Origin of the sequence: Nannocystis punicea (assembly GCF_026965555.1) — a bacterium.
GTDB classification, from domain to species: Bacteria; Myxococcota_A; Polyangia; order Nannocystales; family Nannocystaceae; genus Nannocystis; species Nannocystis punicea.
On the sequence record NZ_CP114040.1, the window covers coordinates 7,479,282 to 7,536,952 of the forward strand.

The following is a 57,671-nucleotide window of genomic DNA, read 5'->3' on the forward strand; positions in this document are numbered from 1 at the left end:
CGGGCGGCGGCACAGGGCGCGGGCCGCCGCGACGTCGACGAGCCACAGCTCGCCGACGGCCTGCCCGCCCGAGAACTCCTTGGTGTCCGGGTGGCGACGCGGCGGCTCGATCTGCTGCACTTGCGTCACGATCACGTGCGTCCACGGTCGCCGCTGCTTGCACGCGAAGTCTGCCTGCGGATCCGCGGAGTCGGGATCGACGCACAGCTCGAAGGCCGCGTCGTGGGGGATCACGCTCGTCCACGGTGGAATCGACGCTCCGGGCTCCAGGCGCCGGCCGTCGAGGTGGGCCGTGCCGTCCGCCGGGGCCGCGGATGCGCAGGTCTCGGGCGGCGGGGGCTGAGCCAGGGCGGTCTTCACGGCCGCCCGCGCGCGCGCGACGTCCTCGGCCACCAGCCCACGCACGTGGCGCGCCGCGTCGGCCGCCGGGTCTGCGCTGCCGACCGGGAGCGAGCGGCAGTCGTCGAGCTGGTACGCCTCCCCGAGCACGGCCCACGTCTGCCCGCGGCCGATGCACAGGTCGTGGCCCATCTGCCCCGACATGAATTCCGACGCCGTCAGCACGCGCGTGAGCTTGTAGCCGCCCGGGACGGCGACGAGCTCCCCGCTGCACTCGACGAGCGGAGCGCGACCGGCGAGGCCGCGGCCGGAGTGGTAGAAGTCGATGGCCAGCCAGCACGCGTCCTCGGCCGTCAAGGTCGCCTGGGTGCCGCGCGACGCCGCCTCCCTGGCCGATGCGGCGCGCTGCTCGTTCACCGCCTCGTGGCGGACCCACAGGGCGACGCCGACGCCGAGCGCTGCCAGCAATACGAGCGTTCCGAAGATCTTCAGCTTCCTCGTCATGGGGGCTCCGGACAGCGCCGGGCCGCGGAGTATAGGGGGCGACGCGCCTGCGGGGAAGATTCCGCGCGGCCGCTGGATCCTCGCCGAAGGGCTGTCCCTTGGGGCATGTCACCTCATGCCGTCGAGGACACCCCCGGCGTTCGCTCCGAAGAACCCCGGGCACGTCCGGGGCCTGGTCTGGAAGACGACCGATCGCGTATCCGCGCCGTCACCAGCCGAATTGCTGCAGCGTCTCGCGGATCGGCGCCGGGCGGACCAGCCCGTCGCTGCGCGCCCGCGTGCCCGCCCACGCCTCCACGGCCGCGACCGCCTGCGCCCGGTCGGCGTCGTCCAGATCGGCGATCAGCGCCCCGTGGTTCGTGCCCGGCGCGGTGAACAGGTAGGAATCGACCGCGTCGCCCAGCTCGAACGCCCCGGCCGTCCACGGGTCGCTCTCGCCGTACACGAACAGCAGCCGCTCGCCCGCGCTGGCCAGCCAATCGGCGACGTCCTGCGCCGCCGCCGGATCGTACGGGCCGGGCGTCTTCCCCGGCCCGGGCACGATGAAGTTGCGGGCCTCGTTGAAGCCGGGGAACAGCAGCAGGTCGGCGACCCCCGATTCGTCGCACTGGACCCCGCCGAGCTGCGTCGCCGCCTGCCAGTAATACGGTTCGACCCGCAGCAGGTCGGCGTCCGAGCTGGGCTCGCTCACCTTCTTGAGGAACGCCCACACCTCGTCGTCGCTGGCGACCGCTGTCGGCACCGAGGCGCACAGGCTCGCCGACTGGTACTGCCAGAACGCGAACGGCAGGTCGAGCGCCGCCGTCTCGAGCACCTCGTCGACGCCGAACAGCGTGTAGGTCGCGTCCACCGCGGCCATGCGCTCCAGCATCGCCGACCGCCGCAGCAGCACCTCGCGCTGCACGTCGCGCAGCGCCTGACGGCAGGCCTCGTCGCCGACCGTGGCGAGGAAATCCCCATAGCGAGGGTCGGACTCCTCGCGGCTGTAGGGCGCGACGTAGGCGATCGTGCCGTCGACGTCGTCCGGAAAGAACCGGCGGAAGTACAGCGCCGCCAGCCCGCCCTTGCTCGCGCCGGTGGCCAGCCAGCGGCCCGGGTACAGCGGGTGCAGGGCCGCGGCGATCCGGTGGTGATCGCTGGCCGCCTGGCGGATGTCGAGCTTCGTCCAGTCGGCCATGCTCGGCCGCGACTCTTCGAAGAAGCGGTGCTCCACGGTCAGCTGATTGGCCCCGACCATCGTCGCCGGCTCGCCGAGCGCCGCCTGCTTGGTGTTGATATTGTACCCCGCGGTCACGATCACCAGCGGCGCGTCGACGTCGCGGTGCAGGAGCGTCATGCGCTGATTGAAGCTCGGCCCGCCCTGCGCGTCGTGGTCGGCCGGCTGCTCGTAGAGCATCGTGAACAGGCGGTAGCCCGCGATCGGCGTCGGCAATTCGTCGACCCACAGGCCGTCGATCGCAGTCAGCTGCTCGAGGATGTCGACGTCGCCGCCGGTCGTCGTCGTCGGCTCTCCGGTCGTCGTCGTCGGCTCCCCGCCGGTCGTCGTCGGTTCGCCGGTCGAGGTCTCGCCGGTCGTCGTCGTCGTCCCGACCTCGCCGGACGGATCCGGCCCGGCGGCGGTCGACGTCGTGCCCGCGTCGGTCTCGCCGCCCTGGCCGCCCGGCGCGTCGCAACCCGCGGCCTGGAGGAAGATGACGATTGCGAGCGAATGATAAGAGAAGCGCATCGCCGCAACATATCACGCCATTCGCCGCAGACCGCCGGCGCGGACCCCGTTCCCTCGCTTTCCCGCGCTCTTCGGGCGCGCCCGCGAGGCTCTCCGCAATCCGTGCGCCAAGCCCCGGCCACCGCCGATTCCGCCCTCCTGTCGCCAAACCGTATCGTTCACGCCCGGCGAGCCGCGCGCACGCGCACGGGAGCTCCCCGGTACGCCCCCGCAGACCCCACGGGACGGCCCGCGGACGCGCTAGCCTCCCGCACACACCGCCGCATGGCCACCGACTCCGTCTACGTCCCCGAGGATCTGGCCATGTTCGACGTCCTGAGCACGCCGGTGTGGATCGTCGATCTCGAGCGCGGCCACCAGTGGTGGGCCAACCTCGCGTGCGTGCCGATGTGGGGCGCCGTCGACCGCGAGCGGCTGCTGGCCGACAGCGCGGCGAGCCCGTCGCCCTCGCCGACCTCGCGGCTCCGCCTCGACGCCCTGCGGGCCCGCTTCGAGCGCGGCGAGCGGGCCGTCGATCGCTGGACCCTCTACCCCGAGCACACCAGGCCGTTCGTCGCCGAGTGCCGGCAGCAGGGCATCCGGATCGCCGAGCACCGCGGCGAACCGGGTCGGCTCGGCATGCTCGTCGAGGCCCGCGTGCTCGGCGAGGGCGAGGCCGAGCTGCAGGATCGCCGCGGCATCGAGGCCCTGCGCTACCTCGGCGAGCTCGTCTCGCTCTACAGCGAGGCCGGCGAGGTCCTGATGCGCAACCCCGCCGCGGTCGCGGCGCTCGGCGATCTGCCGGCGGGCGACGCCTTCGCGACCGGCTTCGTCGATCCGGCCCAGGCCCACGCGCTGCGCCGCCGCCTCGACGCCGGCCCGCAGCGGCTCGACGTCGAGCTCCGCACGCGGACCGGCGAGCGCTGGTACGACACCACGGTTCGCAGCACCCTCGACCCGATCACCGGCGCACCGGCGCTGCTCGTCACCCAGGCCGACATCACCGAGCGCCGCGCCCACCTCGCCGAGCTCGAGCGCAACCGCCAGCAGATCGCCGAGCAGGCCGACGCCCTCCTGCGCCTGGCCGCGCCCGTGATCCGCGTCGGCGCCGGCGTCCTCGCCCTGCCCCTGATCGGCGCCCTCGACCGCCGCCGCGTCGACCTCGCCCTCGCCGCCCTGCTCGACCACACCGGGCGCGGCCGCGTCGACCGCGTCGTCCTCGACCTCACGGGCGCCGCCGTCGACGACCCGGACGTCGCCGCCGCCGTGCTGCGGATCGTCCGCGTCCTGCGCCTCCAGGGCGTCGCCCCGGCGCTCAGCGGCGTCCCGCCCGCCCTCGCCAGGGCGATCGTCGGCGCCGGCATCGACCTGTCCGAAGTGCCATGTCATCAGACCCTCGAGCACGCGCTCGCCGGAGCCTGACGAGGGCCGGCATCGACCTGTCCGAAGTGCCATGTCATCAGACCCTCGAGCACGCGCTCGCCGGAGCCTGACGAGGGCCGACGTCGACCTGTCCGAAGTGACATGCCATCAGGAGCACGCGCTCGCCGAGGTCTGACGGCGCCGACGTCCACCTGTCCGAAGTGCCATGTCATCAGGAGCGCGCGCTCGCCGGGGTCTGACGGCGCCCACGTCTACCTGTCCGAAGCGCCATGCCATCAGGAACACGCGCTCACCGAGGTCTGGAGGCGCCGGTATCGACCTGTCCGAAGTGCCATGTCTCCAGGACCCGGGAGCGAGCGCTCGTCGGGCCTGACTGTGCCGACGTCGACCTGTCCGAGGCGCCATGTCATTGCATGACCTCATCGACATGTCTCCCAGGACATCCTCGGAGGCATTCAGGGCTCGGCCGCCCCGCCCTCGTCGGCCGTGAGCACCCGTCCTGCGCGACCCCGTCGACGCGCCCGTCGCCGTCGAGGTCGCCGACTCCGCTCACCCGCGGGCAGCGGGAGCGGCGGGCCCAACTCGGGCCCGCCGCGGGGCGGCGGCCCCCTCGCCGGCCCTCGCGCCGTCGGCCCGTGGCGATCGCCGTGACCTGTCCCCAGGGGACGCGCCGTCCTCCCACGTCCCGCCGGCGGCCGGCTCGCCCGACGCGCGCGACCCTCTCCAGTGAAGCAATGTTCTGCGCGCCGGCCCCGGCGCCGCGAGCCGGCCGAGCTCGCCATGGCCGGCAGTGCTCGCCGCTTCGTGCACCGCGGCGTGCTGTCGCGCATGAAAGGTCAGCAGGGCGGCAGGACCTGCTAGACCTGCTGTCATGTCGAAGACCTTCTCTGGCGAGCGCTGCGTCCCTTGGCTCTATTCCCAGGCGGGCGTCCGGGTCGAGGGTGAGCCGAAGCCCGTCGCACCGGCCGTCGACGAGGTCCGCGCCCGTGTCCCGCGAAAGGCCGCGCTCGGCCTCAAGTTCGGCGGCCTGGTCGGCCTGTTCGCCGCCTCGATGGCGCTCATGGCCGGCGCACGCCCGGCCAAGGCCGAGGGTCAGCCGGCGCCGGCCGCCTCGGTGCGAGCCATCGCCGGCTACACCCTCGGCGGCCTGAGCATCGCCTCCTTCGTGGTCGGCCGCCGCCTCGACCGCAGCGCCCCCGCGCTGGCCGTCCTGTGCGCCGCCCGGGGCGCCGAGCTCGACGACCACCAGCTCAGCGCCCTCGCCGGCGACGCCCGCAAGCGCCTCGCGGACGCCTCCTTCCCCGAGGGCCAGGTCTGGCTGATCTCCGAGGCCCCGCTCGCCGCCGAGCCGCGGGCCGACGCCGACGCCCTCAAGATCCGCTGCTTCGCCCCGGTCCAGGGCCGCATCGTCGAGGTCTGAAGCGCCTGACTTCAAGGACACGTCAGCCGCGGGCGAGGCCCTCAAGATCCGCTGCCTCGCCCCGGTCCAGGCTCGCATCGTCGAGGCGCCTGACTTCAAGGACACGTCAGCCGCGGGCCCAGGCCCTCAAGACCCGCTGCCTCGCCCCGGTCCAGGCTCGCATCGTCGAGGCGCCTGACCTCAGGGACACGTCAGCCGCGGGTCGACGCCCTCAAGACCGCTGCTTCGCCCCGCACCGTCGAGGTCCGAGGCGCCTGCCTTCTGGGACATATCCCAAGAAGCATGCCCGTTCGGGCAGGTCCTTAAGGACATGTCCCTGCGACCCTCTCTCCCTCAGCAGCCATCGGCGACGTCCGTGAGCATCAGGCTGGCGGCCGGCTCGACCGTCTGGTAGCTCGCGTCGGGGTGGTGCTCGACGCAGCCGCCGACCACCGTCCCGGCGGCGTCGTCGTCGAGGTCGAACACGATCGTGTCGGGGTCGTCGTCGACGAAGCGCGAGTCGGTGACCGTGAACTCCCCCTGCGGGTTGCCGTGGACCTGCGCCTGCGTGCCCGAGCCGCCGCGCTTGTGCGGATCGAGGCCGACGCACTGCTCGAGCGCGATCTGGCCCCACAGCCGGAAGTTGCGCTTGTTGTCGGCCGCGACCGCGCGCACCAGCGTCGTGTCGGTCGACTTGAGGTCGTAGCCGCCGTCGGTGTTGCCGGCCGCATACGTGTCCTCGAAGCGGATCGCGTGGTTGTCGCGCTCGGTCGAGAAGCCGTCGGCGTTCCAGTAGCCCTCGACGTCGACCTGCCGGTGGTTCAGCATCACCGCCCGCCGCAGCGTCACGTGGTGCGCCTCCTCGTACAGGGTCACCCCGGTCGAGAACGACTCGAACGGCTGCGCCTCCGAGTCGCCGAACACGTCCTCGAGCAGGACCTCGTTCGTCTGGTACTGCAGGCGGGCGACCGCGCGGGCGTAGCCGCGGACCGACACGTCCTTCATCACCAGGCCGGTGATCGACGCGTCGGTCTGGCCGCCGCCGACGTAGTCCTCGAGCAGGCGATGCACGTTGGTGGCGACGATGTTGTCGAGCAAGAGTCCGCTGATCGGCTCGGCCACGCGCCAGCAGCCGTTGCCCTGGTCGGCGAAGCCGAGGTTGACGAAGTGCAGGTGGTCGGCCCCGCCGCTCAGGCGGAACACCGTCCCGCCGATCGCCCCCTCGGCCGTCCACGGGTTGGCGCGCGTGCCGACGATCCGCGGCCGCCCCGGCGAGTGCCAGTCCGCCCCGACGCCGCGGACCACGATCGGCGCCTCGGCAGTGCCGCCGCTGGTGATGAACAGCTCGCCGCCGACCTCGTAATCGCCGGCGTGGATCCACACCTCGTCGCCCGGCGCCGACGCGGCGATCAGCGCCGGCAGCTGGCCGAGCCCGGCCGCGTCGTCGACGCTGTCGCCGCTGCCGCCGCCTGCGGGCGCGATGTGCCGGACCACCCCCGCCGGCCCGTCGCGCAGCCCGCCCTCGCCGAACAGCTCGAGCGCCGACAGCAGCGGCATCTCGCTGCCCGGCGCGCGCACCAGCTCGACGTCGAGCCACTCGTCGGCGGTGATCGCGAACGTCACCGACCCGCTCGAATCGCCGGCCGTCAGCGCCGACACGTCGATCGGCTCGCCGACCGTCGCCCCGTCGATCCACAGCTGCACCAGCCGCGTCCCCGACCCCTGCGACGGCCCCGAGAAGTGGAGCCGCAATTGATACGACCCCGGCAGGATCGGCACGCTGTAGCGCAGCTGCCCCGTCCCGCCCATCAGCTCGGGCGGCTCGACGCGCCCGCTGGCGAGCACCTCGCAGCTCGGCCGGCACGCTCGGGCCGGCGACCACCGCGTCGGCGGCGAACACCTGCGTGTCCGGGCTGGCGCGGTACGGCGACTCCGGCCCGTCGTCGGCCAGGAACTCGCCGACCGCCGGCCCCCCGACGTTGATCCGCAGCACCGGCGGCCCGAGCTCCGGACCCGGCTCGCCCGTCGTCGCCGCGGTGGTCGGCTCGCCCGTCGTCAGCGTCGGGTCCGTCGTCGTCGTCCCATTCGTCTCTCCGCCGCTCGCCGTCGCCTCGCCCGTCGTCGGCACCACCCCGCTCGTCGTCGCCTCGCCGCTCGTGCCGGTGGACATCGTCGACGCATCGCCCGTGGCCGCCTCCGTCGTCGTCGCCCCCTCGGTCCCTGCCGCCGGATCGCCGCCGCACGCCGCCAGCCCGAACCCCAGCGCCCAGCTCGCCCTCGTCCGCTTCCGCCTCGCCGCCATGGGGAACATGGTTCCCGCCGGCTCCCGGGCCTGTCAACGAGTCGCCGAGAACCCTCACCCGCGGGCCGCAGGCCGCGCGCGTGGACGACATGGGACATGTCCCCAGGGACATCCACGATTCACCTGTCCTCTCGGACATCTCGACGGGCGCCGGCAGCCTTGAGCTGTCCCGAAGGCCATGGCCGATCCGCGCCGCCTGCCCTGAAGGCCAGATCACGGCGCGACCGCGAGCGCGCGGCGCGGCCTGCCGCGCCGCCCTCCCCCGGCGCGATCGCCCGCCGCGGGCGCCTCTGCCGACGCGAACGGCTCCGACCATGCAGGCGGTCGTCGGCTGCCGGGGCCCGTCGCCGCCCCTGCGCCGCGAAGCAGTCGCCGGTGCAGGCATCGTCGCGACGTGCATCGCCGCGCCCGGTCCTGCGCGGATGCTCGTGTCGACCGCCACTCCGAATCCGTCGACCTCGGCGCTTCGTGTGCCGGGGCGTATTCGTCGCTGCTCGACCGCCTCGAGCCGCTCGAGTGCGACGACAGCCGGCAATGGTGGGTCCTCAAAGGCGAGCCCGAGGGGTACGCCTGCGCCGGCGAGACGTGCGCTTCGACGCCGAGTGCCCGGCCGCTGGTTCGACCCGAAGTGACGCATGTCCCGAGGGACAGCCGCACCTCGGCGCGGCGCATATCCGAAAGGCCATGTTCCATGTCGCCCTCGAGCCCGCTGGCATCACCCCGTCGAGCTCGCCGCGCGTGCGGCGACCCTGTCCGACGCGAGCCGACCGCGCCGCAGCACCTGCGAGGCCCCGCCGCCGCGCCGCGAAATTCCCCGCGCCGCGGCCGAGTGGGCCCATCTTTCGCGTGTGGGCCTGTTCGACCGCCTCGCCTCGATCCCGCCGCTGCGCTCGCCGTCGTGGCTGCGCACCGCGATCAACCTGTTCGGTCATCGCCATCGGCGGACCTGGACCGACGGCGCGCGGGCCCACATCGAGCTGCGGTCGCTCGACGAGGCCGACTTCGTGCGGTTCGCCGACGCCGTCGAGGCCACCTTCGAGGGGCTCGGCGGCGTCGGGGCCGTGCGGATCAACGGCCTCGTCGGCCGCGCCATCCTCGACTACGACGCGAACGTCTGGACGCCCGAGACCCTGGCGCGGATCGTCGACGCCATCGAGCTGCGCCTCGGCCTGCACGACCTCCCGTTCGCCGAGATCATCCCCGACTACCCCGGCGATCGCGAGCCGCTGCTGCGCAAGGCCGTCGACCTCGGGGCCGACGCCTTCGGCGTGGTCCTCGGCAGCGCCCTGCGGATCGTCGACTTCGCCCCGACGCGGGCCGGCTTCGACCTCGCCGCGCTGATGACCGTCGTCGACAACACCCCGCGGCTGCGCAAGTTGCTGGTCGATCGACTCGGCGCCGCCGCCACCGAGGTCGGCGTCGGCATCACCAACGCGGTGGTCCAGGCCGTCGGCGTCGGGCCGATCGGCCTGCTCGTCGACATGGTCGTGCAGACCGTCAAGCTGCGGGCCGAGCGGGCCCGCGCCGCCGCCTGGACCGAGCGCGAGCCGGAGCTGTGCGGCGACCCGCGGGCGCCCACGCGGCTGGCCCCGGTGCCCGCGCGCGAGCGGCCGGTGCCGCTGCCAGACAGCATCATCGAGCGCTACGCCGACGACGCCCTGTTCGCCTCGCTGGGCGGCTTCGTCGTCGGCATCGCCGACACCCACAACCTCGAGTCCGCCCTCACCCCGCTGTTCGGCGGCCTGCCGAAGGCCGCCTTCTACGGCCGCACGATCTTCGCCGCCGAGCTCGGCGTCGCCCTCGGCCGCCGCCGCTGCCTGGTCCTGCGCAACGCCGCCGTGCGCCTGCTCGACCGCGTCGACACCCTCGTCGTCGACGCCCGCGCCATCCTCACCGACGCCCGCACCATGGCCGGCATCGTCCCCGGCCCCGGCGTCGTCCGCGAGCCGGTCGTCCACCACGCCGGCATGTTGTTCAGCGAGGACGACTGGTCTTCGGTACATGTCCACGAGGACTGGTCGATCGGCCCGCCCGCCGCCCTCGCCCCGCCCGACTGGGGCGGCCCGCTGCGCGCCGCAGTCGACGCCTGGACGGGTGACTCGCTGCTGCTCGCCCGCCGCGGCGAGCCGGTCGCGGTCGTCCACCTGCGGCCGGCCCTGCGCCGCGGCGCCGACGCCCTGCTGGCGGCGATCCGTCACTCGCGCCTGCACTTCGTGCTCGCCTGCGACGACCCGGCGCTGGCGCGCGTCCTGACCGCGCACGAGCGCGTCGGCCCGGCGCACCTGGTCGACGCAGTCGACGGCCTGCAACGCCACGGACGCGTCGTCGCCGTGCTCTCGCCGTGCGATCGCGTCGCCCTCGCCGCCGCCGACGTCGGCCTCGGCCTCGCCCTCGATCCGACCGACCCGCCGTGGACCGCCGACATCCTCCTGCGCGACGACCTCGCCGACGCCACCTTCCTCGTCGACGCCTGCATGGCCGCCCGCCAGGTCGCCGAGCAGAGCGTCGTCCTCGCCGGCGTCGGCGCCGCCCTCGGGGCCGCGCTCGCGCTCGGCGGGCTCAAGAAGACCCGGCCGCAGCAGGTCATGCTCGCCACCTACGCCGCCAGCGTGGTCGCCCTCGCCAACGGCCTCCGACGAGCTGTCCTTTTGGCCAGGCGACCGCCGCCGCCCGCCGTCGACCCGACCCCGTGGCACCGGCTCCCGCCCGACCTCGTGCTCGCGCGCCTGGGCGCCAGCCTCGACGCCGGCCTGTCCGACGCGCTGGCGCGGGAGCGCCGGCGCGAGCCGCCGCGGCTGGCGTCGCGTCCGGTCCGCCTCGCGCGGGCCGTCGCCCACGAGATCGTCAACCCGCTGACCCCCGTGCTCGTCACCGGCGCCGCGCTCTCGGCCGTCACCGGCTCGTTCCTCGACGCCGGCCTCATCACCGCGGTGTTCGGCTTCAACGCGGTCATCGGCGGCGCCGAGCGCTACCAGGCCGAGGGGGCCATCGCCGCCCTCGCCGACCGCGAGCGCCCGGCCGTCCGGGCCCTCCGCGGCGGCCACCTGGGCCCGATCCCGGGCGACGAGCTGGTCGAGGGCGACATCATCGAGCTGCACGCCGGCGAGGTCGTCCCGGCCGACTGTCGCCTCCTCGCCGCCGACGACCTCGAGGTCGACGAGTCGAGCCTCACCGGCGAGTCGCTGCCGATCGCCAAGGACCCCGCGCCCTCCTACGCCGCCGCGATCGCCGACCGCAGCAGCATGCTGTACGAGGGCACCGCGATCGCGGCCGGGGTCGCGCGCGCCGTCGTCGTCGCCATCGGCCCCGACACCGAGGCGCGGCGCGGCCTGTTCGCCCTGCGCGAGCTCAGCCCCGAGACCGGCGTCGAGGCGCGCCTGCGCAAGCTGACCGAGAGCACCCTCCCGATCGCCGGCCTCAGCGGCGCCCTGCTCGTCGGCGCCGGCCTGTTCCGCCATCAAGACATCCACAGCCTCATCGACCTCGGCATCAGCATGACGATCGCCGCCGTGCCCGAGGGTCTGCCGCTGCTCGCCACCGTCGCCCAGCTGGCGGCCTCGCGGCGGCTGTCGGAGCGCGGCGCGCTGGTCCGCAACCCGCGGACCGTCGAGGCGCTCGGCCGGCTCGACGTCCTCTGCGCCGACAAGACCGGCACCCTCACCGAGGGCCAGATCCTCCTCCACGGCCTCGCCGACGGCGAGCACATCGTCGCCCTCGACGACGGCGAGCCGCCCGAGTGGGCTCGCGCCCTGCTGGCCGCGGCCCTGCGCGCCTCCCCGCCCACCAACGGTCGCGACGTCCTGCCGCACCCGACCGACCGCGCGGTCGTCGACGGCGGGCGACGGGCCGGCATCGTCCCCGAGCAGGGCGTGCCCGGCTGGCAGCGCCTGCACGAGATGCCCTTCGAGCCAGGTCGGGGCTACCACGCGGTCCTCGGGACCACCGACGCCGGCCTGCGGCTCACCGTCAAGGGCGCGCCGGAGGTCGTCCTGCGCCGCTGCGACCTGCCCGAGGACCAGCGCGCCGTCGTCCTCGCGCGCGCCGAGGACCTCGCCGGCGAGGGCCTGCGGGTGCTCGCGCTGGCCGAGCGGCCGGCCAGCGAGGAGCGCGACCTCGACGACGCCCGCATCGATCGCCTGCGCTTCTGCGGCTTCATCCTCCTCAGCGACCCCCCGCGCGCCTCCGCGGCCGACGCCATCGCGCGCCTGCAGGAGGCCCGCGTCGACCTCATCATGATCACCGGCGACCACCCGCGGACCGCCCGCCGGATCGCCGATCAGCTCGGCCTCCTGGGCGGGCGCCGGATCCTCACCGGACCTGAACTCGAGGACATGTCCGATGAAGCACTCGACGCCGCCCTCCCGGACATCGGCGTGATCGCCCGCGCCACCCCGGCGCACAAGGTGCGGATCGTCAAGGCCCTGCAGGCCGCCGGGCGGGTCGTCGGCATGACCGGCGACGGGGCCAACGACGCCGCCGCGATCCGCCTCGCCGACGTCGGCATCGCTCTCGGCGCGCGCGCCACCCTGGCCGCGCGCGACGCCGCCGACCTGCTGGTCGTCGACGAGCGCATCGACACCATCGTCGACGCCATCGCCGAGGGCCGGGCCATGTGGTCGGCCGTGCGCGACGCGGTCGCCATCCTCACCGGCGGCAACCTCGGCGAGATCGGCTTCTCGCTGGTCTCCGGCCTGTTCGGCGGCGCCCCGCTCAACGCCCGCCAGCTGCTGCTCATCAACCTCCTCACCGACGTCGCCCCGACCATGGCGATCGCCCTGCGCCCGCCCGCGCCGGAGAGCCTGCGTCACCTCCTGTCCGAAGGGCCAGAAGTCGCCCTCGGCGAGGCCCTCGACCGCGACATCACCCTGCGGGCGATCACCACCGCCGGCGGCGCCGGAGCGGCGTGGATGGCCGCGCACGTGCTCCCGGGCGGCCGCCGCGGCGCCTCGACCGTCGGCCTGCTGGCCCTCGTCGGCAGCCAGCTCGGCCAGACCCTCGTCGCCGGCAAGCTGAGCCGCGCGGTCGTCGTCACCAGCGTGGGCTCGCTCGCCCTCATGCTCGCGGTCGTCGAGACCCCCGGCCTCAGCCACCTGTTCGGCTGCCGCCCGCTCGGCCCGATCGGCCTCGGCATCGCCGCCGCCTCCGCCACCACCGCCACCGCCGCCTCGGTCGTCGGCCCGCCCCTGGTCGCCCGCGCCCGTGCCCACCGGGCCAGACGCCGCCCCCGCCCCGAGCCGCCCGTCGACGTCGAGATCCGCCTCGGCAAGTCGGCCGAGGCGCCGCGGATGCCCTGCACCGCTCGCGCCGTGAATGTCCCTTGAGACATGTGATTCCGCGCCGTCCTGCGTCGCGCCACGCTCCGAGGCCACGGGATCGCCGCACGCGAGGAGCGGCCGTCGCCGGCCGCACGTACATGTCCCATGAGACATGTGATTTCGCCACGCCCCGCGACGCGCCCGACGCACCGGCGGCCGCCGGTCGCAGTGCATGTCCCATGAGACCCATGATCTCCCGGCGCCCGTCGTCCCGCCGTGATCTCGACCTCCCAGGGGTCGCCAGGCGTGACCGGCCGCGCGGCGCGTGAGCCCTGCTCCGCTCGCAAGTGCATGTCTCATGGGAACCATGATTCTTGCCGCCTGCCTCGCTGCTCGACCTCGCTAGCCACCCAGTGCGACGCTCAGGGATCGCACCGGTCGCGTTCCGTGCGCGAGGCGGCGAGGCTCGACCGAAAGCACGCCCCGGCCTCGCGGCCGAGCCTCACCTTTCGGACCCGCAATGCTCGGGCCCTCGCCCGCCGCGCGGCTCACCCCCGGCAGCGCGGCCGCGGACCTGTCCTCCTCCCACGATTGCGCGCCTGTATCGCGCCGCACGCCCGGCGCCTCCGCGCATGTCCTTCGGGACACATGCACACAATGGCCAGGGACGCCCGCGGAGCGACCCTGCGCTGCGTCGCCCGCACCCGCGGACGGGTGGCCTCACCCGCGAACACGCGATCGAGTGAACCGTGGTTCGCTCTTCTCAGGCGCCTCTCACCTGGCTATGGTCGAGTCTGGTCGATCCACCCTCGTCGCCGCCGTCCATGCCTGCACCACTCGCCTTGCTGTCCTGGCCCGCGCGCGATCGTTCGCCGGCGAGCCCGTCCCCCCGCAGTATCGTCGCGGGGACCCTCGTCGGCGCGCTGCTGACATTCGGCTGTTACCGCGACGACGGCCCCGCCCAGGCCTCCACGGCCGACACCACGGCCGGCAGCGACGGCGGCCCCGGCACCAGCGAGGGCGGCTCTGGCGGAGCGGACGACAGCACCACCGGCGACGACGGCCCCGAGCAGCCGGCGCAGCCGCTGCACCGGCTCAACCGGCTCGAATACAACAACACCGTGCGCGACCTGCTGGGCACCGGCCTGCGGCCGGCCGACGCCTTCGGCCCCGACCCGGAGGCCAGCGGCTTCGACAACATGGCGGGGCAGCTGCACGTCTCGGCCGCCCTGCTCGACGCCTACGACAAGGCCGCGCGCGACGTCATCGCCGACGCCCTCGCCGATCGGCCCGCCTTCGCCGCCAGCTTCACCGGCGATCAGCTGGCGGTGCCGGCCCCTGGCTACTCGATCGGCGACCTGTGGGCGCTCACCGGCAACGTCCTCGGCGTCCAGGTCAGCGTGCCCGCGGCCACCGAGGCGCAGATCGTCCTGCGCGCCGGGGCCGGTCTCGGCGGCCCGGCCCCGGCCGCCGAGGCGCGGCTGCGGGTCAACGGCGTCTCGCTGCCGGTGTTCGCGGTCCAGGGCAGCTCGGCGATCCCCGCCGAGCACGTCCAGCCGATCACCCTCGCGGCCGGCGTCCACACCATCGAGGTCATCCCGACCAACTGGGTCAACCTCCCGGCCGAGAACACCTTCAACAACATCTTCGTCGCCGCCCTCGGCGTGCGCTCGCTCGAGCTGGCCCCGGGGCCAGGTCGCTCGCGCCTCTACGTGTGCGAGCCGCAGGGCGAGGGCGACCTCGACTGCTACGCGCAGATCGTCAAGAACTTCGCCTTCCGCGCCTGGCGGCGCCCGCTCGCGCCGGCCGACGAGCTCGGGCTCGTCGACCTGTTCACTCGCCTGCGCGAGCAGGGCGAGACCGCCGACGACGCGCTGCGGCTGGTCATGCGCGCCGTCATGCTCTCGCCGCGGTTCTTCTACCGCGCCCGCACCGCCGCCGACGCCGACAGCGACGGGTGGCTCGACGACTACGTCCTCGCCAGCCGGCTGTCGTACTTCCTGTGGAGCTCGATGCCCGACCAGCGGCTGTTCGACATGGCCGCCGAGGGTCGGCTGGCCACCGACGAGGGCCTGTCCGAGGCCGTCGACTACATGCTCGCCGACCCGAAGGCCGGCGCGCTGCTGGACGGCTTCGCCGAGCAGTGGCTGTCGACGCGGCACCTCCAGAGCTTCAGCCCCAGCCCCGACAAGTTCCCCGGCTTCGACGACGACGTGCGGGCCGCCATGATCGCCGAGTCCAAGCGGTTCTTCGGCGACTTCGTCAGCAACGGCCTGCCCGTCGCCGCCATTCTGGGCCCCGACTTCGCCTGGCGCAACGATCGCCTGGCCACGCACTACGGCCTCCCGCCGGTCGGCTCGAGCGAGCTCGTGCGCGTCCCTGTCGGCGACGGCGAGCGGCGCGGCCTGTTGTCGCTGGGCGCCTGGCTCACCGCCACCTCCGACGCCGAGCACTCCTCGCCGATCCGTCGCGGGCGCTGGCTGTCGGAGAAGCTGCTCTGCACCCCGGTCGCGCCGCCGCCTCCGGGCCTCATGTTCGAGCCGCCCGATCTCGGCGGCGCCGGCTCCGTGCGCGAGGCGCTGGAGAAGCACCGGTCCGACCCGACCTGCGCCGGCTGTCACGCCCTCCTCGACGTCCTCGGCATCGGCCTCGAGGAGTACGACGGCGTCGCCCAGCCCGTGATCGATCCGAACCTCGACAACCTCGGCGAGCTCCCCGACGGTCGCACCTTCGAGGGCGCCGCCGAGCTCGCCGAGCTCTACGCCGACAGCGAGGTGTTCGTCGGCTGCCTCACCCGCAAGCTGTTCACCTACGCCGCCGGTCGGCCGCTCGCCCTCTACGACGCCGACTACCTCGACGAGATCGCCGCCGCCGCGACCGCCGAGCGGCACACTCTCGGCGAGCTCATCGACGCCATCGTCCACACCCCGGCCTTCCGCTCGCCGGCCGCTCTCGGAGAATAAGAGATGCCCGTGTCTCATCGCTTCTCGCGCCGTCGCTGGCTGCTCGGGGTCGGCTCCGCGAGCCTCGTCTTGCCCGCGCTCGAGTACTTCCATCCCGGCAAGGCCAGCGCCGCCGGGCCGAAGCCGCGGCTGCTCGTCTATTACTTCCCCAACGGTCGCCGGCCCGAGTGGTGGGTGCCCGCGCTGGTCGACAACCAGCTCGTGTACCCGGCCCAGGCCGCGGCGCTGCAGCCGTTCGCCGACCGGGCGCTCGCGCTCGAGAACCTGTCGAACAACGCCGCCATCGCCAGCCCCGGGGCCGCGCACGCCATGGGCACCGGCACCATCATGACCGGCCGGCACATCGTCGACCTCGGCGGCAACGGGCAGAACGGGGTCTCGCTCGACCAGCTGCTCGCGCAGCAGCTCGCGCCGGACACCCGCTTCAAGTCGCTGCAGTGGAGCGCCGGCGAGCCCGGCCCGTGCGACGTCGGCGGCTCCTCGTGCGCCTTCACCCAGAGCATCTCGTGGACCGGCCCCGGCTCGCCGCTGGTCGCCACCATCGATCCGAGTGCCGCCTTCGAGCGCCTGTTCGGCGCCGGCGTCGACGGCCTCACCGGGCCTGCGGCCGACCTGCGGCGGCAGACCAAGCAATCGGTGATCGACTTCGTCCGCGACGACGCGCGGGTCCTGCAGCAGCAGCTCGGCGCCGCCGATCGCACCACGCTCGAGGCCTACTTCGACGCGTTGCGCGACCTCGAGCTCAGCCTCGAGAACAGCGGGGCCGAGTGCGCTGCCGATCCGCAGCCGCCGGTGCCGGGGCTCGACTACGCCGGCCGCGTCGACGCCTTCCACCAATTGATCCGCCTCGCCTTCCTCTGCGACCAGACGCGGATCTTGAGCTTCATGATCGAGTTCGGCCTGAGCTGCCGCTCGCACGACTTCCTCGACGCTCCCGGAGGTCACCACGCCCTGTCGCACTTCGGCGATCAGATCGCCAAGGATCGCCTGGAAAAGGTCGAGACCTGGCAATGTCAGCAGCTCGGCGCGTTGCTCGGCCTGTTGCGCGACACTCCGGGCACGACCTCCGCCAGCCTGCTCGACGAGACGATCGTCCTGGCGATCGCCAGCATGGGCGAGGGCAACGGCCACGACCACGGGCACAACTGTCCGATGTTGTTCGGCGGCGCCGGCGTGCTCGCCACCGGCCACCGCAAGCTCGCCTTCCCGGCCGACGCTGCGCCGCCGCTGCCCAACCTGCACGTCAGCCTGCTCGAGGCCTACGGCGTCGAGGGCAGCTTCGGCTTCGACGGCGCGGTGTTCGGCGACGACGGCAACGCCTCGATCGACGGCATCCTCGTGTGAGCGCGATGACCCGGTCCGCCCTGGTCCTCCTGCGTGCCGTCCACTCTCCCGGCCCCGTCGGCTCGGTTCGACGGCATCCGCGTGTGAGCGCGAGGACCCGGTCCGCCCTGGTCCTCCTCGCGCTCGTCGGCGCCGCGCCGGCGGTCCACGCCGCCGGCCCCGTCGGCGCAGTCGCTGCCGACTGCGCCGGCGTCTCCGGCTGGTCGCAAGATCCGGACGCCCCGGCCACCCAGATCGACGTCCACCTCTACTTCGACGGCCCGGCCGGCGATCCTGCCGCCGTCGGCGTCCCCCTCACCGCCAATCGGATCCTCGACGCCGGCTGTCGGGGCGAGCAATGTCAACACGGCTTTTTCGGCGCACTCCCGCTGAGCCGCCTCGACGGTCAGCCGCACGGCGTGCACGCCTACGGGATCGACACCAACGGCGACCCCAACCTCGAGCTGTCGGCCTCGCCTGCCGTCTACACCTGCCCGCCGCTGCCGATCGCCGGCGGCGTCAAGCGCCACATCGCCGGCCCGTCGATCCTCGATCAGTGGCACTTCTCCACCTACTTCGACCTGATGAAGGCCGCCGACCTCGACCTCGCCGGCACCCCGGTCGGGACCACCGTCGACGGCCCGCCCCAGCTCGCCGTCGCCGAGGGGACCACTGCGCCGCTGTGGCTGCTCGATCAGGGCTTTCGCCGCCTCGTCGCCCCCGAGGTCCTCGGCGCCTGGCGCTTCGATCCGGCGACGGCCGCAGTCATGCCGGCCGACGCCCTCGACGCGTTGCCCGAGGGCACCCCGCTGGCCGCGCGGCCGATGCTGGTCCAGGGGACAGGTCCCGAGGTGTGGCTGCTCGACGAGCACCAGTGCGGCGCCGACGATCCTCACCCCGCGTGCGCCGAGCCGCCCGAGCCCACGACCGGCGACCCAGGCGAGACCACGACCTCCGCCGGCAGCGCGACCGGCCCTGACGACGAATCCACCGGCGACGGCGGCAGCTCGTCCACGAGCAGCTCCGGCGGCTCCGGCGAGATCGTCACCTCCTCGCCCACCGAGGACGCGACCGCGTCCGACACCGGCGACGCCGGGGCGTCGGGCGACGAGGGGGGATGCGGCTGTCGCGGCACGCCGCCTGCTGGCGCCTGGCTCCTGCTGTTGCCTCTTCTTCTCCGCCGCCGCGCGGCTCGCAGGCGCTGAATCGACGGACTCGTCGGTCCTTTAGGACAGGCCTGAGTGAGCACAAACGGCCGGCCTCGGGCGGACGGCCGCGCGCTCACGACATGCCCTGAAGCGCGTGCCCAAAGCGCATGCTCCGACGCTCGCGGAGTTCAGGCACATGCCCCAAAGCGCATGCCCCAAAGCGCATGCCCCAAAGCGCATGCCCCAAAGAACATGCCCCCAAGAGCATGCTCTCCCGAACACGCTCCAGGGGGCACCTGCAGGGCCCTCAGGCCGCGCCGCTCAGTCGGTGCCCCACTTCTGGCCCGCGAGCCAGGTGAGGAAGTCGGGGCCCTCGACCTCGCGGCTCTCGTCGTCGTGCCAGAACGACAGGATCTGCCCGCGCTTCCCGCCCTTGGCGGGAGCCAGGTCGACCACGTCGTGGTTGCCCGCGCCGTCGTAGGTGACGGGCACCCACTCGGGGATCCACCACTTCTGCTGCACGCCGCGGCCGGGTTCGCTGTGGGCGTTGTCGCCGAACACGCCCTTGTCGAGCAGGTCCTTCCAGATCTTCCACTCGTCGGCGATCCGCTTCAGCGACAGCAGCTCGCGGCTCACGACCACGAACCGGTCGCCGCCGCCGTCGTGCGCGAGGTACCACGCCTTGACCTCGTCCGGCAGGGTCTGCCCGAGCGTCTGCTCGAGCTTGGCGATCGCCGCCGGGCTGGCGCCCTTCGGCAACTTGACCCCGGCCGCGCGCGCGGCCGCCTCGATCTGGGCGATCCGCTGCGCCGGCGTGGCCGAGCCCTTCTTCGCCGCAGCCTTCGCGCCGCCCGACTTCGCCGAGCCGTTCGGAGCCGCCGCCTTCGCCCCTCTCGCAGGCTTGGAATCGTCCGAGCTCTTGCCGGACTTCTTCCCCTTCGCCGCCTTCGCCCCGCTCTTCTTGGCCTTCGTCGTACCCTTGCGCGGCGCCGCGACCTCGGCCTGCTTGCCCGCGCCGGCGGCCGCCTTCGCGGGCGCAGCGACCTTCTTCGCCGCCTTCTTGGCCGGCTTGGCCACCGGCCCCGACTTCGCCGGCGCGCCCTTGGTCTTCGCCGCGCCCGTCGCCGCCGACTTCGCCGCCTTCTTCTTGTGCGGGCCCCGCTTCGCGGCCTTCGCCAGCACCGCCTTCACCGTCGACGTCGCGGCCTCGACCGCCGCCTTCGTCACGTTGGCGACCGTCTGCACCGCGTTCGCCAGGGCCGTCGGGGCGGCCTTGCCCGCGCCCTTCTTGGCCTGCTTCTTCGCCGCCGCCGCGGGCTCCGCGGCCGCCGCCTTCGCGCCCTTCTTCGTCGCCTTCTTGCCCTTCGCCGCGTACTCGGCCGCCGGCGTCGCCTTGGCGTATTCGGCCCCCAGGCTCGCCTTCGCCGGCGCCTTGGCCTTCGCCGCCTTCTTGCCCTTCGCCGCGTACTCGGCCGCCGGCGTCACCTTGGCCCCGTACTCGGCTCCCAGGCTCGCCTTCGCCGCCTTCTTCCCCTTCGCCGGGCTCTTCGGCGCGTACGCGGCCGTGTCGATCACCTGCGCCGCGCCCTTGCTCGACTCGGCGGTGCGCGGCGGCGCCAGCTTGCCGCGCTTCTTCGCCGCGCCAGTCTTGCCGGCCTTCCACGGCGCCGCGGCCGTCTCCGTCACCGCCTCGGGGGCCCTGGCCGCCTTCTTCGCCGCCTTCTTCGCGGGCTTCTTCGCGGCCGCCTTCTTCGCGGCCGGCTTCTTCGCCGGCTCGCTCGCGGCCGCCTTCTTCGCCTTGCTCACTGCCGGCGTCTTCACCTCGGCCGCGGCAGCCTTCTTCGCCGCCTTCTTCGCCTTGCTCACGGCCGGCGTCTTCGCCTCGGCCGCGGCCGGCTTCTTCTTCGCCTCGCTCGCGGCCGGCTTCTTCGCCTTCGCCGTCTTGCTCGCGGCTTTCTTCGCCGCCTTGCTCGCGGGCGCGGCCTTCGCCGAGGTCCCCTTCGCGGCCTTGGACGCCGTGCCGGTCGTCGCCTGCGTCTTGCCTGCGGCTGCTGTTCGTTCCGTCGCCTTCGCCGCCGTCTTCTTCGCCCCCGCCGTCTTCTTCGCCATCCGGGTACCTCGCCTTCGCTTGTGTGATACACGCCGGCTCGGCCGTTTCGCAAGCGCCCCCGGGCACCGGCGGAATCTGGCCCACATCCTGCGCGGCGGTCTGCGGCGCGTCGCGGCAGCGACGAATGAACGGCGAATCGACGTAGGAGCGAGCCAGGCTTCGAACCGGCGGCCTGGCCTTTCGGCCACGGACCTCGCCGGCGATCCTGCCATCAATCGACCGATCGGCCGGGATCTCTCCGCCCGACTGGGGGCACCCGCCGAAGTCGGCTCAGCCCGCCTGCCGGCGCGCCCGTTCGACCCCCGGCACCCGCTCGATCTTCGCCAGCACGCGCACCAATTGCTCGTTGCTCGACACCTCGAGCGTGGCCGAGATCGACGCCGACTGGTCCTTCTTGTTGGTCGTCACCGTCGTCCCGCTGACGTTGATGCCGAGGTCCGCGAACACCTCGACGATGTCGCGCAGGAGGCCGATCCGGTCGCTGCCCTGGATCAGGATCGTCACCGGATAGCGGCGCCGGTTCTCGTGGCCCCACGCGATCTCGATCAGGCGCTCGGGCTCGGGGCTGCTGAGGATGTTGGGGCAATCGCGGCGGTGGATGGCGATCCCGCGGCCGCGGGTGATATAGCCGATCACCGCGTCGCCCGGCACCGGCGTGCAGCAGCGGGCCGGGTGGCTCAGCACTGCGCCCTGGCCCTCGACGCTGACCCCGCCGGCGGCGGCCGGCTTGCTCGGCGGGCGCTTCGGGCTGGCCTCGGGGACAGGCGCCGAATGCGTCGACGTCGCCGTCGCGGCCAGGCGGGCCGCCTCGGCCGCGAGCTTGGCCGCCTCCTGCTGCGCGCGCTCGGCGTCGAGGATCTTGGTCGTCACCGCCTGGGTGGCGATGTCGCCGAACCCGATCGCCGAGAACAGCTCCTCCGGCGTGTTGTGATTGGCGAACAGCTTGACGTACTCGTCGTAGCGCGGGCGCTCGATGCCGAGGCGCCGCAGCTCGCGCTCGAGCGACTCGCGGCCCTGCACGATCGCCGCCTCGCGGCCCTGCTGGCGGAACCACTGCCGGATCTTGTGGCGCGCGCTCGAGGTGATCACATAGCCGAGCTGCGGGCTGAGCCAATCGCGGCTCGGCTGGGGCGCCTTTTGAGTCAAGATCTCGACGCGGTCGCCGGTCTGCAGCTTGTGGTCGAGCGGCACGATCTGGCCGTTCACCAGCGCCCCGCGGCAGCGGTGGCCGACGTCGGTGTGCACCCGGTAGGCGAAGTCGACCGGCGTCGCCCCGACCGGCAGGTCGATGACGGCGCCGCCCGGCGTGAACACGTAGACCTGGTCCTGGAAGATGTCGGTCTTGAGCGACTCCACCATGTCGTGCGGATCGGTGACCTCCTTCTGCCAGTCGATGAGCTGCCGCAACCAGTTGAACTTGGCGTCGGCCAGGCGCCCGGCCTTGCGGCTCTCCTTGTAGGCCCAGTGGGCGGCCACGCCGTACTCGCCGAATTGGTGCATCTCGGCGGTGCGGATCTGGACCTCGAGCGAGCGCCCGCCGGGACCGACGATCGCGGTGTGCAGCGACTGGTAGCCGTTCGGCTTCGGGCGGGCGATGTAGTCGTCGAATTCGCCGGCGATCGGCGTCCACAGCCCGTGGACGATGCCGAGCACCGCGTAGCAGTCGGGCACCGAGTCGACCAGCACCCGCACCGCGCTGACGTCGTAGATCTCGGCGAACGACACCCGCTTGCGCTGCATCTTCTTGTAGATGCTGTAGATGTGCTTGGGCCGGCCGCTGATCTTGCCCTGGATGCCGGCCTCCTCGAGCCGGGCCTGCAGCGTCAGGATCGCGTCGCGGATCATGCCGTCGCGCTCGTCCCGCTTGGCCGCCAGGGCCGCGCCGATCTGGCGGTAGATGTCCGGCTCGAGCTCGCGGAGGCACAGGTCCTCGAGCTCCCACTTGAGGTGGAAGATGCCGAGGCGATTGGCCAGCGGCGCGTAGATCTCGAGCGTCTCGCGGGCGATCCGCCGCCGCTCGGCCTCGTCGGCCTGGCTCCGCAGCGCCCGCATGTCGCGGAGGCGCAGCGCCAGCGCCACGATCACCACCCGCACGTCGGCGGCGATCGCCATGAACATCTTGCGCAGGCTCTCGCCGTCGTCGCCGGCCGTCCGGTCCCAGCGCATCGTCGCCACCCGGCGCACGCCGTCGACGATCGCCTGCGTGTCGCCGCCGAGCGCCTCGCCGACCGCCTCGAGCTTGATCGCCCCCGTGATGGTCGCGTCGGCCACCATCGCGGCCGCCAGCGCCGGCGGGTCGAGGCGCAGCTCGGTCAACATGTCGGACGCGACCACCCCGCGCTGGGCCGCCGCCGCGTCGCCCGCCGCCGCCAGCTCATGGGCCTTGCCGACCAGCACCGCGCCGTCGCTGTACCGACCGGCGATCTTCTCGCGCAGGCTGTCGAGGTTGCTCTCCGCCGCCTTCACCATCGACTCGCACAATAGGCGCTGGCCCGGCCCCTCGCCAGCGAAATTCTCGCCGCGTCCGCTGCGAGTCGGCGCCGGGAGCCCTCCCGCCGCGCGAGGGTCACGGTGAGGCTCGCGGTCTCCGACCTCGCCGCACCGCCGCGCCGATCGCGAGCCCGCCCGCCAGCGCCGCCACGTGGGCCGCGCCGCCGACCGAGCCGACCAGTCCCAAGAGACAGGCGCCGAGCCAGCCCGCCGCCAGCACCACCTCGACCTCGCCCGCCGCGCCCCCGCGCCGCTCGGCGGCCGCGATGCCGAGCAGCCCGAACGCCGGCGTCGACAGGCCGAGGCAAGCTGGCCCGAAGAACATGGCCTGAACGACATTGCCCAAGAGACCGAAGCCGATCACCGCCGCCGCCAGCGCCGCGGTGCCGGAGCGGGCCTCGACCCGGCGGGCCAGCTCGGGCCAGACGGCGGCGACGAACAGCAGGTGCAGCGGCCCCGAGTGCACGAACACCGGCGTGAGCCACTGCCACGGCGCGCTCGGAGGCAGACCCTCGGCGCCAGGCAGCAGCCGGGCGACCAGCGGCGCGCGCGGATCGCCGAGCCGGGTCAGCACCGCCGCGATCCCGCAGAACGCCAGCAGCGCCCACGTCAGCGGCGTCGGCGATGCCAGCGACCACGGCGCCCCGGCCGGCGTTTGAGGCAGCGCTGCGGCGGCCGGCCCGCGGCGCGCCGCCCGGCTCTCGGCGCGGATCCGCTCGGCCTCGCGCGACACTGCGAAGCGGGCGGCCCCCGGCTCGCGGCAGAACGAGGCCAGCTCGTCGCGCACCCGCGGCAGCGCCTCCTCCTCGATCACCCACACGGTCCAGCCCTCCGGTGTCGGGCCCAGCCGCGCGGCGATGCCCTGGGTCAGCAGGTAGTCCGCGAAGCGCCGGGCCTGGCGCTGCTCCGAAATGACGCCGGCGGGTCGCATGCGGCCGGGAGACAACCACCGCCCCCCGGGCGCTATTTCCCGCGATCGGCGACGTCGCCGACTGTCCGCAAGAGTCCGACAGCTCAGCCGGCCGCCCGAGGTCGAACCGCGACCGCCGTCGCCAGGACCCGATGTTCGACGGCGCGGCTGTCGCGGGGTCGCGCGCCGCGGCTTTGTACTCACTCGATCTGCAGCGTCGCCGACTGTCCGTAATGGTCCGACAGCTCGAAGCTGCCGGCCGCGCCGAAGTCGAGCGGCTCGGTGTACTCGAGCGCAGTCGAGACCACCCGGACGTGGCGCTCCACGTCGCGGATGAAGACGTAGTCGAGGCGCGCCGGGTACTCGGTCGCCCCGTATTGAGAAAAATACAGCGAGTTGCAGTCGGTGCCGGTGAACGTGTCGGCCGGGATGGTCGCGCAGCGGCCGGCCAGCGGCTCGTCGCGGTACGGCCCGAACTCGAACGGCAGCAGCAGCTGGTGCATGCGAGTCACGTCGGCGGCCGGCTGCAGCGCGCTGCGGCTGTCGTACAGCCCGCCGTAGTGCAGCATCAGCGGGTACATCATCGCGTTGTGCCACCAGCCCGACAGCACCTCCTCGCCGGTGCTGCCGAACCGGTCCTCCGGGTAATACGGCCCGGCGTTGAAGTCGCCGCCGACCAGCACCACGTCGCCGTCGGCGTGGCTCTTCGCCCGCCCGCCGAGCACCCGCGCCTGCACGTCGCGCTCCTGCCACAATTCCGGGAATGCCGTCAGGTGCGTCGCATAAAGGTGGATCCGCCGCCCGGTCGGCGCGTGCGTGAAGCTCCAGCGGATGAGCCCGCGCTTGATCCCCGGCCCCGGGAACAGCTCGATCTCCCGCTGGGCCGCGTACTGCTCCTCGCCGAACTCCTGCTTCGCCTCGCCGATCAGCGCCTCGCGGACCAGGATCACCAGCCCGTGCTGCGCGTGCTTCTCTTCGCTGCCGGCGTAGATCGCATAGCCCTGCCGCTTCGCCTCCGCCGCGAAGCGCTCGACGTCGACCAGCTCCCACGTCTCTTGCAGGAACAGCACGTCCCAGCCGTCGGCGAGCAGCCGCGCCGGCGCCTCCGCGCGGCGCTCGAGGTAACGCGGCACCCCGACGTGGGTGAACGGGTACCAGCGATTGAGCAGCCCCGTGTTGTACGTCAGCACCTTCAGCGTCGCCGGTTCGGCCAGCGGCGGCAACGCGGCGTGCTCGCTCGCCTGCGCCGCCAACAATTCAGACGGATCGGGCGCCGCGGTGAAGCGCAGCCGCTCGGCGAAGAAAAGGTCGCTCACCCGCAGCGTCTCGCCGCTCTCCAGCGTCGCCGCGAGGTGCTGCAAGATCGGGCTGTCGATCAGCAGCACGTCGTCTTCCGCCCGCGTGCCGAGGTCGTCGGGGATCTCGTCGTCGGCGCAGGCCGGCGCGAGGAGCAGCAGGGCGGCGAGCGTCAGGCGGTGCGCGTGCATCGGCGGTCCTCCCTCAGAATCGACCGGCCAGCGCCAGCCCGCCGAAGCCCGGCCCGAAGCTCGGCGCCACCTGGACGCGGACGCGGGCCCGCGCCCCGGCTCGCAAATAACCTGTCCCATAAGCCAGGTGCGCCGCGCCGGCGAAGATCGCCCCGGCCCCGATCCAGAAGGTCGTCTCGAGCGTCGTGTAGGCGCAGCGGTTGCTCGGGCACGCCTCCGCGATCGGCAGGAACAGCGCCCGCGACAGCACCCACAGGCCCAGGCCGCCGCCGAGCAGCCCGATCCCGACCCGGCGCATGCGCTGGGCGTCGCGCACCTTGCCGAGGCTCGCCTCGTGGGCGCCGCGGCGGTACGCCCCCGCGGTCAGCAGCCCGAGACCTGGCCCGAAGAACATCAGGTTGTTCCAGTTGGTCACGAACACCAGGTTCGCGGTGCTCCAGCGGGCGAACGGATCGGTCGGCACGATCTGCGCCGCAGTCGACCAGTACGCCTCGAGGGCAATCCGCCCGACCACGCCGAGCCCGGTCAGGACCCCGCCGGCGATCAGCAGCCCGCGCCCCGTCTTCGCCTTGCGGCCGGGCGACGCCTCGGGGACCGGCGCAGCCGGCGTCATCGCCCCGGTCGCCGTCGCATCGGCCGGCGTGGCCGGCGTCGCCGCGTCGGCCGGCGTCCCGTCCACCGCCGCCGGCGTCGCGGGCTCGGGCTCATCCGACGCCGCCGCCTCCGGAGCAGCGAGCACGACGGCGAGGAGGAGCGACGGCACGAGCATGATGCGCCACAACGATACCGGCTCCGCCGGCCGATGTCATGACCGCCGCACGCGCGAACCCGCACGCCCGCGCCCGCGCGAGCAGGCGACCGGCCTCTCGCAACCTGTCTCCGAGGACACATGCCGCCGCGAGCGATTCGCCCGGCCTGCAAAACCCGCAGGCGCACGCCCGCTCGCACACGCGGGACGGACGCTCCATTCCTCTCGCAACCTGCCTCCGAGGACACATGCCGTCGCTAGCGATTCGTCCGGCCTGTCAACCCGCAGGCGCACGCCCGCTCGCACACGCGAGACGGGCGCTCCATTCCTCTCGCAACCTGTCTCCGAGGACACATCCCGTCGTTAGCGATTCGTCCGGGCCTGCAGACCCGCAGGCGCACGCCGGCTCGCAGACGCGGGACGGGCGCTCGATTCGCAGCCTGTCCCCGGGGACACCTGCCGTCGCAGGCAACTCGTCCCGGTCCAACCACGGCCCGGGAGGCCCCCGCCGCTCGACAGAGGACGCGCTCGATCGACCTCTCGCAGCCTGTCCCCGAGGACACATACCGTCGCAGTCGACTCACCCGCCCCACCGCGAACCGGCAGGCCGCCGTCCGCTCACAGCGCCCGCGAGCGACTGGCCGTTTGTAGCCTGTCCCCGCGGACACGTTCCGAGCACCGCCGGCTCGGGGCTCCCCGCAGACGCTGTCGCCCGCGTATCACCCGAACTCGAGGACATGTCGCAACCGACATGTCCCCGAGCGCATGCCCGGAAGTTCAGGCAGCGCGCCGGCGGCGGCGCGCGAACAGCAGGCCGACGCCGAGCACCCACGCGAACCCGGGCTCGCCGACGCTGCAGCCCTTCTTCGCCACCGGCGGCGGCTCTTGCGGCTCGGCGCCCGTGGGCGCGGGAGCCGGCGGCTCCGCCGGGACCGGGGCGGCGCAGGCCAGCTCGAGCTCGACCGCCGGCGTCGTGATCACCTTGGCGCGGTCGGGCGAAGCCACCTCGACCTCGACCTTGTGGCGGCCCGGCTTGAGCGCCTCGGGGTTCTCGCAGGGCACGAACAGCTTGTCGGTCCCGGCCGCCTCGGTCCAGGTGCGGCCCGGATCGATCTGGTTGCACAGCCCGCTGCTGGCGTTCCACACCGCGCCGTCGACCCGGGTCTCATAGACCAGGTACTCGCGCATCGCCTCGGCCTCGGCCGGCAGCTCGACCTTGAGCGCCGCCGTGGCCGCCTCCACCTCCGCGCTGCAGCTCGCGGAATGAGCCACCTTGATCTTCTCCTGCGCCGGGGCAGCGACGCTCACCGTCGCCTGCGGCAGCGCCAGCGGCTCGGCCGCGATCGTCACCGTCGTCGTCGTCTCCGGCGGCGGCACGTTGGTCGCCGCCGGGTCGAGCGACTTGCGGGTCTCGGCCGCCTGCGGCCCCTCGCGCACCGTCACCTCGTACACCTGACCCGGCTTGAACTTCGCGGTCGGGACGATCACCTCGATCGGCCCCTTCTCGACGACCGTGTACTTGACCGGGACCTTCTTCTTGCCGTCGACGCGCACCACCGTCACGCGGCCCTTCGCGCTGGTCAGCTTCTCGCCGCCGGTCCACGCGAAGCCCTCCGCGTCGGCGGGGATCGAGCCGCCCGAGCCGACGTAGAGCTTGCCGCCGCCGAAGTCCTGCCGCAGGCAGGAGCACGCCTTCGCCTCACCCTCGCCCATGCTCGCCAGGGCCAGACTCACCAGGACAACCATTCGTAAGAGTCGCATCGCGGGCATGGTACACGTCCGCGCTCGACCGTCAACCAGCCGCATCCATGGCCCGGCCCCACGTGCGTCGCTGCGTGCGCCGCCGGATCTCCTCGCGCTCGCGCTGCGAATCCTCCTCGTCCTACATCGGACAGCCGCCGTTCCTCGCGAACCTGTCACGTCCGCGTCATGGTCGAGGATCTCGCACCCCGCCGGTCCGCACGTTCACCGCGATCCGTGGGCTTCGCTCGCGGATCCGCCGAAGCTCACGCCGACGAACACTGCCCACGGATTACAGGCTTCGCCGGCAGGCCGTGTGGGCGTCACTCGCCGATCCGCCGAAGCTCACGCCGACGAATATCACCCGCGGATTCGCAACCTCGCCGGAGGGCCGTGAGGTTCGCTCGGTGATCCGCCGAGGCTCTCGCCGACGCATACCGCTCGTGGATTCGCAGGAGTTGCGCGGCCGGATCCGGCCTCGCGCGCTCGCGGAGCCGTGATAACTTCGCCGCGCGTGCGCTGGATCCCTCTCGCCCTCCTCCTCCTCGCATCGGCCTGCGCCGGCAACCGTAGTCTGCGCGCCGAGGCTCGCGCCGAGCTCGACGCCCTCGCGGCCCGCGGCGCAGTCAAGGCCGGCGAGCCGATCGCCGCCGCCGCGCTCGCGCCGTTCAGCGCCCGCTTCGCCGAGGCCCGCGTCATCGGCCTCGGGCGTCCGCTCGCCGGCGGGCACGAGTTCGTCGTCCTCGCGCGCGAGCTGTTCCTCGCCCTCGTCCGCGATCACGGCGTCACCGGCCTCGCGCTCGACGTCAGCATCCAGGCCGGCTTCGCCCTCGACGCGTGGGTCACCGCCGCCGGCGCGCCCGACCTCGACGCCCTCGACGCCATCCTCCTCGACCTCGAGGAGCCCGCCCTGCGCACCGCCGAATTGCGCGACTTCATCGCCGCGGTGCGGGCCCACAACGCAGCTGGCCCGAAGACCATGTTGCGCGTCCACGGCACCGACCCCGGCGAGCTCGACGCGGTCGCCCGCGGCTTCCTCGCCTACCTTCAGGCCGTCGATCCCGAGCACGCCGCCAAGGCCACCACCATCCTCCGCGGCGGCGACGGCCCGGGGCTGATGGCCCTGCTGAAGCGCCTCGACGAGCAGCGGCCCGCCTACGTCGAGCGCAGCTCCGCCTCGGCCTACGCGCGCGCGCGCATGCAGGCCGAGGCCGCAGTGCAGCTGCTCGACCAGGCCGAGAGCTGGGCCTTCGACGCCCCCGAGTTCCACCGCGCGCGCAACCTCGACCTCGCGCTGCAGCTCGGCGGCCCCGGCAACAAGCTGTTCTTCTGGGGCGAGAACCGCCGCGCCGCCGCCGACGTCCCCGGCGCCGCGCCCTCGGTCGGCGAGTACCTGCGGCAGTGGCACGGCCGCGGCTACGTCGCCATCGGCGGCCTGTTCGTCCGCGGCCGCGCCGTGCTCGAGCGGACCGACGGCCGCCTCTGTCCGCTCGACCTGCCACCTGCCCCTTCGGGCAGCTTCGACGCGGTGTTCGCCGGCCTCGCCGGCCCGGCCTTGCTGGCGGTCCCGGACCTCTTGCGCGGCTCGAGCCTGCAGCGCAGCCTCGGCGGCAAGCCGGCCATCCGCGCGATCGAGGGCGCCTACGACCCCGCCGACGCCGCCCGCTACAACGACCTCTACAAGTCGCTGGCGTCCGCCTTCGACGCCCTGCTCGTGGTCCCGACGATCACCGCCGCCGCCCTCGCCCCCGGCCTCGGCCGCCCCGGGCCCGACGGCTGCGTCGAACTGCTATGATTCGCCGGCGAATGGTGGCACCGAATACCTGAAGGCCGCCGCCCCGGGGCCCCCCGGACCTGTCGCAAAGGCCATCTCGCGTCCGGGCCGCGAACTCCTCGCATACCGCCGACGTCCGCACTCATCGGGTTCGAGTTCGCGCCCGCGGCCGCAATCGACGGGTCGCGCGATCATGGCATATTGACAGCCGGGCCGGTCCTCGCGTAGTCTCGCCCTCCCTGGGTCTCTCTATGTCGCTCGACGCCCGCAATTTCTTCTGCGCATCCTCGTACGCCCCGGCCGATTCGGCCGCCGCGAGCGTGCCAGGAGCGTATCCGGCGGCACCAGCGACAGTACGCTGATTCTGTTTCCGGGCCTCCGCGGCTCGTAACAAACCTCCGGCGCGGCCGTCCCTGGGGCGGTCGCGTCTGCGGGCACGTCGGGTATCGCCGTGTCCGCGCATTGTCAGGACCCAGTCCACGAAAGCACAGGTGCATCATGTCCAGCTTCGCCGTCCACGTCGTGCGTGTGGCCATCGAGCCGCACGGGAACGCCGACGCCCTCGAGATCGCCCGCGTCGGCGATTACCGCTCGATCGTCCGCAAGGGCCAATTCGTCAGCGGAGACCTCGTCGCATACATCCCGGAGCAGGCCATCGTCCCCGACCCGCTGCTCGACGAGCTCGGCCTGCGGGGGCGCCTGTCCGGCAAGGACATGAACCGGGTCAAGGCGATCAAGCTGCGCGGGGTGCTGTCGCAGGGCATCGTCTACCCCGCGCGTCCGACCTGGTCTGAAGGACAGGACGTCACCGCCGAGCTCGGCATCGTCAAGTACGAGCCGGTCGTGCCCTCGCACATGAACGGCCACGTCTACGGCGCCGGCCCCGATCGCTGCGTCAAGTACGACATCGAGAACGTCAAGGCGTATCCCGACGTCCTGGCCGAGGGCGAGCCCGTGGTCTTCACCGAGAAGATCCACGGCACGTGGTGCCAGCTCGGGCTCGTCCCGGGCGACGCCGCCGGCGAGCACGGCCCGCTGCTCGTCAGCAGCAAGGGCCTGGCCGCCAAGGGCCTCGCCTTCACCCCCTCGGCGGCCGAGAACGCCCACAACCTCTACCTCCGCGTCGCTCGCCACCTCGACTTCGAGGCCCGGGCCGCGAAGGTGTTCGCCGACGAGCTCGCCGCCGGTCGCCCGGTGTTCGTGCTGGGCGAGGTGTTCGGGGCCGGCGTCCAGGACCTGTCCTATGGTTCCAAGACCGACCAGGACCGCAACCTCGGGTTCCGCGTGTTCGACATCTACACCGGCTGGTACGGCCAGGGCGCCTACCTGTCCGACGCCGACCTGCAGGCCGCCTGCGCCGCCCTCGACCTGCCGCGCGTGCCGGTCCTCTACCGCGGTCCGTTCAGCCGCGCCGTGATGACCGAGCACACCGACGGCCGCGAGACCATCTCCGGCCAGGCCCTCCACGTCCGCGAGGGCATCGTCATCCGCCCGCAGCTCGAGCGCCGTCACCCCGAGCTCGGCCGCGTCCAGCTCAAGAGCGTGTCCGAGAAGTACCTGCTCCGCAGCGGCGGCACCGAGTACAACTGAACCCGTCGCGGCGCGCGGCCCTCCGCGCGCCGCGACCGCTTCGAATTCCGCGGCCGTCGAATGGCCGCACCGTCGTACCGCGACCGACGAGCATCGATTCGCGTCCGTACATTCCGGCCGCGCCGGACTGCCATGCCTCGCGCCGCTGGCCGGCGAGCGCGGCCGTCCGCGAGCGCCGAAGCTCCTCGCCCGGCCGTCGTCCTCCGCACGGCACGTCGCCGGACGAGCCGCGACGAACGCCCTCATTCGCGACGCCCCCGTGCGCCGCGCCCGCACGCCCTCACCGCCCGCGTCGACGCCCGGACTTGCCGTTGGCCCACGCGGTGTAATCGAACAGCGGATCGAACAAAGGCCCGCGATTGGGCGTACCGAAGTGAATGGTCGGCGTATGGTCGCGGGTGAGCAGCGCGACCAGTCGTTCGACCGTGGCCGCGCCCGGCAACAGCATCGCCGTCGGGTCCTCCGAATACACCGAGTCTGTTCCGAACTCACGCTCGGCGCGGTGCCGGGCCGCCTCGTTCACCGCGATCTTCAGCGGCAACCACCGCTGCGGCGCTCCTTGCGGCGCGAACGCCCGCCAGGCCACGGCGATCAACGCCTCCTCGTCGATCGAGAAGCAGTGACAGACCTCGGCCCGCTCGGCCCACAGGGTCATCATCTGCCGCGGCCCGAACCCGAATTGAGTGTCGACGTGGACCGTCGCCGGACAGGTATCCGCCTTCGCCCACACGTCGCGCAATTCCTCGAACCGATCGAAGCCCGCCTGCCCCGTCAACGTGCGCCCCGCCAGCGCCTCGCGCACCCACCCCGGCGCGATCGGCCGCGGGATCGCCGGCTCTGGCGCCGTCACCACCAGCCGCAACTCCCATTCGGCGGCGAGCCGCTGCAGCGCCGGCCAGTGCTTGTCGAGGCGGACGTCGCTGCGCAGCGCCAGATAGATCGGCTCCGGCGGGCGCGCATCGTCCCAGCCGCGCCACAGACGGCGCTCGTCCTCGAGCGCCGCGACCGCTCGCGCCAGCTCCGGCCACTCGTGGTCCGAGGTCGGCCCGTAGAGCACCGGGCCCGGCTTCGCGCCGTGCATCGGCGCGCCCGCGGACGACACCGGCAACGGCCAGTCCTCGCGCTGCACGTGCGGGCTGCCCAGGCGCGCCTCCAGGTCGGCGAAGCTCCGGCGCATCCGCTCGACCTGCTCTCCGCAGGTCCCGAGAGTGATGGCCGGCTGGGTCAGGGCCGCCCCGCAGAAGGGCAGCGCGAGGGCGAGGGCGCGGACGAGCATGGGGGTGCGCGACATGTCCTGGCGCGAACGCGGCGAAAGGCCCGTAGATCTCGGCCACGAGGCTCGCGGCCCCGCATCTCGGAACATGTCCTCACGGACATGTGATTCTCGCGCACCCCCGAACTCCGGGACGCGAGTCGCGCGCGCCGGCAAACATGACTCAAGAGGCATGTGGCTCCCTCCTACCCTGCACACCCGAGGCCGGCCCACCTGTCGCAACGGACATGTTATCTCGCGAATCACCACACTGCAGCCGATCGGGCGCGTGGCCGGACCACCTGTCGCAACGGACATGTGATTCTCACGCCCACGGAGCCGCGGTCGCGCGCGCCGGCTCACCTGCTCCGACGGACATAGGATTCCCGCGCCCCCCGGCTGCGAGCACGCGCCAAGCTCTCGCAACGAACCTCGAGCGCACCTTTCACGGCAAGCCGGCACAGGTCGCTCGCGCTGGCGCACGCCCCGGCCCGCCTCGCCTCTGGTCTCCCCATCCCTCCGCTCCAGGTCGCTCGCGCCGGCGGACCCATCGCGCTCGCGGGCTCGTTCCCGCGTCGAGTCGCCGCCGCGCGGCTGGACCGCTCGCGCCTGGTGCGGTCGTTCGAGCATGCAGCGTCCTTGACGGCATCCATCGCTCGCCCACGCTTCGCGCGTGTCGCCCACCATTCGGCTCCTGGGGTCCTGCTGCATCTTCTTCGCCCTCGGCGCCGCCTGCGACGAGCCCGCATCGGGCCAGTGCCCTGCCGAGGTTCCCACGCGTTTATGGGCCTCGCCCCCCGACAAGGTCCCCGAGCTCAACGCGCATCTGGCCGACGTGTTCGAGGCCGCCGACACCGTGTATTTCCGCTGGGGCCGCGACCCGTTCGAGTGGGGTTTGTACGCCTCCGACCTGTGCGGCGACGAGGTCGTGCGGCTCGACCCCGACGAGGCCCTCGTCGATCGCTTCCTGATGAGCAGGACCGCCGACTTCGGCCTCGTCGTCTTCGGCTATCGCCGGGACGACGCCGCCGTCGTCCAGCTCGACCGCCTCGAGGTCGCGGGCATCGACGTCCCGGTCGAGGTCGGTCGATTCGTCGGCGAGAAGCTCGCGGGGCAGGCGTACCCAGGCGTCCACGCGGTGTACTTCACGAGCACTCGCGAGCCCGACGGCGAGCAGCTCCCCGCGGCGGGCGTGGGCAGCCGTCCGCTGACGCTCTGGCGCCTCGGCAGCCAGCCCGGTGACCTCCTCGAGCGTCAGCCCGGCGAGTTCGTCCACGTCGACTTCACCGACCCGTTCATCGACCAGCCGCTCGGCGCCGGCCCGTCCCTCACCCTCACCGACGCCGGCGAGCTCCACCTCTACGACCTGCAGGGCGTGGAGGTCGCCGCCATCGACCAGGTGCGTTACGCCCAGCTGGCGCCCGGAGGCAGCCGCGCGGTATGGCAGCAGCTCGGCGACGGCGAGGTCGAGGCGACCTTCCTGCGCGACCTGGCCACCGGCATCGACCGCGAGCTGACCGCTAATACTCACACTGCGGTGTCGTGGGGTCGCGTCGACTCCGAGCAGCGTGAGACCGGCACCTGGCACTGGGTCGACGACGACTTCCTCGGCCTCGTCGGCCCCGAACGCACCCTCGTGGCCGTCCACGACGCCGCCGGTGCGACGCTCGACGTGCCCGCACACACCCGCGTCCTCGCGGCCTCGCCCCACGGCTTCTGGCTCGAGCTCTCGTCCGACGCCGACGAGACCGTCGCCGCGCTGTGGAACCCGCGCGACGATGAATTGTTCGAGTGGTACCGCCAGCCGTCGAAGTACCGCCTCGTTCGCCTGCCGATGATCGAGGGCGACGAGTGGCACTTCCTCCTCGACGATCAGGACAACTACAATCGCGGCAGCTGGTGGCGCATCGATCGCACCACCGGCGCCTGGACGAAGGTCCTGCCCGCCCTCGGCGTGCCGTTCTACGAGCTCGCGGACGGCCGCTTCGTCACCGCGCTGGAGAACAGCGACAGCCTGTTCGCCCGCCTGGCCGTGGTCGAGCCCGGCACCGACCACGACACCACCATCGCCGAGGACATCGTCTCCCAGTTCGCCTATGTGCCCGAGTACGGCGTCTATTACCTCGACGCGGTGGGTGACGGCCTCGGCTTGTGGTTCGCGCCGATCCCCGAGGCCGCGGCCGGGGCCCGCAGCCTGCGCGCCCCGGGTCTGCGCAGCGGCGGCCGCTCGCTCACCGCGGCCCCGCGCGACCCATCCGGCCTCACTTCGTCCGCCGGCGCGGCGCCTCGCTGACGTCGTCGAGCAGCGTCGGCTCGGGCTCGAGGCAGGCCGGGTCGTCGAAGCGCGGGCTGTTGACCCGCGTCGACACGGGCGTGTCGACCAGCATGTCGTCCGGCGCCGGGCCGAGCAGGTGCGCCAGAGCTGTCTTTTCGGCCATGTTCGCCGCGCGCGGCAGCGGGGCCAGCCAGCGGCCCAGCTGGCCGCGCGGCACGATCGCCGGCATGCGGTCGTGGTGGCGCCCCACGGTCTGATTGGCGCCCGTCGTCAGGATCGCGAAGCGGCGCGTCACCTCGCCGGTCTCCTCGTCGCGGACGTCCTTGTAGATGCCGGCGAACACGATGAGGCGACCGTTCGCGGCGTGGAACCAGTGCGGCTGGCGGTGCTCCTTCGGGCCCGACCACTCGTAGAACCCGTCGGCCAGGACCCCGCAGCGGCCCTGGGCGAACACCTCGCGCGAGCTCGGCGCCGTCGCGGCCGACTCCGCGCGCACGTTGATCTGCGCGCCCGGGCGGCCCCCGGCGAGGTGGAGGCCCCACACGCCGAGCTCGAGGCGGCGGCCCTCCTGCGGCGCCTCGCACACGATCGTCGTCGGCTGCGTCGGCGCGATGTTGTAGCGCGGACGGTACTCTGCGCGCAGCTGCGGCGAGATCTCCGCCTGCACCACGCGCGCGAGCGCCTCGAGGTCGGGGGTCGTCAGCGTGTAGCGGCCGCACATGCTCTCAGTGTCGCGCGGGAGCGCCCCTTCGGCCAGTCCCTCGGCTATCTTTCTCCGCGTGCCGGACAGGACCTCCGCCGCGCTCACGCGCCTCGGCCGGATCCTGGGCAGCGCCGGCGTGAGGCTGCTGCTCAGCGCCGCGATCATCTTCAGCCTCATCCCCGAGCCGTGGGTCAAGCAGTACGAGCCGCTGCTGCTGGGGCTGTTCGCGCTCGAGTTCTCGCTGCGGCTGCTCCTCGCCCTGCGGCGCGAGTCCGTCGACGATCCGCGGCAGCAAGGCTGGCGCTTTCCGCGGCCCGGGGCGCTCGCGCTGCTGGCCCTCGACCTCGTCGCGCTCGTCAGCTTCTTGCCGATCGATCCGCGGGCCTCGCCGTGGATGCGGAGCCTCCGCCTGCTGCGATTCGTCGTCCTGCTCGGCTACTGGGCCCCGCTGATGAAGGACCTGCGGACCGTCATGCTGCGGCGCGAGCGGGCGCGGCAGGTCGTCGTCATGGCCATGGTCGTCGGCCTGTTGTCGTTCGCCGGCGCCCTGTTCCTGCAGCAGAGCGAGGTCGACGACCGCGGCGTCGACTACGACGAGGACGGCCAGGTCGACCGCGACGACCGCGACTTCTTCACCAAGCTTTGGTGGGCGTTCCGGCAGATCCAGGACCCCGGCAACATGATGACCGCGCCGACGGCCACGGGCGTGGTCGTCGTCAGCCTGTGGTTGACCGTCGCCGGCCTGTTCCTCGTCAGCTTCCTTATCGGCCTCGGCAGCGACGTCGTGCGCGAGATGATGGAGCTGAGCCAGCTGAGGCCGCCGGGCCTACACGGCCACACGGTGATCGTCAACATCACCGCCGCCACCCGCCAGCTGCTCGAGGAGCTGATGCGGTACTATCAAAAGCTCCTGCCGCAGGACGTCCGGCCGCTGTCGCGCTGGTGGTTCGCGCTCCTGCTCGAGAACCTGCGGCGGGCGCTGATGGGCCCGCGCTACGTCGTCGTCGGCACCAGCCCCGAGCGGCCCGACTTCCTCCGCCGCAGCGAGCTGGCGCGGATCGTCTACCGCCACGGCAGCGCCACCGACGAGGCGTTCATGCACCGGGCCGACATCGCCGTGGCCCAGCGGGTCGTGCTCCTCGCCGACACCGCCGCCGCCGAGCCCGACGCCGAGACCATCCGCGCCTCGCTGGCGATCGTCGAGGGCCTGCGCGACCCGAGCCCGGCCGACCCCGAGGAGGGCGCGGTCACCGGTTCGAACATACAGGTCCAAAAGAACAGGTCCCGACGGACAGGTCGCGTCACCGACGGCCACCTCACCCACCAGCGCGGGCGCGGCAAGCTGCTCATCGCCGAGATCCTCGACGAGCGCAACGTCCCGGCCGCCTGGGCCGCGCTGGCCTCGGGCGGCGGCGAGCTGCGGGCCTTCATCGTCGTCGTCGACCGCATGATCGCCCTGTTCCTCGCCTGCGTCGGCCGCACCGCCGGCATCGGCCCGCTGCTGGCCGAGCTCCTGACCTGCACCGGCCACGAGATCTACACCTGCTTCTTCGACCTGCCCGAGCTCAGCTACAACTGCGAGACCCCGCCGCAGCTGCCGCACGAGCCGCAGGCGGCGATGGACAGCCTGACGCGGCGGGCCCGGATGTTGCCGCCGCGCCAGCGGCTGGTCCCGATCGGCCTCCTGTACGAGGAGATCGACGAGCTCGGCATGCCCGACCTCGGGGTCGCCATCGGCGGCGGCACCCGCCCACCTGGCGCCCAGGCCCCCGCCTGCAGCGGCTTCGTCGCGCTGGCCCCGAGCTTCTCGCACGTGCGCGAGTTCTCCGAGACCCTGCGGCGCGAGCCCAATGCGGTGACCTGGTCCGAAGACCAGGAGACCACCGCCTTGCGGGCCGCCGCCGGCGCCCCCGGGTTCGTCCGCGAGCCGCACCTCCCGCTGAAGAAGGTCCTGATCTGCGGCTTCCGGCCGGTCACGATCGCCCTGTGCGAGGCGCTGATCCTCGCCGAGCCCGCCGCCGACATCCTCGTGCTCGTGCCGAGCGAGGCCGAGCGGCGGGCCGCCCTCGATCGCATCAATGTCCATCGGGACATGGTCCAGAGGCGTCTCCTGCGCGGATACCACGGCGCCCTCGCCCCGCGGCCCGAGGCCGACTTCTCGCATCATTACGAGCCGCGCGACGGCGGGGCCCCGAGAGGCCGGGTGCAGATCGTCGTCGGCGACACCACGTCGCCGCTGCAGTTCGTCGACCTGCCCGGCGGCTTCGGCCACGTCTCGCAGTTCGACCTCGTCTACATCCTCTCGAGCGCCGGGCAGGACTCCGACGCCCGCGGCGCCCAGACCCTCATGACCCTCGACGCCCTGCTCACGCGCAGCGAGCCGGCCGCGCCGCACCTGCGGATCGTCGCCGAGTTCGTCGACGCCGAGCTCGCGCATCGTCTGCGCCAGCGCTACGCCGCGCTCGGCGTGGCGCGGGTCCAGGTCTACAGCACCGAGAACCTGCGGGCCTACTTCCTGTTCCAGAGCGTGCTCATCCCCGGATTCGCGCGCGTCTACGGGCAGCTGCTCGCGCCGTGGGGTCACAGCTTCGCGCGCCTCGTGCCGTCGGGCCGCGGCCGCGGCCGCTGCCCGTTTCAGGCGCTCTCGGTCCATATCGCCGCGGCCGGTCACGGCGTTCTGATCGGCGTCGAGCTGGACCGCGAGGGCGGGGGCAGCGAGCTTCACCTCGGCGCCGGCCCGACCAGCGAAGACGGCGTGGTCGACCTCGCACGGCTGCGTGGCCTGTGGGTCGTGACGCTCGATCCGGCGGTGCACCCCGCGGACCTCCGCGACGCCGGGTGACGATTCCGTCGTGCGCAGCCGTTCTGCGCCCGCCCGCAGGCCTCGCGCGTGCGCCTCGCCCGGCCTGCGTTACCTTCGGCGACAGTCCTGGCTTTTATGCTCGCTGCGACCACCGCATCGATCACTCACGACGATCCGTATCAGGCCGGTCGCGACCTCGCGGCCGAATTGAACGACGCGCTCGGGGCCTCGCCCGACGTCGTCCTGCTGTTCGCCGCGCCCACCTACGACCCTCATCGCCTGCTCGCCGGCCTCCACCGACGCCTCGCCCCGCGCGTGCAGCTCGTCGGCTGCACGAGCTTCGCCGAGATCGGCCACGAGGGGGCGATCAGCGGCTCCGTCACCGCCCTCGGCGTGCGTACGCGCGACCTCGACGCCCAGGCCCTCTACGCCACGCGCGCCAGCGGGGACAGCTTCGCCGTCGGCCAGGCGCTGGGCGAGCAGGCGCGCGAGCGAAGCGCCGCGATGCTGCTGCTGTTCGTCGACGGCGTGCGGCTCGAAGGCGCCAGTGTCCTGCGCGGCGCCCAGTCGGTGCTCGGCCCCGAGTTCCCGATCGTCGGCGGCCTCGCGGCCGACGACGCCAGCTTCGAGCGCCCGCGCGAGTTTTGCGGCCGCGACGTGTTCGAGGGTGCCGCTGTCGGCCTCGCGCTGGCGGGCCGGCTGCGCCACGCCACGGTGGCCCGCGGCGGCTGGGAGCCGATCGGCGCCACTCGCCGGTGCACCCGCGTCGAGCGCGACCGCGTCGTGCTCGAGCTCGACGGCCAGCCCGCGCTCAACCTCTATCGCGAGTACCTCGGGGCCCAGGGTCGCGACCTCAAGACCGCCGGCATCGAGTTCCCGCTCGGCATCGTCGGCCTGCCCGACCGGCCGTATTGCGAGGACGACAGGGTGCAGGTCGTGCGCGCGGTCTGTGGCGTCGACGAGGCCCGCGGCGGCCTGCGGTGCAACCGCGACATCCCCGAGGGCGCCGAGATCCGCATGCTCCGCGCCACCAAGGACGACCTCATCCGCAGCGCCTCCGAGGCCGCCGCCGACCTCGGCCGCGCGCTCCCGGGCGGCCGGATCGCGCTCGTCTTCGACTGCTTCTCGCGCAAGATGGTCCTCGGCGCCCGCTACAAGGAAGAGGTCGCCGCCGCCTATTCGCGCCTGTCGCCCGACCTCACCCGCGTCGGCTTTTACACCTACGGCGAGCTGGCGCCGGTGGCCGGGCAGACCGAGCACCACGACGCCACCTTCACCGCCGTCGTCATCGAGGGCTGAAGGCCATGACTGACTGTGACTGCGTGTTCGAGCGCCCCGAGCTGCCCGGGTTCGGCGACGACGAGCTGCTCGAGCAGGTCGAGCGCTGTGGGACATGTCCCAAAGTACAGCACGGCCCCGGCCGGATCCTGCTCGCGCGCCTGCAGGACAGCGCCCGCAACCTGCGGCGCGCCGCCAGCCGGGCCCGCCAGGCCGAGCGCGAGCTGGCCGAGCTGCGGGTCGACGTCGATCGCACCGAGCAGCGGATGGCCAACCTCGAGCGGGTCCACAAGGTCAGCACGCGCGAGGTCCTGCAGAAGAACGCGCTGCTGGCGATGATCTCGAGCATCACGATCGCCGCCAACGAGGCCCAGACCGAGGCCGACGTCTACCGGATCTGCATGCACAAGGTCTGCTCCGCCTCCGGCTGGTCGCTCGCGCGCCTGACCCCCGCCAGCGGCGTGAGCAGCCGCTGGCACGTCGCCGACCGCCTCGCCGCCGAGTTCACCGGCCAGCTCGTCGACGGCGAGCCGACCGTGCTCGGCCTCGACGCCCTGCGCAGCGGCAAACCGGTGTGGGCGCCCGATCTGCGGGCCCGCCTCGACGCGCCGTGGATCGAGCGCGCCGCGGCGCTCGGCCTGCGCGGCGGCGCGGCGCTGCCGGTCGTGGTCGGCGGCCAGGTGATCGCGGTCGTCGAGTTCTTCGGCACCGCCGGCGAGGGCACCGCGACCGCGCTGATGCTGGCGATGGCGACCATCGGCGCCGAGATCGGCCGCGTGCTCGCGCGCCTGCGCGCCGACGAGGCGGTGGCCCAGGCCCGCGACGCCGCCGAGGGCGCCAGCCGGACCAAGAGCGCCTTCCTGGCCGGGATGAGCCACGAGCTGCGGACCCCGCTGAACGCGATCCTCGGCTACGCCGACCTCGTGCACGAGATCCTCGACGAGCAGGGCGAGAAAGACCTGCGCGACGACATCGTCCGGATCCGCCAGGCCGGCGAGCACCTGCTGGGCCTCATCAACAACATCCTCGACCTGTCGAAGGTCGAGGCCGGCCGCATGCCGGTGCTGTGCGAGCGCTTCGACCTCGCGGCGCTGATCCGCGACACCGCCGACCTGCTCAAACCCCTGATGGATCGCCGCAACAACGTGGCCTGCCTCGACATCTCGGCCGAGCTCGCCGACGTCGAGACCGACCCCACTCTGGTGCGCCAGATCCTGTTCAACCTGATCAGCAACGCCTCGAAGTTCACCGACGCCGGGACGATCACGATCGCCGCCTCGCGCCCGACCGACCCGAGCGGCGCGCCGTGGTTCCAGCTCTCGGTCGCCGACACGGGCGTCGGCATGACCGAAGAACAGTGCGCCCAGCTGTTCGAGCCCTACCGCCAGGCCGACCCCCGCCTCGGCCGCCGCGCCGGCGGCACCGGCCTCGGCCTGACGCTCTGCCGCGGCCTCTGCACCCTCCTCGGCGGCACGATCGCCGTCTACAGCGCGCCCGGCCGCGGCTCGTGCTTCACGGTCCGCCTGCCCCTGCGCTGATTGGCGGCCGGCGCGGAGGATGGTCGCTCGAACATGTCTTGAGGGGCATGGGTGAACGAGCATGTCCTGTGAGACATGTCTTCCAGCTCACAGCTCTGCCCGCTCGAGGAGGACGGCGCGGGCGTCGACGTTGAGGACCTGGGTGCCGCGCGCCAGCTCGGCGAGCGGCTCGTGCCAGTGAGAGTGGCCGCAGACGACGAGGGTGTCGCGGCCGTCGACGGCGTCGCGCACGTCGGGGTTGCCGAACCGGCGCGGGCCGGCGTCGGGGCCCTCGTGGAGGACGAGCAGGTGCGGGCGCGCCGGCAGGAGGCGGCGGATCGCGGCCACGAACTCGTCGGGCGGGCGACGGTTGGGCTTGCCGGGGCGCCCGCAGATCCCGCCGACGCCGGCGATTCGCAGGTCGTCGAGCTCGACCTGGCGACCGTCGAGGAGGTGGACCCCGGGCTCGCGCGCGAAGCGGGTCTGCTCGGTCGGCTTGCCGAACAGATCGTGGTTGCCGGCGACGCCGGCGACCCAGCGGAAGCGCGCGGCGAAGGCCCGCCAGACGTCGCGGACTTCCCCGGTCGCGCCGAGGCGATCGGCCGCCGGCGCGGCGTAGAGGTCGCCCGCGAGGACGACGCCGGTGAAGGCGGGATCGGGCACGGAATCGAGCTCGGCCAGGGTGCCGTACTCCTCGGCCAGCGCCTCGCCGAGCAGCCGCAGGGCCCCACCGGCCTCGCTCGTCGCAGCCCGCCCCTGCAGGTCGGAGGTGACGAGCAGGGCGTCGAGCTGCGCCGGCAATTGGTCGACGCGCGCGCGCAGCAGCGGCAGCTCGCGCGTCTGCGACCCGCCGCGCGGCGCGGCGTCGAGGTACGTGAGCACGTGGAACGGCTCGCGGTCGATCTGCACGATCCGCATCGGCGCAGAGTAGCCGCGTTCGCCTCGCTTCACCAGGGAGGCGGTGACAACCCCGCCGGCACACTGGAGCGCCGCGACCGCGCGGTTTCGGTCGCCGGGGGGTTGCTCATGAGACATGTCTGTCTAGACATGTACATTGTAACATGTCCATGCATGCATGCATGACGGGATCGAGGTGCGCGGGCGCGGATGGCTTTTCGGCCAGCCGTGCCCGGAGAGCGGCGCGCGCCCGCGTCACGGCCCGAGCCTGGCCGCGCGCTCGCGCAGCCAGGCGTGCAGCGCCTCCGGCTCGCGCGGGACCATGCCGAAAGCGAAGCGATGGATCTCGCCGTCCTCGCGCGTCACGAGCTCTCGGTCGGGCGTGACGTGCAACAGGCGCGCGAAGCCCCGGGTCTTCCACAGCGGCGTGGCGGTCAAGCGCTCGAGGTCCCACGCCTGCACGAAGTCGCCGACGGCGGCGAACAGCAAGTCGCCGCCGGGCTCGAATTGCAGGTTCCAGATGTTGGCGCCGGCGTCGACCGTGCGGACCGAGCCGTTCGCGACGTCGACGAGGAGCAGCCGCTCACTCTCGGTGACGGCGATCCGTGCGCCGTCGTGGGCAATACGCAGGCCGAAGGAGCCCTCGGTGCCCAGGCTCCGGCCGAGGTCGAGCTGACGCGTCGCGCCGGTCGTGAGGTCGTGGAGGACGATCGTCCCGGTGCCGAGCCGGAGCGCGACCAGCCAGCGGTCGTCGCCGGACAGGTCCGCCATGATCGTCTCCATCGGATCTCCCGGAACGGGCACCGGAGTGATCGCGCCGTCGCGGAACACCTGCACGCCGCGGTCCGCGGACGTCGCTACGAGCCGAGAACCGGCGCGAGCGTAGACGAGGTTGGGGAGCTTCTTGGTGCCGACGTCGAAGCTGCGCGGGGCGGCGTCGGGGTCGGTCCACACATGGGCGGCGCCGCGGACGGTAAGCACGGCGAAGCCCCGGCCGTCGGGCGCGAGGAAGGCCCTGCGGATCGGCTCGGCGACGCCGGCGATCGCCCGCGGCTGCGCCGAATCGGCGGGGTAGAGATGGAGAGCGTCGCCGTGCGGCACGAGCACCCGGCCGTCCTCGTCGATCGCCATCCACCCGGTTTTTTCGTCGGCGGCGAGGCACGGCGCGAGCGGCTGGGCCGCGCCGGTGCGGCTGTCGATCCGCACCAGCGCGCCGCTCGGCTTGTGGTGGCGGACGAGGAACTTGCCGTCCGGCGAGTTGTGGTGGGCGGTGTCGGCCATGCCACGGTACAGGTCGACGATCGCGTGCGCGGGGTCGCGTCGCTCCCACACGTCGATCGCAGCGCCTCGCGCGGCGAGGTAGCGCCCGGCGTGATCGAGCTGGCCCCCATCGCGGGCGGATCCGGCGACGAAGCGACGGACGACGGCGCCGGTGGTCAGATCGCCGAGATCGAGCGGTCGCCGGGGCTGCTGCTCCCGCGGGGTCTCGAGCGCGTAATGGCGGGAGTCGGCGAGCAGGCGATCGAAGTCCTGGATTGAGTGCTGCCATTGACAATCCGCGGCCAGCGGCAGGGCGGCGCACAGGATCCGGCCGTCGTCGGTGCGGCGCGTGAGGCCGACGAGCCCGCCGAGCTCCGCGGCGACGACCACGTCGCTGCGCCACTCCTGCGCGGTCGCACCCGCGAGGTCCCACGCGATCAGGCGCGTCACCCCGTCGCGCTCGCTCGTGCCGAGCAGGGTCCGACCGTCGCCGACGACGTCGATGAGGTCGCTCAGGACGCCGAGCGCGGGAGCGCTGCGGGTCTCGCCCGTGGTGCGGTCCCAGATCGTGAGGGTGTCGTCGCCGAGGCGCCCGCGCACGAAGAACCGGGCGTCGGGCGATACGAGCCCGCGGGACTCTCGATCGCCGCCGTCGTGCTCGGGGAAGGCGCCCTCGACCGGCTGCCCGGTCCGCAGATCGAGGGCGACGATCGGCAGGGCGCGCTGGCGGATCAACCACCGCTCGTCGGCGGTGATCATGAGATCGGTGTGAGGCGACGAAGCCTGCGGCGGCGCGGCGCGCCAGGTCGGCCACGCGCCAGCCTGCGCGGAGGCGCCGACCAGGGAGTCGCCGAGCGCGGCGCTCCACGCCTGTCCGCTCGGGGCCAAGACCATCTCGCCGGCGCGCTGGCCGAGGTTTGCGATCCGCTCGCCCGGCCGATCGTCGGCGGTCCAGCGCCAGACGCCGCCTGCCGCGTCCTGGGCGAAGACCGCCCCGGCCTGCGCGGCCGGAGCGACGCTCAGGAGCTCGGCCTCGGGACCGACGAGGGCGACGTCCGGGAGGCCGCGGGCCAGCGCCGCGAGGGCCAGGGTGCGCGCTTCGACGGCGTCGGCGGGCACGATCGCCTCGAGCTGCGCGAGCGTCCGAATCACTCCGGCCGGGTCGCGCTCGAGCAGGCCCCGCGCGTGCGCGAGGCTCCTGGCGAGGGTCTGTCGATCGACCTCGGCGCGGGCGCTCACCACTTCGCGTCCGAGCTCGGCGCGCTGCTCGGCGTCGGCGCGCCGGAGGTGTTCACCGGCCCACCACGCGCCGGCGGTGAGGAAGCCGGCGAGGCCCATGGAGGCCGCGGTCCAGCGCTGTCGCCGGCGCCTTCGGGCCGCGGGATCGCCGGACAGCGCAGCGAGCAGGGCCGACATCGACGGCCAGCGCTGCTCCGGATCGGCTCTCAGGCCGCGCAGCAAGGCCGCGCGGACCCACGGCGGCACGTCGGTCGACCTCGGCGGCGGGGTCACCCGCTCCGAACGGACCGAGTCGACGAGCTCGTCGAGGGTCTTGCCGGCGAACGGCCGGTTGCCGTAGAGCGCCTCGTAGAGGGCGACGCAGAAGCTGAATTGATCGGTGCGAGCGTCGCCCTTGCCGGCCGCGAGCTGCTCGGGAGCCATGTACGCGGGCGTGCCGAGCACTGCGCCGGTGGTGGTGAGCGTGTGCGTGAGGTCGTGGGGCTCCGCGGCGTCGGCGAGACCGCGGACCTCGGCGGCGCCGTCGACCTGCGCGAGGCCGAAGTCGAGGACGCGGACGCGGCCGTCGCCGCCGAACATCGCGTTGTGCGGCTTGAAGTCGCGGTGGACGATGCCGTGCGCGTGCGCGGCGGCCAGACCCTCGCCGGCCTGGCGGAACACCTCGAGGACGGCTCGCCACGGGCGCGGCTCGGCGTCGAGCCAGGCGCGCAAGGTCGGCCCGGCGAGGTGCTCCATGGCGACGAAGATCTCGCGGCCGTCGAGCTCGCCGACCTCGTAGACGTGGACGACGTTGGGGTGCGACAGCCGGGCCAGCGCCCGCGCCTCGCGGAGGGTCCGCGCGACCGCCTCGGGGCTGCCGAGCCGGCTCGGTCGCAACAGCTTGAGCGCGAGCTTGCGTTCGAGGCGGCCGTCGTAGGCGGCGTAGACGATGCCCATGCCGCCGGCGCCGAGGCGCTCGAGCAGGCGGTAGCGACCGAGCTGCACGGGCTCGGGGTCGGTCCCGAACAGGGCGGCGGCGACGGTGCGCTTGGCGCGGACGTGTTCCGGCGTGACCAGCACGTCCGGCCGCATCTCCGGCGACAGCAGGGTGTCCGGCGACAGCGAGTCGGCGCCTGCGGAGCCGTCGGGGTGCGTGGCGTCGCCTTCTTCGATCTTCTTCACGAGCTGAGCGAGGTGGTGGAGCATGCCGGCGTGGTTCGAGCCGCGCCGATCCGGATCACGGAAATTTTCACGGTCGTTCGCGCGCACGCGCGCGGACCGCGGCGGCCCAGCTCTCGAGGCCGCGGAAGGTGCTGAGCGCGAGCTCGGGGGTGGCCGCCAGCCGCTCGATCGCCTCGCGCAGCTGCTCGCGCCCGCGGCGGAGCCGCGACTTCACCGTGCCCTGCGGGATCTCGAGCGCCGCCGCGACCTCGGCGACCGAGCACTGCTCCCAGTAGTGCAGCTCGAGCACGACCTGCAGCTCGAGCGCGATCGACCGCAGCGCGGCGAGCAGCAGCCGCTGCTCCTCGCGCTCGACGAGGACCCCCGCGAGCGAGGGATCGAGGCCTGCGACCGATTGGCTGGCGAGGTCGACCGGGGCGCTGGCGCGGCGCTTGTAGTGGAGGCAGAGCTGGCGGTACGCGATCGCGAACAGGTAGCTGCGGAAGCTGCCGTCGCCGCGGAAGCGCGGCATGCCCTCGACGCAGGCGAGGAAGGTCTTTTGGATCAGCTCGGTCCCGGCGTCGCCGACCTTGTTGACGAAGAAGCGCGCGACGGCCTCGTAGTAGCGCTCGAACAGCCGCTGACCCGCCGCGCGCTCGCCTCGTCGCCAGGCTTCCAGCAGGGCCTCGTCGTCGTCGCTCTCGGTGGCCACGACCGAGCACTATAGCGCGGGCGGCCGCGCGTGTCACAGGCCGGCAGGGTTCTCCGGGCCGAGCACGGGCGGTCGCCGGCCGAGGCGTGACTCGCGGTGTGAGACGTCCAGCCGCCGCAGCTGCGGCGGCCCCGGATCAGGCGCGCGTCGGAGGTCGCTATGCAGATGTCCGATGGGTCCTGTCCCTTCAGACAGGTTGCTTCAGCGTCAGTCGACCATGCGGACCACCACCTTGCCCTTCGCGCGCCCGGACTCGAGGTGCGCGAAGGCCTCGCCGATCTGCGCGAACGGGACCACACGGTCGATCACCACCTCGAGCGTCCCTTCGTCGATGCGACGCGCCAGGTCGGCCAGATCGGCGCCGCTCGGGTGCATGAACAAATAGCGGTAGCGGACCTTGCGGAAGGCCCCGCGGACGCGCAGCCCGGCGCTCGCCACCCAGAACAGCGCCGCCAGCCCGTAGCGGCCGCCGAGGTCCTTCAGGGCCGTCTGCGGCTCCGGGACCCCCGCGATCGACAGCACCAGCCCGCCGCGCTTTACCACCGCGAACGATCGCGTCAGAGTGTCGCCGCCGACGAGGTCGAACGCCCCGTCGTAATCCGCCAGCACCGTCTCGAACGCCTGCTTCGTGTAATCGACGACCACATCGGCGCCGAGGCGGCGGACCAGCGCCTCACCCCGGGGCGAGGCCGTGGTCGCCACCTCCGCGCCGAACTGTTTGGCCAGCTGCAGCGCGAACGTCCCGACCCCGCCCGCTCCGCCGGGGATGAACAGGCGCCGGCCGGGGGACGCGTGCAGCTCGTCGCGCAGCCCCTGGAGGGCCGTCAGCCCTGCCAGCGGCACCGCGGCCGCGGCCGCGAAGTCGAGCTGCTGCGGCATCTTCGCCACCAGCGACTCGGCCACGCACGCGTACTCCGCGAACGCCCCCATCAAGTCCTTGTCGACCCGCGCGAACACGCGGTCGCCGGGCGCGAAGCGTGTCACGCCCGGCCCGCACGCCTCGACGATCCCCGCCAGCTCGTTGCCCAGCACGATCGGCAGCGGATAGCTGCGGATGACCCGCAGCTGGCCCGCGCGGGTCTTGTAGTCGACCGGGTTGAGGCCCGCCGCGTGCACGCGGATCCGCAGCTCGTTCGGGCCGGGCGTCGGCACCGGCACCTCGCGCAGCTCTGCCGCCGCCGGGCCGCCGTAGCGCGTCAACACGTACGCTCGCATCGTCGTCGTCATGGCGGCAGAGTGTACGTACTCGAACGTCCGGCCGCGAGCCAGTCTCGCAGGCCTCAGGTCGCCCGGAATTGTTGGGGCATGCCGTCCTCGACCGTGATCGTCACCACCACGTCGACGGGCCCCGCCGCGGCCACGTGGAGGATGAACGCCACTCCGCCCGAGTGCGGCGACACGTTCGACACCCACACGTCCGCGTCGCCGAGCGAGAAGATGAACTCCTGCAGCGCGTCGCCGTTGGGGCCGATCACGTAGCCCGCCCCGTAGTCGGTCGCCTCTGCGGCCGTCACGTGGACGATCGACAGCGGCGTGATCGGCGGGTAGATGCCCCACTTGAAGTCCAGGCGCTTGCGCCCGAGCAGGCCGTGCTCCTTGCCGTAGAAGACTCGAATCGACTTCGCCACGACGACTTCATGGCATGGGCCACGGTCGCTGCCAGCGCCGCCCGACCGTGTGCGCCCCGCCATGCGCGGTGGATCAACCCTCGCGGTCGGCAGCGCCCGCGATGTCGACCGCGTCACCATCCGCTCGCGCCCGCGCCCCCGCGCTCGCCTCCAGCTCCACAGTGATGCCCAGGCCGGCGAGCGCGCCTGCCAGGTCGGGCGGCAGCGGTGCGACCACGCGGACCGGCGCGCGCGTGCGCGGGTGCGGCAGCTGCAAGGACCACGCGTGCAGCGCCAGCCGGTGCAGGTCGTGGCGCTCGCGGAACAGCCGGTTGTGCTCGCCCTTGCCGTAGCGCACGTCGCCGATCAGCGGGCAGCTGATGTGCTTCAGGTGGCGGCGGATCTGGTGGAGGCGCCCGGTGAGCGGCCGCGCCTCCACCAGCGCATAACGACCGGTGCGCGCCAGGGTCGTCACCTCCGTCACCGCCGGCACGCGCGGCCCGTCCTCCGCGCGCGGGATGGGATGATCGATCGTCGCCGCCTCCGGCGGGTTGCCGCGGACCAGCGCCAGGTAGCGCTTCTCCACCTGTCCCGAAGTCCAGCTCTCCTGCAGCGCCCGCGCCCCCGCCGGATCGAGCGCGAACACCAGCGCCCCGCTGGCCCCACGGTCGAGGCGGTGGACCGGGTACACGTACGCCCCGACCGCCTCGCGCGCGAGGTCGAGGAGCGCGACCTCGTCGTCCGCCCAACCGCGGTGGACCACCAGCCCCGCCGGCTTGGCGACGATCAGCAGGTCCTCGTCGCGGTGGAGGATGAACTTCTGACCCGAAGGCAATGTCTCGTTGGACATGTCCGAAGTACCATGCGGTCAGCCCGGGCACGGCGCGACCCACGTGTAGCAGCACGTGGTCGCGTCGCCGTCGTCCCGCAGCTTGCGCGTGCGCTTCTCGTCGAGCGTGCCGTGGGCCCCGTCCGGCACCCCGGACGGCAGCCCTGCCGACTCCGCGGCCGGCGCCGCCGACTCGCCCTCCGTCGCCGCCGGCGCTCTGGCGTAGGCCGACTCGACGTGGATCGGGCAAGTCAACGTCGAGCCCGCCGCCGTCTCCGCCATCCGCTCCGCCGCCTCTGCCGGCCCGCACCAGCCCTCCCCCGGACAACGCGCCGACCCCCCGCCGCGGCCGGCACAGGCGAGACCGAGGACCATCGAGACCGCGAACAGGACGAACAGGGCGCCGCGAGACATTGCGCCGGCAACCTATCACGCTCCCCGCGCCTGTCCAGCAGCATCGGCCCGTGCCCGCCGGCCGCGGCCTCGCCCGTCGGGAGCGACCCGGCCGCACGCCGGCGAAGCCGCCGCTGCGAGCCCGGGACCCTGCTCCGTTGGCAATGGCCTCATCCCCCGGACCTTCTCCGCGCCCGGCGCTCCCATGACCTCGGCCTCGCAACAGCTCCCCAGACGTGCCGCCAACAGTCCCTCTCGCCGCGCCCGGTGTGACAAGACATGTCCCTTGCGACATCTTCCATACACCGCCGCGATCGTCCCCCCTCGCCGTTCGCGGCGCCGAGACATGTCCCTTGCGACATCTTGCCAATCGCGCCGCCGTACTCGCAATCCCAATCACATGTCCCTTGCGACATCTTCACGTGCGCCGCCATCATCCGTCCGCCGCCCCGCCCCGATGCACCCTTGCGACATCTTCCCAGGAGCGCCGCAATCCCCGCTCGCCGCCCACGCTCGTACGACATGTCCCTTGCGACATCTTCCCGGGACCGCCGCAACCTCGCTCGCCTCACGCGGCGTCACGACATGGCCCTCGCGACATGCCCCCGCGCATCGCCGCTCCGAGGCCCTCCGCCGAGGTACGGCAAATCACTCGAATCGTGCGCCCCCCGTTCACACCGCGCCCAGGCCGAGCATTCGCGTCGCTCGTCCCACGCACGTCGACGGTCGACGTTCAGCCGCGAGCGGACCCCGGATCTCGGCGCAGCCGACCGTCCCCGCCCAAAGAGAGCTCCCGGAGGACGGGGGCCGGGACGCCCTGGCACCGAGTTTGCGCAGGACGAGGCAATTGCAGCCTCGAAGCGCCCCAGCCGTCACGAAGTCCGAGCAACTGTCTGAGGGGACAGGGCGTCCCGGACACCGGCCCCGCGACCCTCGCCGCGCATCGATCCGGGGTCCGCTCGCGGCGTGCGATCGCCCTCGCCACGCGATGCACTCGAGTCTCGCGCCTCTCGACGCACCGCGCCCAGGCCGAGCATTCGCGTCGCTCGTCCCACGCACGTCGACGTCCGACGTTCAGCCGCGAGCGGACCCCGGATCTCGGCGGAGCCGACCGTCCCCGCCCAAAGAGAGCTCCCGGAGGACGGGGGCCGGGACGCCCTGGCACCGAGTTTGCGCAGGACGAGGCAATCACAGCCTCGAAGCGCCCCAGCCGTCACGAAGTCCGAGCAACTGTCTGAGGGGACAGGGCGTCCCGGACACCGGCCCCGCGACCCTCGCCGCGCATCGATCCGGGGTCCGCTCGCGGCGTGCGATCGCCCTCGCCCTCGCCATGGGGCCCCGCGACCCTCGCCGCGCAGCTCGCGGCGTGCGATCGCCTCACGCGCCTTCGAGACATGTCTCTCAAGACATGCCCCAAGCGCCATCCACGACTACCGTCCCCCGCGCAGCTCTGCCGCGGCCGCGCGTTCGCGCTCGAACGCCGCTCCTGCGGCCTGCAGGTCTGCCTGCGCCTGCCCGGCCAGCGTCGCCGCATCGGCCTCGCCGCGGGCCGCGTGGATCTTCGCCAGCGCAAGGCGGGCGCGTCCGCGGGCCAGCGGGGCCGGGAGCAGCGGCAGCGTCTGCGTCAGCAGTGGTTCCGCCAATTCGACGAACCCGCGGGCCAGCAGCACCCGGGCGCGCAGCGCCTGCACCGCGGCCGTCTGCGCCGGCGTCGCTCCGTCGCGCGGGCGGGGCAGCGTCGCCTCGGCCGCCTCGGCGTCGCCGGCCAGCAGCAGCGCCTCGGTCAGCTCGGCGCGGGCCAGGTCGGTGTCGGGGTGGTCCGCCCCGCGGTCTTGCTCGCGCAGCGTCAGCGCCTGTCGCAGCTCGACCAGCGCCTCCTCGAAGCGGCCCTGCCAGACCAGCGCTGCGCCGATGCCCGTGTGCACGTCGGCGATCGCCGCCGCGTCGGCGCGCTCGGCCCCCGTCAGCAGCGCCAGCGCGCGCTGCGACAGCTGCCCTGCGTCGTCCCACTGGGCCTGGCGCGCCAGCGTCTTCGCCAGGTTGTCGAGCGTCGGCGCCAGCTTCGCGTGGCGCGGCCCGTACAGCGTCTCCTCGGTCGCCAGCGCCCGGCGCAGCAGCCCCGTCGCGCGCTCCAGCTCGCCCACCTCCGTCAGCACGATCGCCAGGTTGCTGCGGCCGATCGCCACCTCCGGGTGGTCCTTGCCGAACCGCGCCTCGCGGATCGCCAGCGAGCGCTCGAGGTGCTCCGCGGCGGCTGCCAGATCGCCGCGCAGGAACTCGACCCGGCTCATGTTACCGAGCACCAGCGCCACCTTCGGGTTGTCGAGCACCTCCTCGGCCTCGTAGATCGCCAGCGCCCGGCGGTAATCGGCGGCTGCCTCGTCGTGGCGGCCCTCGGCGGCGCGGACCACCGCGCGGTTGTTGTAGAACGCCGCCGCGATCCGCGGCCGATCGGCCACGCGGAGCAGCAGGGCCGCCGCGCTGCGCTCCCACAGGTCCGCGCGCTCGCGGTCGTTGCGGTGGTAGCCGTCGACCACCAGCAGCGCGCTCGCGGCCTCCGCCGCCACCTCCGCCGCACCTGTCCCGAGGGCCATAAAGTAAGCGTCGCTCAGGATCGACGCCGCCCGCTCGTAGTCGACCAGCGAGCGCTGGAGGTTGCCGATCCGCAGCAGCGCCTCGGCCACCAGCGCCGGCTCGCCGAGCTCGCGCGCGGCCGCCAGCACCACCTCCGCGCGGGCCAGCGCCGGCTTGTAGCGGCCGACCTCGTTGGCCGTCTTGATCTCGGCCAGCCAGCGGCGGACCTCCTCCGCGCGCATCGTCTGGCGCACGTCGCTGCCGTGCAGCCACGTCGGCAGGCCCTCCACCTCCACGCAGGCCGCCACCGGCTCGAGCTGGCCCTCCGCCTTCACCGCGTGGCGCGCCGCCGAAGCTGGCTCTTCGGCCAGGGCCGTCAGCATCGCCGCCAGCTCGCGCGCCTGTCCGCTGAGACAGGTCATGCGCCCGACCAGCGCCGCCTGCTGCTCCGGCGCCGCCTCCGTGTAGGCCTCGCAGGCGGCCAGGTACAGCTCGCCCCAGCGGTCGGCGCGGGCCTCCATCGCCGCCGCCAGCGTCTGCCACACCTCGACGGCGTAGGGCGCCTCGACGCCGGTGATCGCCGCGCGCAGCGGCGCCTGGCGCTCGGCCCACAGGCGCGCCACCCGGTCCGCGTGGCCCTCGCACTCGCCGTGGGTCTCGCGCCACAGCGAGAGCGCCAGCCCGCCGGCGGTCGCCAGCAGCAGCCCCAGCGCCGCCGCCGACCGCCGGCGCCGGCGCAGCCGCGGCGCCTCGGTGATCGCGTGCAGCAGCGCGTCCATCGACTCGTGGCGGCGGTTCGGCACCGCCGCCAGGCCGCGGGCCAGCGCCGCTCGCAGGAATTTCGGCACCTTCGCCGGCCGCGGCGGTCGGTGCAGCTCGCCGGCCATCACCGCCTGGAACCGCTGCGCCGGGTCGCCGTCGGGGAACGGCCGCACCCCGAACAGCGCCTCGTAGAACGCCACGCAGAAGCTGAACTGGTCCGAGCGGGCGTCGCACGGCAGCCCGAGGTGCTGCTCCGGCGCCATGTAGGGCGGCGTCCCGGCGATCATCGACGTCTGCGGCCCCGGCGCGCCCGCGTGCAAGATCCGCGCGACCAGCGACGACGGCGGCCCCACCCCGGCCGTGCGCGCCAGCCCGAAGTCGAGCACGCGCACCCGCCCGTGCACGTCGATCATCGCGTTCTCCGGCTTGAAGTCGCGGTGGACCAGCTCCGCGCGGTGGGCCGCCGCCAGCCCGCGCCCGGCTTGCACGAACGCCGCGGTCACCTCCTGCCACGGCCGCGGCCCGCCGCGCGCCATCCACTTGCGCAGCGTCTCGCCCTCGATGAACTCCATCGCCACGAACACCTCGTCGGCGAGCACCCCGACCTCGTGGACCGCGACCACGTTCGGGTGGTCGAGGCGGGCCAGCGCCTGCGCCTCGCGCAGCAGCCTGGCCGCCCCGTCGCCGCCGTCGTCGCCGGCGGCGCGCAGCAGCTTGATGGCGATCTTGCGCCCGAGCTGGCGGTCTTCGGCCTTGTAGACCACCCCCATCCCGCCGGTGCCGAGCCTGGCCTCGATGGCGAAGCGGCCGATCCGCGCCGGCATGGCTGGCTCTTTGGGCATGTCCTTACGGGCATGTCCCTTGCGACTGGAGCGCGGCGGCTCGGTCGATACGTCCTGCTGCGGTCCGAGGCGCAGGGTCGGCGCCGATGCGCCCAGGACCTCGTCGGACCGCTCGTCGCGCGAGCCGCTCACGGCCCCGCACTATAACCCGCGCCCTGCCCGGGCGAGCGCCTCAATCGCCGCGCCGCTCGCCCGCGCCCGTGTCCGCGTCCGCAGCGGCCTCGACTGTCGGCGGCACGAAGCGCTGCCACACCAGCTGCCCCGGCCGCGTCTCCGAGCGGAACAGGATCCGGCCCATCGCGTCGTGCTGGTAGCGGACGCACAGGCCGCTCGCCGGCGGATCGCGGAACAGCGCCGTCGCCTCGCTGCGTGTCAGCGCCGAAAGATCGTGCACCGCCGTCCTACACGTCTCGCACCGGCGCACCCCGGCGTCGCCCGCGAACGCGTGCCAGTCCTCGTCGCAGGCGAACTTGAGGCGGAGGCTGCGGATCGGCGCCATCTCGCCTCCTAGCGGATCTCGACCTTGGCGCCCAGCTCCTCGAGCGCCATCCGCAGCGCGTGCACCTCGCTGTGGTGGCCGCGCATGACCACGCTCGGCGTCTGGTCGGCCATCACCATCACGTCGGCCAGGCTGAGCTTCGGCACCGCCGCGCGCAGCGCCTTCATCACCTGCACCCGATGCGGCCCGGCCCACACCAGCACGACGTCGAATTCCGGGATCCCCATCTCCACGAACGGGCCGTCGAGCGGCGCGCCCATGATCACGTACTCCGGCCCGGTGTAGACCGGCTCCATCCCCCAGCGGTCCTCGAGCTCGAGGAGCAGCTCCTGCAGCTCGACGGGGCCCAGCCGGCTGAGATATGCGACGACATCTTCCCGCGTGACCGCCACCTCGACCTCCCGCGTCAACCGGCGAAAATCAAGTACGCGAGGACGACCAGCGCCACCCCGCCGATCGCCACCGCCGCGAGCGAGCCGGCCGACATCCGCGGCGGCCAGTCGGGCAGCGTCTCGTCCTCGAGCGGCAGCGGCTGCGACGGCAGGGAGCGCGACGACAGGATCTCGGCCGGCAGCGGCTCGGCGTCGGTCGCCACCACCTCGTGCACCTCGAGCGCCGAGAACACCTCCGACACCGCCGTCTCGCCGAGCGCCTCCGACTCCTCGGCCATCGTCGCGAACGCCTTGACCAGCGACACGTTGGCCCGCTTCGGCGGCTGCGTCACGGGCCGCTCGCGCCGGACAGGTGGCGACTCCTCGAGCTCGACCGCGTCGGCCGCCAGCTCCTCGATCGTGTCGACCTCGTCGACCTCCTCGATCTCGGCGATCTCGAGCGACGAGTCGACCGGCCGCGGGGGCACAGCCTCGCGCGGCGTGTTGATGGGGCGCAGCGTCTCTTCCATCACCGACGCGCTGGTGGCCAGCAAGGTGGCGGTGCGGCCGTCGATCCTCTGCGGCTCGCGCCGGGCGACGGCCGCCGACAGGGCCGCGCGGAACTCCGCGGCGGTGCGGAACCGGTGCTCGCGGTTCCACGTGATCGCGGTGCGGATCACCATCCGGATCGACTCGGGCACGCTGAGCTCGCCGATCAGCCGGTCGGTGTTGCGGATGACGTCCATCGTCAGGTCGCGCTCGTAGAACAGGAACGCGAGCGTCATGCCGAGGCCGTACACGTCGGCGCGCGCGTCGGCCTCGCTGGCCCGCTCCATCATCTCGGGCGCGGCGTAGATGACCGTCCCGAGCCCGCCCGCGGTGCCGCCGGTGGTGTCCTCGGCGCGGACCAGGTCGAAGTCGGTGAGGTACGGCGTGAACTCGTCGGAGACGAGGATGTTGCTCGGCTTGACGTCGCGGTGGAAGATCCCGCGCTCGTGGGCGAACGCCAGCGCGTCGGCCACCGCCAGCAGGATCTGCAGCCGCTTGCTGACCGACAGCCGCCCGCTCATCACCGCGTCGCGCAGGTTGCCGCCCGGCACGAACTGCATGGCGAAGTACTCGTACTCGCCGTCGCTGGCCGAGGGCTCGATGATGCGGACGATGTTGGGGTGCTCGATCTGCGCCATGATCCGCGCCCCGCGGAAGAAGCGCTCGCGCCGCTCGGCGTTGTGCACGTGCTGGCCGTGCAGCACCTTGAGCGCCACCTCGGTGTCGGTCGTCTGATCGAGCGCGCGCCAGACCGTGGCGAAGCCGCCGGCGCCGAGCTGGTCGAGGACCATGAAGCGCTCGTCGAGCACGTCGCCGCGGTGCAGCGGCCGGCCCATGCGCAGCGACCGGCGCAGCGACTTGATCTCCTCGTGGATCTCGCGCGTGTCCTCGCCGAGCGCCTCGAGTCGGGCCTTGCGGGCGCGCGCGGCCTCGATGCGCTGCTCGAGGTCGCGGATGTTGTCGAGGCGGGTGTCGCCGACCGGCACGCCGATCTTCGTGCCGCCGCGGGGCGGGGCCGTCTGCGGCAGGCCGAGGCTGACCACCAGTTGGTCGCACACCTGCTCGAGCACGCGGTCGGCGTCGGCCGCGGTCAGGCGGTCGAGCGGCTGCGACGGGTCGCCGAGCGCGCGGAAGTCGAGCAGGTCGGTGCCCTCGTAGGGCGTCTCGCTGATCATCAGCCACATCACCGGCAGGCCGCGCTCCTGGGCCATCAGCACCAGCGAGTACAGCTCGCCGCCGGGCGCCAGCTCTTCGGCGAGGAAGCGCGGCGAGATCAGCAGGATGACCGCCCGCGCCCGCGCGAACGCCTCGGCCAGCACGTCGATGCGAGACGCCCGCGACGACGAGTCGCCGGCGTTCCAGATCTCGAGCTGCGTGGTGTCGCGGTGCACCCGCAGGTGCTCGCGCAGGTGCTCGTACCACTTCCGGTCGCCGCGGCCGTGGGCGAGGATCACGTGGTCGCCCGGCGGCGCCACCGGCCGCGGCGCGCTGACGTCGGCGCGCCGGAGCCCCGGGGTCTCGGGCTCGCTGGGCGCCTGCGCCACCGCCTCGAACACCGTGAGCAGGCCCGAGCGCTCGACCCGGCCGAACGAGTTGTCGGGCGACGACGCCGCGTAGGCGCCCTCGAACGGCTCGAGCGCCGCGCGCAGCTCGGCGCACGACGCGTAGCGCTGCTCGCGGTCCTTGCACAGGCAACGCTCGATCACCGCGGCCAGCTCGGGCTGCAGCTGCGGCACCCGCTCGACGATCGGCACGTGCGGGAAGTGCAGGATCGCCGTCAGCACCGACGGCACGTCGGGCCCGATGAACACCGGCCCGCCGGCCAGCGCGCGGTAGAGGATCGCCCCGATCGCCCAGATGTCGGTGCGCGGGTCGACGAACGCGGCGCCGCGGGCCTGCTCGGGCGACATGTACTCGGGCGTGCCCATGAACAGGTCGGCCGCGGTGCGCGACTTGCTGCCGGCCGAGGCCGCCGAGAACTTGGAGATCCCGAAGTCGAGCAGCTTGACCAGCACGCGGTCGTCGCCGAGCTCGTGGAGGTAGATGTTCTCCGGCTTGATGTCGCGGTGGACGATGCCGGCGCGGTGCACCGCCTCGAGGCCGATCAGCGCCTGCCGCATCAGGTGCACCGCCAGCTCGGGCTGCAGCTTGCCCTCCTCGAGGATCAGCTTCTCGAGCGAGCGCCCCGACAGCCGCTCGAGCACGATGTAGGGCCCGTGCGCGCTGCTCTTGACGAGGTCGAGGACGTCGCACACGTGCGGGTCGTGGACTCGCCCGGCCGCGGTCGCCTCCCAGAAGAAGCGCGCGAGCACGGCGGGGTCGCTGACGACCTCGGCGCGCAGCGACTTGACCGCGACCTCCTTCTGCGTGTCGATGTTGCGGGCGTCCCACACCAGGCCGAAGCTGCCCTCGCCGATCAGGCGCTTGAGCCGGTACTTCTGGTCGAGCAGCACGACCTCGCCGGAGGTCGGGCAGACCTCGACGTCCTCGGCGTGCAGCTCGGAGCAGTACGGGCACTGCAGCGAGTCGCGCGCGTGCGGGAACATGTGCGTCACGACGTCGAGCCCTCGCGCGGACGAGCGTCACCGAACGCGAGCACTGCGATCCCGGGGCGGGTCGCCCCCACACGCAGCGGGGGCCCGGGTGAGCTCGGCAGCATCGCGGGGGATTGTATACCAACGTGTCCGGCCCCGGGCGCCGTGTGAGGCGCTGCGAGCGCGGCCCGAACCGCCGCCTCGGGGACGGCGACGACGCGAGCTCCTGGCGATCGCAGACCAGGCCATCTCCGCCCTATGCGCAGCCGCAGCCGCCGGGCGCGGGTCCGAGCGCCCATGCGCGCACACGATCCCACCCGCTCGGGGCCCGATAGGGTCACAGCGGCCTCACCGCGTGGACCCGAGGCCCCGCCGGATCCCCCGACTTTGGCGAATAAGGCCAGTCCCGATTGCACATTGTCGGCCGGACGTCCCGACAATCGGCGCTCGCCGAAATGGCATCAC

Annotated in this window: 35 protein-coding genes (1 of these 35 only partly in view); 13 read left to right on the plus strand and 22 right to left on the minus strand. The window is 73.2% G+C overall.

The window, feature by feature from the left end:
* Together O0S08_RS28805 and O0S08_RS28810 are read right to left on the minus strand one after the other, a co-directional pair.
* Window positions 1-843: the 5' portion of a hypothetical protein gene (locus O0S08_RS28805; protein WP_269032545.1), read on the minus strand. 117 nt of this gene lie to the left of the window's left edge; only the first 843 of its 960 coding nucleotides appear in the window; its start codon is at window positions 841-843; its stop codon lies beyond the left edge, outside the window.
* A gap of 208 nt (window positions 844-1,051) precedes the next feature.
* Window positions 1,052-2,569 carry a S28 family serine protease gene (locus tag O0S08_RS28810; protein WP_269032546.1) on the minus strand — a complete coding sequence of 506 codons (1,518 nt, stop codon included), beginning with the start codon at window positions 2,567-2,569 and terminating at the stop codon, window positions 1,052-1,054.
* Window positions 2,570-2,833: 264 nt separating this feature from the next.
* Between O0S08_RS28810 and O0S08_RS28815 the strand changes: the two genes are divergently transcribed.
* Together O0S08_RS28815 and O0S08_RS28820 are read left to right on the plus strand one after the other, a co-directional pair.
* The gene (locus O0S08_RS28815; RefSeq protein WP_269032547.1) at window positions 2,834-3,970 is read left to right on the plus strand and encodes an STAS domain-containing protein; all 1,137 of its coding nucleotides are present in this window, start codon (window positions 2,834-2,836) and stop codon (window positions 3,968-3,970) included.
* Window positions 3,971-4,802: 832 nt separating this feature from the next.
* Window positions 4,803-5,351, plus strand: a complete 549-nt coding sequence (locus O0S08_RS28820; RefSeq protein ID WP_269032548.1) for a hypothetical protein — start codon at window positions 4,803-4,805, stop codon at window positions 5,349-5,351.
* Between the two features lie 333 nt (window positions 5,352-5,684).
* Here O0S08_RS28820 and O0S08_RS28825 read toward each other — a convergent pair whose 3' ends face one another.
* Window positions 5,685-7,175: a polysaccharide lyase domain-containing protein gene (locus O0S08_RS28825; protein ID WP_269032549.1), complete on the minus strand. Its 1,491-nt coding sequence runs from the start codon at window positions 7,173-7,175 to the stop codon at window positions 5,685-5,687.
* A 59-nt stretch (window positions 7,176-7,234) separates the two neighbouring features.
* Between O0S08_RS28825 and O0S08_RS28830 the strand changes: the two genes are divergently transcribed.
* From O0S08_RS28830 to O0S08_RS28850, 5 genes are all read left to right on the plus strand, one after another.
* Window positions 7,235-7,795, plus strand: a complete 561-nt coding sequence (locus O0S08_RS28830) for a hypothetical protein (RefSeq protein WP_269032550.1) — start codon at window positions 7,235-7,237, stop codon at window positions 7,793-7,795.
* Between the two features lie 685 nt (window positions 7,796-8,480).
* The gene (locus O0S08_RS28835; protein WP_269032551.1) at window positions 8,481-12,953 is read left to right on the plus strand and encodes a cation-translocating P-type ATPase; all 4,473 of its coding nucleotides are present in this window, start codon (window positions 8,481-8,483) and stop codon (window positions 12,951-12,953) included.
* 758 nt (window positions 12,954-13,711) lie between these two features.
* Complete coding sequence (locus O0S08_RS28840; RefSeq protein WP_269032552.1) at window positions 13,712-15,850, plus strand: DUF1592 domain-containing protein; 2,139 nt, start codon at window positions 13,712-13,714, stop codon at window positions 15,848-15,850.
* Window positions 15,851-15,859: 9 nt separating this feature from the next.
* Window positions 15,860-17,194, plus strand: a complete 1,335-nt coding sequence (locus O0S08_RS28845; RefSeq protein ID WP_269032553.1) for a DUF1552 domain-containing protein — start codon at window positions 15,860-15,862, stop codon at window positions 17,192-17,194.
* 83 nt (window positions 17,195-17,277) lie between these two features.
* Entirely contained in the window at window positions 17,278-18,378 is a 1,101-nt protein-coding gene (locus O0S08_RS28850) for a hypothetical protein (RefSeq protein WP_269032554.1), read from the plus strand.
* Between the two features lie 264 nt (window positions 18,379-18,642).
* Here O0S08_RS28850 and O0S08_RS28855 read toward each other — a convergent pair whose 3' ends face one another.
* From O0S08_RS28855 to O0S08_RS28880, 6 genes are all read right to left on the minus strand, one after another.
* Window positions 18,643-20,430: an SMI1/KNR4 family protein gene (locus tag O0S08_RS28855; RefSeq protein WP_269032555.1), complete on the minus strand. Its 1,788-nt coding sequence runs from the start codon at window positions 20,428-20,430 to the stop codon at window positions 18,643-18,645.
* A 271-nt stretch (window positions 20,431-20,701) separates the two neighbouring features.
* Window positions 20,702-22,900, minus strand: a complete 2,199-nt coding sequence (locus O0S08_RS28860; RefSeq protein WP_269032556.1) for a RelA/SpoT family protein — start codon at window positions 22,898-22,900, stop codon at window positions 20,702-20,704.
* A gap of 97 nt (window positions 22,901-22,997) precedes the next feature.
* On the minus strand, window positions 22,998-23,852 hold the full coding sequence (locus tag O0S08_RS28865; RefSeq protein WP_269032557.1) for a rhomboid family intramembrane serine protease: 855 nt from the start codon (window positions 23,850-23,852) through the stop codon (window positions 22,998-23,000).
* 179 nt (window positions 23,853-24,031) lie between these two features.
* Window positions 24,032-25,318 (minus strand): endonuclease/exonuclease/phosphatase family protein, encoded by a 1,287-nt coding sequence (locus O0S08_RS28870; protein ID WP_269032558.1) that lies wholly within the window; start codon window positions 25,316-25,318, stop codon window positions 24,032-24,034.
* A 13-nt stretch (window positions 25,319-25,331) separates the two neighbouring features.
* Entirely contained in the window at window positions 25,332-26,087 is a 756-nt protein-coding gene (locus tag O0S08_RS28875; RefSeq protein ID WP_269032559.1) for a hypothetical protein, read from the minus strand.
* A gap of 756 nt (window positions 26,088-26,843) precedes the next feature.
* Window positions 26,844-27,827, minus strand: coding sequence for a hypothetical protein (locus O0S08_RS28880; protein WP_269032560.1), 984 nt, complete (start codon window positions 27,825-27,827; stop codon window positions 26,844-26,846).
* A 493-nt stretch (window positions 27,828-28,320) separates the two neighbouring features.
* On the opposite strand from O0S08_RS28880, the gene O0S08_RS28885 reads away from it, so the two are divergent.
* Together O0S08_RS28885 and O0S08_RS28890 are read left to right on the plus strand one after the other, a co-directional pair.
* A complete protein-coding gene (locus O0S08_RS28885; RefSeq protein WP_269032561.1) occupies window positions 28,321-29,601 on the plus strand; it encodes an erythromycin esterase family protein in 1,281 nt (426 codons plus the stop codon).
* A gap of 477 nt (window positions 29,602-30,078) precedes the next feature.
* Window positions 30,079-31,170, plus strand: a complete 1,092-nt coding sequence (locus O0S08_RS28890) for an RNA ligase (ATP) (RefSeq protein WP_269032562.1) — start codon at window positions 30,079-30,081, stop codon at window positions 31,168-31,170.
* Window positions 31,171-31,450: 280 nt separating this feature from the next.
* Here O0S08_RS28890 and O0S08_RS28895 read toward each other — a convergent pair whose 3' ends face one another.
* Window positions 31,451-32,461, minus strand: a complete 1,011-nt coding sequence (locus O0S08_RS28895) for a hypothetical protein (protein ID WP_269032563.1) — start codon at window positions 32,459-32,461, stop codon at window positions 31,451-31,453.
* A 634-nt stretch (window positions 32,462-33,095) separates the two neighbouring features.
* Between O0S08_RS28895 and O0S08_RS28900 the strand changes: the two genes are divergently transcribed.
* Entirely contained in the window at window positions 33,096-34,715 is a 1,620-nt protein-coding gene (locus tag O0S08_RS28900) for a hypothetical protein (RefSeq protein WP_269032564.1), read from the plus strand.
* Here O0S08_RS28900 and O0S08_RS28905 read toward each other — a convergent pair.
* Window positions 34,684-35,418, minus strand: a complete 735-nt coding sequence (locus tag O0S08_RS28905) for an SOS response-associated peptidase (protein ID WP_269032565.1) — start codon at window positions 35,416-35,418, stop codon at window positions 34,684-34,686. The two genes, O0S08_RS28900 and O0S08_RS28905, sit on opposite strands and share 32 nt — an antisense overlap.
* Window positions 35,419-35,476: 58 nt before the next feature.
* On the opposite strand from O0S08_RS28905, the gene O0S08_RS28910 reads away from it, so the two are divergent.
* From O0S08_RS28910 to O0S08_RS28920, 3 genes are all read left to right on the plus strand, one after another.
* Window positions 35,477-38,242, plus strand: a complete 2,766-nt coding sequence (locus O0S08_RS28910; RefSeq protein ID WP_269032566.1) for a hypothetical protein — start codon at window positions 35,477-35,479, stop codon at window positions 38,240-38,242.
* 96 nt (window positions 38,243-38,338) lie between these two features.
* Complete coding sequence (locus tag O0S08_RS28915) at window positions 38,339-39,502, plus strand: FIST signal transduction protein (protein ID WP_269032567.1); 1,164 nt, start codon at window positions 38,339-38,341, stop codon at window positions 39,500-39,502.
* Window positions 39,503-39,507: 5 nt separating this feature from the next.
* Window positions 39,508-41,019 carry a sensor histidine kinase gene (locus O0S08_RS28920; RefSeq protein WP_269032568.1) on the plus strand — a complete coding sequence of 504 codons (1,512 nt, stop codon included), beginning with the start codon at window positions 39,508-39,510 and terminating at the stop codon, window positions 41,017-41,019.
* Between the two features lie 87 nt (window positions 41,020-41,106).
* On the opposite strand, the gene O0S08_RS28925 is transcribed toward O0S08_RS28920, so the two are convergent.
* The 11 genes from O0S08_RS28925 to O0S08_RS28975 form a co-directional block, all read right to left on the minus strand.
* Window positions 41,107-41,916 (minus strand): metallophosphoesterase family protein, encoded by an 810-nt coding sequence (locus tag O0S08_RS28925; protein ID WP_269032569.1) that lies wholly within the window; start codon window positions 41,914-41,916, stop codon window positions 41,107-41,109.
* Between the two features lie 234 nt (window positions 41,917-42,150).
* Window positions 42,151-45,579 carry a serine/threonine-protein kinase gene (locus O0S08_RS28930; RefSeq protein ID WP_269032570.1) on the minus strand — a complete coding sequence of 1,143 codons (3,429 nt, stop codon included), beginning with the start codon at window positions 45,577-45,579 and terminating at the stop codon, window positions 42,151-42,153.
* Window positions 45,580-45,622: 43 nt separating this feature from the next.
* Window positions 45,623-46,246, minus strand: a complete 624-nt coding sequence (locus O0S08_RS28935; RefSeq protein WP_269032571.1) for an RNA polymerase sigma factor — start codon at window positions 46,244-46,246, stop codon at window positions 45,623-45,625.
* 207 nt (window positions 46,247-46,453) lie between these two features.
* Complete coding sequence (locus O0S08_RS28940) at window positions 46,454-47,461, minus strand: NADP-dependent oxidoreductase (RefSeq protein ID WP_371879559.1); 1,008 nt, start codon at window positions 47,459-47,461, stop codon at window positions 46,454-46,456.
* Between the two features lie 65 nt (window positions 47,462-47,526).
* Window positions 47,527-47,874 (minus strand): hypothetical protein, encoded by a 348-nt coding sequence (locus O0S08_RS28945; protein ID WP_269032573.1) that lies wholly within the window; start codon window positions 47,872-47,874, stop codon window positions 47,527-47,529.
* Window positions 47,875-47,947: 73 nt separating this feature from the next.
* Window positions 47,948-48,703, minus strand: a complete 756-nt coding sequence (locus tag O0S08_RS28950) for an RluA family pseudouridine synthase (protein ID WP_269032574.1) — start codon at window positions 48,701-48,703, stop codon at window positions 47,948-47,950.
* Between the two features lie 18 nt (window positions 48,704-48,721).
* Window positions 48,722-49,096, minus strand: a complete 375-nt coding sequence (locus tag O0S08_RS28955; RefSeq protein ID WP_269032575.1) for a hypothetical protein — start codon at window positions 49,094-49,096, stop codon at window positions 48,722-48,724.
* Between the two features lie 1,409 nt (window positions 49,097-50,505).
* Complete coding sequence (locus O0S08_RS28960) at window positions 50,506-53,385, minus strand: serine/threonine-protein kinase (protein WP_269032576.1); 2,880 nt, start codon at window positions 53,383-53,385, stop codon at window positions 50,506-50,508.
* Window positions 53,386-53,425: 40 nt separating this feature from the next.
* Window positions 53,426-53,752 (minus strand): hypothetical protein, encoded by a 327-nt coding sequence (locus O0S08_RS28965; RefSeq protein ID WP_269032577.1) that lies wholly within the window; start codon window positions 53,750-53,752, stop codon window positions 53,426-53,428.
* An 8-nt stretch (window positions 53,753-53,760) separates the two neighbouring features.
* Window positions 53,761-54,162, minus strand: coding sequence for a ribosomal protein L7/L12 (locus O0S08_RS28970; protein ID WP_269032578.1), 402 nt, complete (start codon window positions 54,160-54,162; stop codon window positions 53,761-53,763).
* On the minus strand, window positions 54,159-57,218 hold the full coding sequence (locus O0S08_RS28975; protein ID WP_269041876.1) for a serine/threonine-protein kinase: 3,060 nt from the start codon (window positions 57,216-57,218) through the stop codon (window positions 54,159-54,161). The genes O0S08_RS28970 and O0S08_RS28975 overlap by 4 nt, the downstream gene beginning before the upstream one ends.
* Between the last annotated feature and the right edge of the window lie 453 nt (window positions 57,219-57,671).

Excerpts from the sequence above, each read along its gene's own strand:
- O0S08_RS28875 (WP_269032559.1), bottom strand. The coding sequence starts at position 26,087 with ATGCTCGTGCCGTCGCTCCTCCTCGCCGTCGTGCTCGCTGCTCCGGAG.
- O0S08_RS28930 (WP_269032570.1), bottom strand. The coding sequence starts at position 45,579 with ATGCTCCACCACCTCGCTCAGCTCGTGAAGAAGATCGAAGAAGGCGAC.
- O0S08_RS28965 (WP_269032577.1), bottom strand. The coding sequence starts at position 53,752 with ATGGCGCCGATCCGCAGCCTCCGCCTCAAGTTCGCCTGCGACGAGGAC.
- O0S08_RS28955 (WP_269032575.1), bottom strand. The coding sequence starts at position 49,096 with ATGTCTCGCGGCGCCCTGTTCGTCCTGTTCGCGGTCTCGATGGTCCTC.
- O0S08_RS28840 (WP_269032552.1), top strand. The coding sequence starts at position 13,712 with ATGCCTGCACCACTCGCCTTGCTGTCCTGGCCCGCGCGCGATCGTTCG.
- O0S08_RS28870 (WP_269032558.1), bottom strand. The coding sequence starts at position 25,318 with ATGCACGCGCACCGCCTGACGCTCGCCGCCCTGCTGCTCCTCGCGCCG.
- O0S08_RS28920 (WP_269032568.1), top strand. The coding sequence starts at position 39,508 with ATGACTGACTGTGACTGCGTGTTCGAGCGCCCCGAGCTGCCCGGGTTC.
- O0S08_RS28905 (WP_269032565.1), bottom strand. The coding sequence starts at position 35,418 with ATGTGCGGCCGCTACACGCTGACGACCCCCGACCTCGAGGCGCTCGCG.
- O0S08_RS28860 (WP_269032556.1), bottom strand. The coding sequence starts at position 22,900 with ATGGTGAAGGCGGCGGAGAGCAACCTCGACAGCCTGCGCGAGAAGATC.
- O0S08_RS28950 (WP_269032574.1), bottom strand. The coding sequence starts at position 48,703 with ATGTCCAACGAGACATTGCCTTCGGGTCAGAAGTTCATCCTCCACCGC.
- O0S08_RS28820 (WP_269032548.1), top strand. The coding sequence starts at position 4,803 with ATGTCGAAGACCTTCTCTGGCGAGCGCTGCGTCCCTTGGCTCTATTCC.
- O0S08_RS28975 (WP_269041876.1), bottom strand. The coding sequence starts at position 57,218 with ATGTTCCCGCACGCGCGCGACTCGCTGCAGTGCCCGTACTGCTCCGAG.
- O0S08_RS28925 (WP_269032569.1), bottom strand. The coding sequence starts at position 41,916 with ATGCGGATCGTGCAGATCGACCGCGAGCCGTTCCACGTGCTCACGTAC.
- O0S08_RS28855 (WP_269032555.1), bottom strand. The coding sequence starts at position 20,430 with ATGGCGAAGAAGACGGCGGGGGCGAAGAAGACGGCGGCGAAGGCGACG.
- O0S08_RS28940 (WP_371879559.1), bottom strand. The coding sequence starts at position 47,461 with ATGCGAGCGTACGTGTTGACGCGCTACGGCGGCCCGGCGGCGGCAGAG.
- O0S08_RS28810 (WP_269032546.1), bottom strand. The coding sequence starts at position 2,569 with ATGCGCTTCTCTTATCATTCGCTCGCAATCGTCATCTTCCTCCAGGCC.
- O0S08_RS28895 (WP_269032563.1), bottom strand. The coding sequence starts at position 32,461 with ATGTCGCGCACCCCCATGCTCGTCCGCGCCCTCGCCCTCGCGCTGCCC.
- O0S08_RS28865 (WP_269032557.1), bottom strand. The coding sequence starts at position 23,852 with ATGCGACCCGCCGGCGTCATTTCGGAGCAGCGCCAGGCCCGGCGCTTC.
- O0S08_RS28890 (WP_269032562.1), top strand. The coding sequence starts at position 30,079 with ATGTCCAGCTTCGCCGTCCACGTCGTGCGTGTGGCCATCGAGCCGCAC.
- O0S08_RS28880 (WP_269032560.1), bottom strand. The coding sequence starts at position 27,827 with ATGCGACTCTTACGAATGGTTGTCCTGGTGAGTCTGGCCCTGGCGAGC.
- O0S08_RS28815 (WP_269032547.1), top strand. The coding sequence starts at position 2,834 with ATGGCCACCGACTCCGTCTACGTCCCCGAGGATCTGGCCATGTTCGAC.
- O0S08_RS28915 (WP_269032567.1), top strand. The coding sequence starts at position 38,339 with ATGCTCGCTGCGACCACCGCATCGATCACTCACGACGATCCGTATCAG.